Raw genomic sequence first — 56,423 nt, 5'->3', positions numbered from 1 at the left:
AGATCCGTGCTGCCCAGAACGCTGCCGCCATGGCAGTGCCGGTCGCTGGCCATGACGAAGAGGGGGCGATCTTCATCCTCGGCTTGCCGCGTACCGGCACCACGCTAGCGGAGCGCATCCTCCTGCAATCCGGGAAAGTGAAGGACGCCGGAGAGTTGATGGATTTCGGCTTCCATCTCACTGCCGGCGTCAAGCGGGTCTGCGCGAATGCGCCGGAGCTCTCGCCTGCAGATGCGACGATTAAAGTGGACTTTGCGGCGCTTGGCAGGGACTACATGCGTGGCGCACGGCAGATGGCAGGGGGCAGCGAACGTTTCATTGACAAGCTGCCAGCCAATTACTTGTATGGCGGGATGATCCACAAGGCGCTGCCCAAGGCCAAGATCATCCACTTGGTGCGCGATCCGTTGGATAGTTGCTATGCAATCTTCAAGACGCTGTTCTTCAATGCCTATGATTTTTCCTACGATCTGGACGAACTGGCGGATTACTACGTCGCCTATAGCCGCATGATGCAGCACTGGCATGAGGTCCTGCCGGGCGTGATCCTGGACGTGCGCTACGAGGACTTGGTTACCGATACGGAAGCACAGGCCAAGCGCATTTACGACTGGTGCGGGCTGGAATGGACGCCCGATGCGCTGAGCGTTCCCGACAGCAAAGCGGTATTCGCCACCGCCAGTGCCGCGCAAGTACGCGAACCGGTGCATACGCGCTCGATAAACAGTTCGCGCAGGCACGCTGAAGGCTTGGCGCCCCTGATCCGCAAGCTGACGGATGCGGGTTTCCTGAAAGCGTGAGTTGGCGGCACGTTCTACTTGCCATTGCTTGATGATCGAGAGAGTGATGTATTCCGTTACTGCCCATGCCGTTCAGGCCAATCTCCGACCCCACCCCCGCATCCGCAACGTCATCGCAGTCGGCTCCGGCAAGGGCGGAGTGGGAAAATCCACCACGGCGGTGAACCTGGCCCTGGCGCTGGCTGCCGACGGGGCGCGGGTAGGTGTGCTGGATGCCGACGTCTATGGGCCCAGCGTGCCGGCCATGCTGGGCCTGTCGGGGCGGCCGGATAGCCCGGACAACAAATCGATCGAGCCGATGCGGGCGTTCGGGGTGGAGGCCATGTCCATCGGGCTGCTGGTGGACCAGGACACCCCCATGATCTGGCGCGGGCCGATGGCCACGTCGGCGCTGATGCAGTTGTTCAATGACACCCTCTGGGGCGATCTGGACTATCTGCTGATCGACCTGCCGCCGGGTACCGGCGACATCCAGTTGACGCTGGCCCAGAAGATCCCGGTCGCGGGGGCCGTCATCGTGACCACGCCCCAGGACATCGCGACGCTGGACGCCAAGAAGGCGCTGAAGATGTTCGAGAAGGTCGAAGTGCCGGTGCTGGGCATCGTCGAGAACATGGCCGTCCACACCTGTTCGAACTGTGGCCACGTGGAGCACCTGTTCGGCCAGGGCGGGGGCGAGCGCATGGCGGCGCAGTACGGTGTGCCGCTGCTGGGGTCCTTGCCACTGGACATCACTATCCGCGAGCAGGGGGATGCGGGGCAGCCTGTCGTCGTGGCCGCACCGGATTCGGCTGCGGCACAGGCCTATCGGCAGACCGCGCGGGTGATGGCGGCGACGCTGGCGCTCAGGCCGCGGGCGACCGTGCCCATCGCCTCGTCGCTGGTCTAGCCGCCAGCCGAAGACGGCGGGCCGTGGCCCGCCCTACAATTCCCCGTCCGCCGCGCGCACCGGCTGCGCGGTCTACCGTTCCCCCAGACCAGGAATTGCATGAGCATCAAAAGCGACCGTTGGATCCGCCGCATGGCCGAACAGCAGGGCATGATCGAACCGTTCGAGCCGGGGCAGGTGAAGCAGGCCAACGGCGAGCGGATCGTCAGCTACGGCACTTCCAGCTACGGCTATGACGTGCGCTGCTCGCGCGAGTTCAAGGTGTTCACCAACATCAACTCCACCATCGTCGATCCCAAGCACTTCGACCCGAAGAGTTTCGTGGACATCGAAGCCGACGAGTGCATCATCCCGCCCAACAGCTTTGCGCTGGCGCGCACGGTGGAGTTCTTCCGCATCCCGCGCGACACGCTGGTGGTCTGTCTGGGCAAGAGCACGTACGCGCGCTGCGGCATCATCGTCAACGTCACCCCGCTGGAACCGGAATGGGAAGGCCACGTGACGCTGGAGTTCAGCAACACAACGCCCCTGCCGGCGCGCATCTACGCCAACGAAGGCGTGGCGCAGATGCTGTTCTTCCAGTCCGATGCCGACGACGTCTGCGAGACCAGCTACAAGGACCGTGGCGGCAAGTACCAGGGCCAGACCGGCGTGACGCTGCCGCGTACGTGACGCTACCTGTCTCATCAACGCAAGGAAGGGACCCATGCAGACTCCTCCGTCCTTGCCGGAGCACGATCCCTACCGTGCGCCGGCTGCGCATCTCGCACCACCATCTAGCGAGAACCATGAACTGGCGGATCGATGGGCACGACTGGCGGCAGTGCTGATAGACGCCGTCATCGCATTGGCCGTGACGCTGCCGCCCATGTTGATGACCGGTTACTGGCAGGAAGCCTTCGAGGCTGGCCAGTCCGGGGGCTTGGGTTCCATGCCGCTGGGGACGATGCTGCTGTGGGCCGTCATAGGTTTCGCGCTCTTCGCCGTGATTCAGGGCTATCCGCTTCATGACAGCGGGCAGACGTGGGGCAAGAAGCTGCTGTCGATCAGGATCGTGGATCTGGCAGGACGCAAGCCGCCGCTGGTTGACTTGTTGTTGAAGCGTTACCTGCCCACGCATGCCATCGTCAACATTCCCTGCGTGGGTGGCCTGTATGCCTTGGTTGATTCTCTGATGATCTTCCGCCAGGACCAGCGCTGCCTGCATGACCTGATTGCGGGGACGCGCGTGGTACGCGCGAACTAGCGACAAGACGGCGTGGGGATCAGTGCTCTGCGCCGGCCGCCATGCGAACGTCCGAAGGCGTCTTCAGCGCCACTCGCACTGCCAGTTTCAGCGCGCTGGTCACCGTCTCTACCGCCAGGCTGGGCGAGCCGGCGTGCGTGGTGGCCTGGGCGGGTGAATAGGGAATGTGGATGAAGCCGGCGCGCACGCCGCGCCGGTTCCGCAGCGCGTGCATCAATCCGTAGAACACGTGGTTGCAGACATAGGTGCCCGCCGTCTGCGATACCTCCGCAGGGAGGCCCGCGACGTGCAGGGCTTCGCGCATGGCCTTGATGGGCAGCGTCGAAAAGTAGGCTGCGGGACCGCCTTGGACGACCGGCAGGTCGACTGGTTGCTGGCCGAGATTGTCGGGAATCCGGGCGTCATCGACGTTGATGGCCACGCGTTCCAGTGACAGCTGCGCGCGACCGCCCGCTTGGCCCACGCAGATCACCAGGGTCGGCTGAGTTTCCTTCAAGGCGGCGCGCAACACCTTCAGGGAATCCCCGAAGGCGACAGGCAACTCGCGAGCCACCACACGGTGGCCCACGATGCGCACGCCGTGCAGTGCCGACACAGCCTGCCAGCTGGGATTGACCTGTTCCCCGCCGAAGGCCTGGAAGCCGGTCAGCAGGATGGTGCGGGTGGTAGTCATGTCAAAGCTCGGGAAAACGTCGCATCAACGGAAACATAGCCAGGCCATCAGCAGCACGTTGGTGCCCATCAGCCATAGTCCGGTGGCGGCCTGGGCGCGGATCACGCCGTATTGGTCGTCCAGCCCCAGCAGCACCGCCGGCACGATGTTGAAGTTGGCGGCCATGGGCGTCAGCAGCGTGCCGCAATAGCCGGTCAGCATGCCGATCGCCCCCAGGATGGCCGGGTCGGCACCGTGCCGTTGCACCAGCAGCGGCAGGCCGATGCCGGCCATCATCACCGGGAACGCGGCAAACGCGTTGCCCATGATCACCGTGAACACCACCATCCCGAGCGCGAAGGCCAGCAGGCAGGCCATGCGGCTTTCGGCGGGAATCACCATCGAGACCAGCGACGCCACCGCTTCGCCCACGCCACTGGCCGCGAACACGCCGCCCAGGGTCGCCAGTACGAGCGGCAGCAGCGCCGCCCAACCCAGCGTGTCCAGCAGCCGCCGGCCTTCGTCCGCGGCCCGCAACGGGCGCTGGCGCGTCGCCACCACCGCCGCGAGCGTGGAGACCGTGCAGGCCAATGCCAGCCCGGTCAGCGTGAGGCCGGCGGAAGCGAACAGCGGCGTTCCGCCGAGCGATACATGCGGCCCGGCCAGCACCACCAAGATGGTCAGCGCGGGTATCAGCAGCGCAGGCAGGAACAGGCGATGTCCCAGCCGCAACGCGGAGGCGAGGCGCTGGGCTTCGGGCGCTTCATCCTGCGGTTCCCGGCGCATGCGCGTGGCCAGCAGGGCGAGCGCGATGACCGCGGCGCCGGCCAACTGCGCGGGTAGCGGGTCGCCGGCCTTGCTGGCGCGCAGCACGTGCCCGCCGCCCGCGAACAGCAGCGAGATCAGGCCCCAGAACGCGGCGTGCGCATACCGGTGCTGGCGGAGGTTCCGCCACCCTGCGTAGGCCAGGAAGGCCGCCAGCAGCAGGTAGAACTGGTCAATCGACAGCATCGCTGCGCTCCTTCGGCACGGCATGGCGATCCAGCCGGCGCTGGAACAGCACGATGCGCACCGCGTGGATGACGAACGCGGCAATCGCCGTCGGCAGCGCCCAGAGCGCTATCTGCAGTGGCTCCAGCGCGATGCCGTGCTGCGCATAGAAGCCCTGGATCAGCAGCACCGCGCCGAAGGCCAGGAACACGTCTTCGCCGAAGAACCGACCGATGTTGTCGGTGGCGGCGGCCATCGCATGCACGCGTTGCGCTTCCTCGCGCTGCAGGGGCGCACGGGTCTTTTCCGCGGCCGATTCGGCCATGGGGGCCAGCAGCGGGCGCACGGTCTGCGCATGGCCGGCGATGTCGATCAGCCCCACCATGCTGAGTCCCTGGCGCACCAGCAGGTAGCCCGCCAGCAGTCGCGACAGCGTCAGTCCGCGCAACTGCGCGATCCAGCGCAGCGCATGCTCGCGCAGGCCGGCGCGTTCCAGCAGTCCGATGGTGGGCAGGGTCAGCGCGAACATCAGCAGCGCGCGATTGGAGACGAAACTTTCCCCCAGCAAGGCCAGCAGTTCGGGAATCGACTTGCCGGCCGCTACGCCGCTGACCAAGCCCGCACCGACCACCACGATCACCGGGTTGAAGCGCAGCACGAAGCCAGCGACCACCACCGCAATGCCCAGCAATGGCCAGTAGTTCATGCGCGGCGCTCCATGCTGCGCACCGCGAAACCGGCCGCCTCGATGGCCTCGCGCAGCGCACGCGCGAAGGCCGCGGCATCGGCGCGGTCGCCATGCAGGCAGATGCTGTCGGCGCGCAGGGTTACGGCAGGTCCGGTGCGGGATGCCACTTCGCCCTCCCGCAACATCCGCGTGACCTGCGCCACCGACGCTTCGACGGAAGGCAGGCAGGCATCGGCGTGGGTGCGCGGTGTCAGGCTGCCATCGGATTCGTAGCGGCGCTCGGCGAAGGCTTCATGCGCCACCTTCAGGCCCAGTCTTTCGCCGGCGGCAGTGAGCGCGCTGCCGGAAAGTCCGTACAGCACCAGGCCAGGATCGTGGTCGCACACGGCTTGCGCGATGGCGTCTGCGAGCGACCTCTCCTGCGCTGCCTGGTTGTAGAGCGCGCCATGCGGCTTGACGTGGTGCAGACGTCCGCCGGCCGCGCGCACGAAGCCATCCAGTGCCGCGATCTGGTACAGGGTGAGCGCATACGCGGCGGCGGGTTCGATCGCGTGCGGAATGCGGCCGAAGTTGTCGCGATCCGCATGCGACGGGTGCGCGCCGATCGCGACGCCGCTCGCCAGGCACAGCGCCACTGTCCGTTGCATGGTGTCCGGCGACCCGGCATGGAAGCCGCAGGCGATGCTGGCCGAACTGATGAAGGGCAGGAGCGCGGCGTCATCCCCGCAGTTCTCGCCCAGGTCGCAGTTGAAATCGATGTCGCGCGTTGCGTGCATGCGTCGAGCGTACCCCAGGCTTACAGGCGTTGTGCCATGGCCAGCCGCAATCGCGCCAGCCGGTGCTGATGGCCGAGCGACAGCGCGCGGGCTTGCCGCAGGTCGATGGGTTCGAAGTGGACGGATTCGCCGGGACGCAGCTGCGCCGCCCGGCCCAGGTCGCAGGCAATCACATGGCCCAGGCGCGGGTAACCGCCCACCGTCTGTGCATCCGCAAGCAGCAGGATCGGCTGCCCGTCGGGAGGAAGCTGCAGCGTGCCCACCGCCACCGGCTCGGAGACGCCACTGCCGTCCTGCGCTTCAAGCGGTGTCCCGTCCAGTCGAAGTCCCTGCCGGTTGCTGTTGGGGTGGACGCGCCAGCGCTGCGTGCCGAGCGCAGACGCTGCCGCGTGATGCAACGGGACATAGCGCAGCACGTGCCGATCCGCGGTCCAAGGATCATCCGGATCGATCCACCAGGCGGGAAACCGCGGCTGCGTGGCGGCACCGGCGCTGCTCCCGGCCGGCAGCAGATCGCCGGCTCGCAGGGCACGTCCTTCATGACCACCGAAGCCGCCACGCAGGTCGGTGCTACGGCTGCCCAATACGGGTGCGACATCCATGCCGCCGGTCATCGCCAGCCAAGCGCGAGCGCCGTCGCGCACCGCACCCAGTTTCAGTTCTCCGGACGGCAGGTGGATCGGCCGTCCCATCGGCAAGGGCAGGTCGTTCCACGAGGCCTGCACGCGTGCGCCCACCAGTGCGATGAGGGAGGGTCGGGGCAGGCGAAGGCGTGGTCCCTGCAGCACGATCTCCAGCCCGGCACAGGATTCCGCATTGCCGACCAGCCGGTTGGCCAGCGCCAGCGCGGACGGATCAAGCGCGCCGGCGCGCGCCACGCCCAGGTGACGCCAGCCGGTGCGGCCCTGGTCCTGCACGGTGGTCTGCAGACCCGGCGACAGCACTTCCCAGCGGCTCATGCGTTGCCTGCCAGTGCGACGAAGGCTTGCGCATCGATAGGCACGAAGCGGATTTCATCACCCGGCAGCAGCAGCGAAGGCACGTCGCGCTGTGCATCGAACAACACCAGCGGCGTACGCCCGAGCAGGCGCCAGCCGCCGGGGCTCGCATGTGGATAGATGCCGGTCTGCGCGCCGCCCACCGCCACGGAGCCAGCCGGCACCCGTGCACGCGGTGTTGCCAGTCGCGGCAGTGCGAGCCCGGGATCAAGTCCCAGCAGGTAGGGGAATCCCGGCGCGAATCCGATCATCGCGACGCGATAATGCGGTGCGCTGTGGCGCGCGATCAGCTCGGCTTCCTCCAACCCGAGTTCACGTGCAGCCGTCGCGAGGTCCTCGCCGAAGCCAGCGCCGTAGCACACCGGGATCTCGTGGAGCGTGGCTGTCGCGTTCTCGAGCGGCGTCGGCAGTTCCGCCCAACCGACCATCGCTTTCGCGACAACGTCATGGGGATCGTCGCCCGACATGCACGTGCTGTCGAAAAATACGCCAAGGCTGGCATAGGCCGGCACCAGGTCGCGCAGCCATACGGGTGCGAGGTGGCGCAGGTGACGGGCCAGGGCGTGCACGCGCTGGTTGGTGTCGTCATCGATGCCGTCGCCGAAGCGCACCAGCAGGGCGTCGTCGCCCAGCGGTTCAATGCGGGGACCGCTCATCGCAGCCGCTGCTGCCAGCTCGCGACTTCATCGGCCAACTCACCGGGCGTGTGCCGGACCATCGCGCCGCTGCCCCATACCGCTCCCGGCCAGGCCGCATCGCCGTCATGCCGTCCGACCAGGTGGACGTGCAGTTGCCGCACGATGTTGCCGAGCGCGCCGATGTTGAGTTTCTGCACGCCGTCCTGCGCGCGGATCAGGTTGCCCGCCTGGTTGATCTCCGCCAGCAGCAGGCGCTGCTGGCCGCCGTCCAGGTCCAGCCATTCGCTGACGGCGGCGACGCGCGGCACCAGCACGAGCCAGGGGAAACGCGTGTCATCCATCAGGCGGACTTGCGACAACGGGCCTTCGGCGACGAAAACACTGTCGGCGGCCAATCGCGGGTCGAGGACGAAGTCGCTCATGAAAGATGGGTCCTGAAGAAATCGAGCGTGCGCTGGCGCGCGATCTGTGCACTGGCAGGATCATAGTCGGCCCGCAGGTCGCAGTTGAACCCGTGTCCAGCGGGATAGGTATGCACCGCCATCTGCGGAAGGGCGTCGCGATGCGCCTGCACCATGGCTGGCGGGATGGAAGCATCCTGTTCGCCGAAGTGGAACATCACCGCCGCCTGCGGCGTCTCACCCAGGAACGGCAGGTTGCGCGCGCCGTAATAGCAGACCGACGGCAGGCCCAGCCGCAGCGCGGCGAGCAGCGCGACGGTGCCGCCCCAGCAATAGCCCACGGCGCCGACCCTGCCGTGGCCCGCCAGCGCATCAGCCGCGGCGCGGGTGATGTCCGACGCGCGTTCCAGACCCAACGCAGTGATCAGGACCTTCCCGCGCGCGATGCCGTCGGCGTCGTAGTCCAGTTCCACGCCGTGCTCGACCGGGTCGAAGTAGGCTGGCGCCAGCGCGACGTAACCCTCGCGCGCAAATCCTTCGGCCACGGTGCGGATATGCGGATTGACGCCGAAGATTTCCTGCACCACGACCAGCGCGCCGCGCGGCGCGCCCTCGGGATCGGCCCGCCAGGCGTGGATGCGGCCGTGTGGGGATTCGAAAGGCAGCCACTGGCCCATGCGTGGGGTCCGTTCGTGAAGGCGTGACAGTGTAGGCGCCACCGGGTAGGGCGGTGTGCAGGGAGCACCGCCTGAACGGTCCGGCCAGGCCTACCGATGCCAGGGGGCTATAATCCGCGGCCCCGTACACGCCGCCGCCGTACTCCCCATGTCCCTGCAGAACCCCAAAGTGGGCTTCGTCAGCCTCGGCTGCCCGAAAGCCCTGGTCGATTCCGAACGCATCCTCACCCAGCTCCGTGTGGAGGGATACGACATCGTGCCGACCTACGACGCGGCCGACGTGGTGGTGGTGAACACCTGCGGCTTCATCGATTCGGCCGTGGCGGAATCGCTCGACGCCATCGGCGAGGCGATGAACGAGAACGGCAAGGTCATCGTCACCGGCTGCCTGGGCAAGCGCCCGGAGCAGATCCGCGAGCAGTATCCGGACGTGTTGTCGATCAGTGGTCCGCAGGACTACCAGAGCGTGATGGAGGCGCTGCACGCGGCGCTGCCGCCCAAGCACGACCCCTTCGTCGACCTGGTCCCGGACTACGGCGTCAAGCTGACGCCGCGGCACTATGCGTACCTGAAGATTTCAGAGGGTTGCAATCACCGCTGCAGCTTCTGCATCATCCCGTCGATGCGCGGCGACCTGGTGTCGCGACCGATCGACGATGTGCTGCGCGAGGCCGAGCGGCTGGTGCGAGGCGGGGTGAAGGAACTGCTGGTGGTGTCGCAGGATACTTCGGCTTATGGCGTGGACGTGAAGTACGCCGAGCGCGAGTGGCGCGGCAAGGCGTACCAGACGCGCATGAAGGCACTGTGCGAAGGGCTGGGCGAACTCGATGCCTGGGTGCGCATGCACTATGTCTACCCGTATCCGCACGTGGACGACGTTGTCCCGCTGATGGCCGAAGGCAAGGTGCTGCCGTACCTGGACATCCCGTTCCAGCACGCCAGCCCGCGCATCCTCAAGCTGATGAAGCGCCCCGGCGCCGTCGACAAGACGCTGGAGCGCGTGAAGCGCTGGCGCGCGATCTGCCCGGACATCACCCTGCGATCGACCTTCATCGTCGGCTTCCCGGGCGAGACCGACCAGGAATTCGAGGAGCTTCTGCAGTTCCTCGACGAGGCGCAGCTGGACCGCGTCGGTGCGTTCGCCTATTCGCCGGTCGAAGGTGCGGCCGCGAACCTGCTGCCGGATCCGGTGCCGGAAGAGGTCAAGCAGGAACGCCTGGCGCGTTTCATGGAGAAGCAGGCGGAAATCTCCGCCGCGCGTCTCGAAGCCAAGATCGGCACGGTGCAGCAGTGCCTGGTGGACCTGATCGAGGACGACATCGCCGTAGCGCGTTCGAAGGCCGATGCGCCGGAGATCGATGGGCTGGTGCACATCCAGAATGGCGGCGAGCTGGGTCTGCGCGTCGGCCAATTTGTCGACGTGGAGATCACCGAGAGCGACGAGCACGACCTGATCGGCGACGCCATCGTCGGCACCGCGGGCGCCGCACTCGACCTCCAGGTGCTGTGACGGCGCCGATCGCCGGAATCCGCGCTGGCGATGGCCGGCGTCGTTTCATCGCGCCCTTGCGGGGACAGGTAGAGGCCGGGTGTTTCCGGCATCCCGTGTTCGACGGCTACGGCGACTACCTGGACCTGCTTACCGCCGCACGGTGGCCGGACATCGAAACCCTCAATGCGCGCATGCCAGCGTCCGGGCCGCACTTCGTGAGGCAGGACGCGACGTTGCTCGCCGACGGGCTGCACTACGAAGCGCGCATCGCCCAAGGGCGCATCGCCACGCGGCCGGAGAACTGGCACGACCTGTTCAACGCGATGGTCTGGATGCGTCACCTGGCCCTTAAGCACGCCCTCAACCAGCAGCAATGCCGACACATCGCACGGATGGGAACGAGCGAGCGCAGTCCGGCCCAACAGGCCCTGACCCAGTTCGATGAAGCCGGCGTTATCGTGCAGGTGCGCGACCCGGTGCTGCTGGATCTTTGGGATCGACACGACTGGGTGGCGCTGTTCCATGCGAATGCCGGACGCTGGCGCAACGGCGGCATAGCGGTGGCTGCCGTGGCCGGGCATGCGCTCATGGAGCAGATGTTGATGCCGGGACGGCTGCTGGTCGGCAAGTGTCTGGTGGTGCAGGGCGATCCGGCCGACTGTGTCGCGCGCGTGGTCGAAGCGATTTCCGCCGGGGCGGCCCTCGCCACGCCTGCGGAGCTGCGCCCGCTGCCGCTGGCCGGTATCCCGGGGTGGCACGCAGGACAGAGTGAAGCGTTCTATGCGCAGGCAGACTACTTCCGGCCGCTGCGAGAGGGTCGCGTCTACCCGCAGCCGCTGTGAGGATCAACCCGCGTAGCTGACGTCCACCAGCACGAAGCGGGTGATGCCGCCCGGCAGCTCCACGGGAAATTCGTCATCGATGCGCTTCTTCAGCAGCGCACGTGCCATCGGCGAGTCGATGCTGATCCAGCCGCGCGCCGCGTCGGTCTCGTCGGGGCCGACGATGCGGTAGCGCGAGGTTTCGCCGCTGGCTACGTTTTCCAGTTCGACAGTGGCGCCGAAGAACACGGCTTCGGGATCGCTTGGCGCGGTATCAACCACGCGCAGCGCTTCCAGTCGTTTGCTCAGGTAGCGCACGCGACGGTCGATCTCGCCGAGCTGCTTCTTCCGGTAGGTGTACTCGGCGTTCTCGGAGCGATCACCTTCCGCCGCTGCCGCCGCGAGGGCCTTGACCACTTCCGGTCGCCGCACGCGCCAGAGATCGTCCAGCTCGGCCTTCAGCCGGTCGTGGCCTTCGCGGGTGATCAGGGCGGTGCTTCTCTCACCCGGTGGGCGCCAGCGCGACATCGTCAGTCGTTCCCGCGGTCGTTCGTCGCACGGCGCAACGTGCGGCCGCGTGGGTCTTCGACCGGTTCGATGCAGCTGCCGATGGTCAGCACCAGCAGATCATCGTCATGGATGGCGAATTCGAGTGGCCGCGCCGCGTGGCCATCGGGCATGAGTTGCACGCACGTCCCGTTCCACATCACCGACCATTGCCCCGTCCGAAGCGGTGCTGCCTGCAGATCATCCTGGCAATGCCCCTGCAGGGTGTAGCGTCCGTCGGCCTGAAGATCCAGCAGTGCATCATGCGAGATGCAGGCGGCGTCCGGCACCGTGCCGAAGAACCAGCCCGTGAAGGTCGCCGGCGTCGGGTTCGCGGCGGATGCCACCATCGGCAGCACGCATGCCAGTGCGGCAGGCAACCCTTTCGTCGGCATGATCAGCGTTTGCCGCCGAAGATGCTGCCCAGAATGCCGCGCACGATCTGGTTGCCCAGTCTGGTGCCGATGGTGCGGGTGGTCTGCTTGGCCATCGTCTCGATCATGCCCTGGCGGCGCTTGGTACCGAACACCGCATCTTTCACCGTCTGGCCGAAGCCGCCGGCATCCGGATCGTCCTGCTCGGTCTTCGCGGCGGGCGCATTAGCGGTTTCCATCGCCGATTCCGCGCGTTTGGCCAGCATTTCGGCAGCGGATTCGCGGTCGATGGCGGTGTCGTACTTGCCGCCCACGGGACTGCCGTTGCGAACCTGCTGGCGCTCGGCCTCGCTGATCGCACCCATGCGGCAGCGCGGCGGCGATACCATCGTCTGCTGCACGGGCGAGGGGATACCCTTGTCCTGCAGCGTCGAAACCAGCGCTTCGCCCGTGCCCAGTTTCGAGATGGCCTGCGCCACGTCCAGCTTCGGGTTCGGCACGAACGTTTCCGCAGCGGTCTTTACGGCTTTCTGGTCGCGCGGGGTGAAGGCGCGCAATGCATGCTGCACGCGGTTGCCCAGCTGGCCCAGGATGTTGTCGGGTACGTCGTCGGGGAACTGCGAACAGAAGTACACGCCTACGCCCTTCGAGCGGATCAGGCGCACGACCTGTTCGATGCGTTGCTGCAGGGCGGCCGGCGCATCGTCGAACAGCAGATGTGCCTCGTCGAAGACGAACACCAGCTTGGGCTTGTCCAGGTCGCCGACTTCGGGCAGCGTCTCGAACAGCTCGGACAGCAGCCACAGCAGGAAGCTGGAATACAGGCGCGGCTTCATGATCAGCTGGTCCGCGGCCAGGATGCCGATCACGCCGCGGCCGTCGGTGTTCGTGCGCATCAGGTCGGCCAGTTCCAGCGCCGGCTCGCCGAAGAACATCTCGCCGCCCTCCTGCTCCAGCCGCAGCAGCGCGCGCTGGATCGCGCCCACCGACTGCGTGCTGACCAGGCCGTAGCTGGTGGAAATGTCCTTGCGCTCGGCCGCGACCAGGCCGAGCAGCGCGCGCAGGTCTTCCAGGTCGAGCAGCAGCAGGCCGCGGTCATCGGCCAGCTTGAACACGATGTCGAGCACGCCGCTCTGGGTGTCGTTCAGTTCCAGGATGCGCGAGAGCAGGGTGGGGCCCATCTCGCTGACGGTGGTGCGGACCGGGTGGCCGAGCTTGCCGTACAGGTCCCAGAAGATCACCGGATTCGCCCCGGGCGCGTAGTCGGCGATGCCGATATCCCTCGCGCGCTGCATGACACGTTCGCTGCCATCGCCGGCGGAGGCCAGGCCGGCCACGTCGCCCTTCACGTCGGCCATGAACACCGGCACGCCCATCCGCGAGAAGCCTTCGGCCAGCGTCATCAGTGTGACCGTCTTGCCGGTGCCGGTGGCGCCGGCCACCAGACCGTGGCGATTGCCGAACTTCGGTTGCAGCGTGACCGGAATGTCGTCCGTGACGCCCTTGCCCAGCAGGATGGGATCCATGTTCAACCTCGCGTGATGATGCCCGGATTCTAGCGGCTGGATGCTGCATCCGGGGAAACGTTCCATGACGCGCGACCTTGCCCGGGATGCATGGCGGGGGCTACCCTCCCGACTCACACTCTGGATGCTCACCGATGTCGTTTGCGGTTCCTGCCTGTCTGCGCCACTGGCCCGTTGCGGTCGCCCTCTCCCTGCTGCTGGTCTCGCCTGTTTCACTGGCCCAACGGGTGTCCGCGCGTGACCGCGCTGCTGCGGAGGCGCTCGAGCAGCGCATGGCCGCCGCCGAGAAGCGCTACCGCGATGGCCTGGTGCTGGTGGCCAACAGCGATCCGCGTGGCGCAACGGAGAGCGATGCTGCGCTGGAGGACATGGAAGACGTGCTGGACGCCTGCATCAGGCAGCGCGGCTGCCAGGTGCCTACCTTGCTGGCAACGTACAAACGCCTGCTCAAGGGCAACGCCGACGCGCAGGGTGAAGATGATGCGGGCGAGGGCGACGCGATCGATGGGCTGGACGACGGCACCGACCACGCCATCGCAGCGAGCGCCCCGGTACCGGAGACGGCCCGCACCGCGGCGCTGCTCAACGATCAGCGGCACGCATTCGATCGCATGGTGGAGTACAACCCGGCGGTCCAGGCAGGCATCCGCCGCTGGCTGACCGACATGCGCCCGGCGTTGATCGACAGCTTCGAGAATTACCAGAACATGCGCTCGGACCTGTACCCCGCATGGGAGCGCAGCGGCCTGCCGGAAGCATTGCTGTTCGGCATCATGGCGAAGGAATCCAACGGCCGCGTGCATTCCACCTCGCGCGCGGGTGCAGCGGGGCCGATGCAGTTCATGTTCCACACCGGCGCGCGTTTCGGGCTGGGCCGCGATGCCAGCGGTTTCGATACGCGTTATGACCCGTATGCCTCCGGGCAGGCCAGCGCGGCCTACATGAACGAGCGCATGCGAGGACTGAACAACAACATCGAACTGGCGTTGGCGGCCTACAACGGTGGTGAAGGCCGTGCGGCGCGCGTCTATCGCGAGAACCCCGGCCTCGGCTTCTGGGATGACGTGGTCTACCGGCAATTCCCGGGCGAGACGCGCGACTACGTGCCGATGGTGATCGCGGCGGCGTGGCTGTTCCTGCACCCGCGCCAGTACGGGCTGGAATTCCCGAAGGTCACCGCGCAACCTGCGCCCCTGAAGCTGGCGCGCGACGCATCCATCTACGAGCTGACCATTTGCCTGGGCAACGGCGGCACGCGTGAGGGCTACATGCGCACGCTGCGCAACCTCAATCCGCGGTACCAAGCGGAAAGCTGGATCCCGGCTGGCACCACGTTGAAGGCCAATACGCGGATCGTCGGCCTCTATAACCGCTATTGCGTCAGCGGCCCGCGCGCCGAGCTGGCCCGCACGCTGGTCAATGCGGATCCTGCTGCGGCGATCCGGAGCGCGCTGCCAACCGGCAGTGTAGCGGTCGGTGACGTGACGCCGGTGGCGGGCGTACCGACCACGGTCGCAACCGGTGAACCCCAGGCGGCAGAACCCAAGAAAGAGCAGACGCGAGAGTATCGTGTCGCCAAGGGCGATACGCTGGGCCGTATCTCGCAGCGCTTCCAGTGCGACCTCAAGAAGCTGGCGCGCGCGAACAAATTGAAGGCTCCGGCGTACTCAGTGCGTCCGGGGCAGGAATTGAAATTGGAGAGTTGCAGGAAGTAATACCGCATTCCGGGACCGCGGCGGCAAACACCCCTTTCGAGCATTGGCGAAGCATCGGGTCGCGTTGCCTACGGATGGTCCGATCCCGGGAAGCGGTCTTTCATCTGATAGCGCCCCCGCGGCGCGTAAACGCCTGTACGTAAATGGATGAACCGATCGCGACGGCGTACATACGCGACGCGGCGTCCCAAAAATGTGCACACGCGCGCATTCGCCGGAGAGTGGCGGGAGTACACAGGCATTGCTGACTCGTCAGCGCTTCCATCACAAGGAGATAGTCATGTCTATCAAGACGTTCTTGCTTTCGTCTGCGTGTGCGGCTGCTTTGGTGCTTGGATTCTCATTCACCTCGAAGGCCGACGATCCGTGTACCGAATGCTGGCTGGCATGCGATCAGTCCTACAGGATCTGCATGCAGGGTGGGCAATACACGCCCGCGCAGTGTCGAACCAGCCTGAATACATGCCGCTTCATCACGTGCGGCAACTGCGAAGTCCCCTGATCCGAGACGACACGCCGCGGGGCCATCCCCGCGGCTTCGGGAGATGCCTGTGAACATGAAAAGGATGCTTCCCCTCATCGTGGTGGTGGCGGCACTTCTGGTGGGATTGGGGGGCGGCCGCGTCTACAGCGCACACAAACTGGCAAAATCGAACGATCTCGTCGTCACCCGTGGCGACTATGCTCTCTACCTCCCGCGCCCAGGGCAGGTCGCGTTCTATTCCCTCGGGGCCTGCGGCGGCTGCGAGAAGACCCGGAAGTTGCTTCGCGAGCTGGGCGTGGATTACGTGGAGCGGCCTGCGGATACGTCGACGGCGCATCGCCAGGAGTTGCACCGTCTCGGCGCGAAACGGGTTCCCGTCATCGTCACGACCAACGCCAAGCTGGAAGGGTACGACCGAGGCCGGATGATCGGGTTGCTGGAAGAGCAGGGGTACCTCAGCCCTGCTGGCCGTTAGCGAGCCGCGCGTGCTCCGGCGGCGATGCCGGGCTCACTCGATGCGCATCGCGAGTCGCTGACCGAGCCGTACCGGTGATTCCGCCTTGATGCCAGGCGCCAATTCCGCTACCCCCGGCGGCAGCAGCACGATCACCGTCGAGCCATAGTTGAAGCGCGCCATCTCCGCGAACCGCTCCAGCGTGATGCCCTTGCCCCGGTAATCCTTGCGCGTGATCGCGGTGCCGTAGGCAGGAATCTCTTCGCCGCTCCAAACCGTTTCCACACCCGAGACGAGCAGCGCGCCCACCATCACCGACACCATCGGACCGAAGTCGGTGTCGAAATGGCAGACCAGGCGCTCGTTGCGCGCGAACAGTCGCGGCACGTTGGCCACCGCGTCGGTGCCGACGCTGAAAAGGCGCCCTGGCACGTGCACGGTCTCGCGGAGCGTGCCGGTCCACGGCATGTGCACGCGGTGGTAATCGCGAGGCGACAGGTACACCGTGGCGAACAGGCCGTTGCGGAAGGGTTCGGCAGCAGCGGCATCGCCCAGCAGTTCCGCCGCGGTGAACGACTGTCCCTTGGCCTGGAAGATGCGCCCGTCCTCGATGGGGCCACACTGGCTGATGTGGCCGTCGGCCGGCATCAGCAGCGCGCGCGGATCGGCGTCGGCCTCGCGTGCGCCGGCCTTCAGCGCGCGGGTGAAGAAGGCATTGAAGCTGGGGTAGGAACGCGGATCAGGATTCGCGGCCTCGCCGAGGTCGACGTTGAACTTCTTCGTCACCGTATCGATCAGCCAGCGGCTGGTGCCCGGGGAGGTGGAATACGCCAGCCGCCGCGCGAGCGACGACAGGAAGCGGTGCGGCAGGACGTAGGTCAGCGAGGTCAGTAGGCTCATTTTGCCGAGGCCTCGGTCAGCGCGCGCATGTCCGCGGCGATTGCCTTCGGCTGGAATGGCGGGCGGATCAGGCCGGCTAGGCGGCCTTGCGGGTCCAGCACGCCGATCGCCGAGGAGTGGTCCATGCTGTAGTCGTTGGGGTTCTGCTCGAAGCCGTCACCGGGCACTTTCATGAAGACGAAACCCAACGATTTGGCGAAGTTCTCCAGCGTCGGGACGTCGGCCGTCGCCGCCATCGTGTCGGGATGGAAGGCGTGGGCGTACTCGCCGATGCGGGTGGGCGTGTCGCGCTCGGGATCGACCGACACGAACAGCACGCGCGGGCGGGTGGAGTCGGGCAGGTCCTTCCACTGGGCCTGCGCCTGGGCGAGTTCGGCCAGCGTGGTCGGGCAGACGTCCGGGCAGAACGTGAAGCCCAGGAATACCAGTGTCCAATGGCCTTTCAGTTCGCCGTCGGCCAGTTGGGTGCCGTCCGACTGGCGCAGCGAGAAGGGCGGCAGCGGACGCGCCTGCGGGAACAGGGTCACCGTCTGCGTGGCCGGCCATTGGGTGGCGGGCGTGACCGGGCCGAAGAACTTCTGTGCGGCCAGCAGGCCCAGGCCGGCGGCGAGCGCCAGGATGAGGATGAGGCCGATCTTCTTGTTGAACATGTGGTGGGGTTCCCACGAGGAGGAGGGCGCAGCCGGTGGGCCGGGGCCGCATGGGCGCGGCGTGAAGGCGGCCATGATACCGGGGCAGCCCCTATAATCGGCGGCCTTCGCCGTTCCGGCGTCTTCACAAGCCTTGCCATGACCGCCGACGTCGCCGCCGAACTGCACACCATCATCGATCTGATCCGTTACGGCGCCAGCCGTTTCAATGCCGCCGGCCTGACCTTCGGCCATAGCTACGACAACGCGCTGGACGAGGCCTCGCACCTGGTGCTGCACACGCTGCACCTGCCGCCGGACCTGGGCCCGGCGTACGGCCAGGCGCGCGTCACCAGCGCGGAAAAGGCACAGGTGCTGGCGCTGGTCGAGCGTCGCGTCAACGAGCGCATCCCGGTCGCCTACCTGACCGGCGAGGCCTGGTTCGCCGGGCTCAGCTTCAAGAGCGATGCGCGTGCGCTGGTGCCGCGTTCGCCGATCGCCGAACTGATCGAGGCCGGTTTCGAGCCCTGGCTGGGTGGTCGCGAGGTCAATCGCGCGCTGGACCTGTGCACCGGTTCGGGCTGCATCGCCATCGCGATGGGTCACTACAACCCCGACTGGCAGGTCGACGGCGTCGACATCAGCGACGACGCGCTGGCGCTGTCGGCCGAGAACAAGGCCCGCCTGCTGGCCGACAACGTGCAGTTCCTCAAGTCGGACCTGTTCGCCGGGCTTACCGGCAAGCACTACGACCTGATCGTCACCAATCCGCCCTACGTCACCAACGACGAGACCGATGCGCTGCCGAAGGAATACTCCTTCGAGCCCGAACTCGGCCTGCGCGCCGGCGACGATGGCCTGGACCTGGTGTTGAAGATCCTGCGCGACGCGCCGCTGCACCTGAGCCAGGACGGTCTGCTGATCTGCGAAGTGGGCGAGTCCGAACGCGCACTGGTCAAGTTGCTGCCGGACGTCGAATTCGCCTGGATCGAGTTCAAGGTGGGGCAGATGGGCATCTTCGCCGTCGAGTGCGCCGAGCTGATCCGCCACAACGCCCGCATCACTGAACTCGCCGCCGCGCGAAAATAAGGCCGCACGCCTCGCGCGAACGTCCGCAGCGGTTGCGCCTGCAACCGTCGCGGCCGGCGTTGGCGCACTGCACAATAGGGTGGCCGGTATGCGATGCTTCAACGCCCGGCACCGGTGGTTCCATCCGCGGAGCGGCGCTTGAGCAGCAACAGTTTCGGAAAACTTCTCATGGTCACCACGTTCGGCGAATCGCACGGGCCGGCGATCGGCTGCGTGGTCGACGGCTGCCCGCCGGGGCTGGAGATCGCACCCGAGGAGTTCCGTCACGACCTGGAGCGTCGAGCCACCGGCAAGTCGCGGCACACCTCTGCGCGCCGCGAGGCCGATGAGGTCGAGATCCTCAGCGGCGTGTACGAGGGTCGCACCACTGGCACGCCGATCGCGCTGCTGGTCCGCAACACGGACCAGCGCAGCAAGGATTACGCCGACATCGCGCGGCAGTTCCGTCCCGGCCATGCCGATTACACCTACTGGCAGAAGTACGGCATCCGCGACCCGCGCGGTGGCGGGCGTTCGTCCGCTCGTGAAACCACGATGCGTGTGGCGGCTGGCGTGATTGCCAAGAAATGGCTGCAGCAGCGGCATGGCGTGACCGTGCGCGGTTACCTGTCGCAGCTTGGCCCGATCACGCCGGAAGGCTTCGACTGGGGTGCGGTGGAAGACAACCCGTTCTTCTGGCCGCATGCCGCGCAGGTACCGTCGCTGGAAACCTACATGGATGCGCTGCGCAAGTCGGGCGATTCCATCGGCGCACGCGTCAATGTCGTCGCCGACGGCGTGCCCGCCGGTTGGGGCGAGCCGATCTACGGCAAGCTCGATGGCGACCTCGCCGCTGCGCTGATGAGCATCAATGCAGTGAAGGGCGTGGAGATCGGCGACGGCTTCGCGGCGGTCACCCAGAAGGGCACCGAACACCGCGACCTGATGACGCCGGAGGGCTTCCTGTCCAACCATGCCGGCGGCATTCTCGGCGGCATTTCCACCGGCCAGCAGGTTACCGCCTCCATCGTGCTGAAGCCGACGTCCAGCCTGCGCCTGCCGGGCGCGACGGTGGATGTGGACGGCAACACCGTGGACGTCATCACCACGGGTCGCCACGACCCGTGCGTGGGCATCCGCGCCACGCCGATTGCCGAGGCGATGATGGCGCTGGTGCTGATGGACCAGGCGTTGCGCCATCGCGCGCAATGCGGCGACGTGGGCGATGTGCCGCCGTACGTTCCCGGCAGCGTCGATGGCTGAGCCGCGGCCGCGCGTCTGGGTGTCGCAGCCGTTGTTCGACGACATCGTCGGACGGCTGGCGGCGCATTTCGACGTGCGATCGACGAGCCATGTCACCGAATACACACCGCAGGCCATCGCCGATGCGCTGCGCGGCATCGCGGGCGCGCTCATCACGCTGAATGAGCGGATCGGCGCGGAGGAAATCGCCGCTGCCTCGTCGCTGCGCGCCATCGCCAATGTCGGCGTGGGCTACAACAACCTTGACGTCGATGCGCTGACACGGGCTGGCATCGTTGCGACCAATACTCCGGATGTGTTGACCGAGACCACGGCCGACTTCGGCTTCGCGCTGCTGATGGCCACCGCGCGACGCATCACCGAAGCCGAACGCTGGCTGCGTGAAGGACAGTGGCAGCAATGGTCGTTCGGCACGCTGCTCGGCGCCGACCTGCACGGCAGCACGCTGGGCATCGTCGGCATGGGTCGGATCGGGCAGGGCATCGCCCGCCGTGCGCGCGGGTTCGACATGCGCGTGCTGTACCACAACCGCAGCCGCCTTCCGGACACGGTGGAGCGGGAATGCGGTGCGAGCTACGCCAGCTTCGACGACGTGTTCGCTCAGGCCGACCATGTGGTGCTGGTGTTGCCGTACTCACCGCAGGTCCATCACCTGGTCGATGCCGCGGCGCTGGCGAAGATGAAGTCCACCGCCACGCTGGTGAACATCGCGCGCGGTGGCATCGTCGACGAAGCCGCGCTCGCCGATGCGCTGGCGAACGGCCGCCTGGCTGCAGCCGGCCTGGATGTCTACGAGGGCGAACCCGCCGTGCGGCCCGAATTGCTCGCGCTGCGCAACGTGGTGCTGACCCCGCATATCGCCAGCGCCAGCCTCGCCACGCGCCGCGCGATGGTTTCGCTGGCGGTGGACAACCTGATTGCCGCGCTCGGCGAAGGTCCGGATGCGGGCAATCCGCCGTCGCCGGTCAATCCGGATGCGCTGGCTGCCGCCTCGACCATCAAAACCACCATCGCCAAACGACAGGGAGCCTGAGGCACGCCCGCAGGTTCCCCGAACACAGCCAACACTTGTCTGCTGTCTTCATTCCCTTCTTCGCGAAAACCCCTCCATGAGCAACCAGAACCGAACCTTCAATGTCGCCGTCGTGGGCGCCACCGGCGCCGTCGGCGAAACCATGCTGTCCATCCTCGCCGAGCGGAACTTCCCGGTCGGCACGCTTGTCGCGCTGGCCTCCGAGCGCTCCGCCGGCAGCACCGTCGAGTTTAACGGCGAAAAGATCACCGTGCAGGACCTGGCCACCTTCGATCCTGCCGGCATCGATATCGCGCTGTTCTCCGCCGGCGGCAGCATTTCCAAGGAATTCGCGCCGAAATTCGCCGCGGCCGGTGTCGTGGTCATCGACAATTCCTCGGCATTCCGCTACGACGCCGATATCCCGCTGGTGGTCAGCGAAGTGAACCCCGAGCAGGTGCAGAACCGTCCGCGCGGCATCATCGCCAACCCTAACTGCTCGACCATGCAGATGCTGGTGGCACTGGCCCCGATCCATCGCAAGTACGGCATCGAACGCATCAACGTGGCGACCTATCAGTCGGTGTCAGGCGCCGGCCGTTCGGCGCTGGAAGAGCTCGGCCGCCAGACCGGCGCGCTGCTCAACTTCCAGGACCCGGATCCGCAGCGCTTCCCGGTGCAGATCGCCTTCAACCTGATACCGCACATCGACGAGTTCCTCGACAACGGCTTCACCAAGGAGGAGATGAAGCTGGTGTGGGAGACGCGCAAGATCCTTGGCGACGACAGCATCCAGGTGAATCCCACGGCGGTGCGCGTGCCGGTGTTCTACGGGCACTCCGAAGCCGTTGCCATCGAGACCCGCGACAAGATCACCGCCGCCGAGGCGCGCGCGCTGCTGGAAGCCGCCCCGGGCATCGAAGTCGTCGATGACCGCGCGCCTGGCGGCTATCCCACGCCCGTCACCCATGCCTCCGGCACCGACGCCGTCTACGTCGGTCGCATCCGCGAGGACATCTCGCATCCGCGCGGGCTGAACCTGTGGATCGTGTCCGACAACATCCGCAAGGGCGCTGCCCTGAATGCCGTGCAGGTGGCGGAACTGGTGGCGAAAAACGGCTGAGCGGCTATAGTCGTGGCCGGGAAACATGGGGAAGGGCCGTGAAACCGAAGCACAGACCTCGGGCGGCAAGACTCCTGCTGGCCGGCATGATCGGGCTGGGGCTCGCGTTGCTGAGCAACGTGGCCCTCGCGCTCGGCCTGGGGGAGATCAAGGTCAAATCGCAGCCCGGTCAGCCTCTGCTGGCCGAGATTCCGATCATTTCCAGCGAGCCCGGCGAGCTGGAACAGCTGAGTGCACGCCTGGCGTCGCCGGTGACCTTCGAGCGCGTCGGCCTGCCGCGGCCACAGGGCCTGGTGAATGAACTGGATTTCACCGTCGCGCTGGATGATGCGGGGCGCCCAGTGGTCCGCGTCACCAGCCGCACGCCGGTCGATGTGCCGGCAGTCAACTTCCTGATCGAGGTCGATTGGGGACAAGGCCGGCTGGTACGCGAATACTCCGCGTTGGTCAGTGCGCCGGGGACGCTGGCAGCTGCAGAGCAGCCGGTGATCGATGCGCCTCTGGCGGTGCCCTCGGACACCATCAGCCGACCGGTCGAGCCGGTCGTCGTGGCGACGCCGGAACCTCCGCCAGCGGCGCAACCGGCTCCCGAGGCGCCGGTGCGTGCAGCGCCGGAGCCCGTTGCCACCGCCGCGCCCGTGCCGCAGGTTTCCCCTGGCGATACGCTGGCGCCGGTGCGCAGGGGCCAATCGCTGTCGCAGATCGCGGCGCCACTGGCGCGCGAGCAGGGCTACACCCTGGACCAGGCGATGGTGGCGCTGCTGCGCGCCAATCCCGACGCCTTCATCAATGGCAACGTCAACCTGCTCAAGCAGGGCGCGGTGCTGCGCGTGCCGGAAACGGCCGAGGCACAGACGATCCTGGAAAGCGAAGCGGCGGCGCTGGTGCGCAACCAGATCGCCGAGTGGCGGCGCGCGCGCGCGCCGATCCCGCAGCCTGCGGCCGTGGTCGAACGGATGGCGCCTGCTGCGGCGTCTGCGTCGCCCGCGCCCCAGGTGGCGGAAGCGCGCCTGGAAATTGCGCCCGTGGCGACGGGCACGTCGGGTTCTGGAACGCAGTCCGGCCTCAACGCCGGTGGTGAGGGCGAGATGTTGGCGAACGAGCAGTTGCAGCAATCGAAGGAAGACCTGGCCGCGCGCGAAGCAGAAGTGCAGGAACTGCGCTCGCAGGTCGCGGACCTGGAGAAGCTCAAGGCGCAGCAGGAAAAACTGCTGGCCATGAAGGACAGCGATCTCGCCGCCGCCCAGCAGCGGTTGGCGCAGAGCAACGGCAGTGATGGTGGCGTACCGGTGTGGGCGTGGGCAGGCTTCGGCCTGCTGTTCGCGGGCGCGCTGGCATGGGGCTTCGCACAGCGTCGCAAGCGTCTGTCGCCAGCGCCGGCGCCGCGCAGCGGCGTGTTCGGCGAGGCGCCGGCCGTCAGCCGCGCCGCCGAACTCGCGGCGGGAATGCCGACGGCTACGGTGGAGGACGCCGCGCCCAGCCCGACCCTGCAACCCGTGATTGTGCCGACGGCTGCGCCGTCCAGGCCGGCGGTGAAACCGGCACCCGTCGCGGCGGGTCCCACGTGGCATTCCGGCGGTGCGCCCGCCGCCGTCGCGACGCCTGCCCCGGCACCCGTGGGCCGCGAGCGGCTGGAACTGGCGGTGGCCTACCTGGACCTAGGCGATGTGGTCACGGCGCGCGACCTGTTGAACGAAGTCGCCGCCGGCGGCGACACCGCCGCCCGCGATGAAGCGCTGCAGTTGCTGCGCGAGATCGGATGACCGGGTGATGCGCTGATGCGTTACGCGCTGGGCGTCGAATACGACGGCGGCGGATTCCTGGGCTGGCAGCGGCTGAGCAAATCCGGCACGCCGGACGACACCACCACCATCCAGGCGGCGCTGGAGGGCGCGCTGTCGTCGGTGGCCAATGCCCAGGTGAACACCATCTGCGCCGGCCGCACCGACGCGGGCGTGCATGCGCAATGCCAGGTGGTGCACTTCGACAGCGATGCCGCGCGCGACCCCCGGAGCTGGCTGCTCGGCACGACGGCGCGGCTGCCGCCTGCGGTGTGTGTGCGCTGGTGCCAGCCGGTGGCGGAGGACTTCCACGCACGTTTTTCCGCACGCGCGCGCCGCTACCGCTACACGCTGGTGAACCGGTTGGCGCGCCCCGCGCTGGAACGCCAGTACCTCAGCTGGGAACGGATGCCGCTGGACGCCGCCGCGATGCATCGCGCCGCTCAGGTGCTGCTGGGTGAAAACGACTTCGGCGCGTTTCGCACCGTTCACTGCCAGTCCCCGCATGCGATGCGCAACCTGCATGCCATTTCGGTCACGCGCCAAGGTGAGCGTGTCGTGGTGGACGTACAGGCCAACGCCTTCCTGCACCACATGGTGCGCAACATCGTCGGCTCCTTGCTGGTAGTGGGGCGCGGCGAACGGCCCGAAGGCTGGATCGCCGAACTGCTGGCCGGGCGCGACCGCACGGTGGCCGGCCCGACGGCACCTCCGGATGGGCTGGTCTTCGTCAGTCCGCTGTATCCGCCCCAGTGGAAGATGCCTGCGGAAGTGACGTTGCAGGACATCCCGGACAGCCCCTCCATTGCCCTGTAGCAGCGCCCTTCGGCGCGACACGGGTACACCGGGTCGCGGAAAGCGCCGTGCCCGAGAGTGCCCCACGGGACCTGCCGAAAGCGGCTACGCTTCCTCCTCGCCAGATCGCCTGCGCCCGCCATGCATACCCGCATCAAGTTCTGTGGCCTCACCCGCGCCGAGGATGTCCGCCTCGCCATCGAACTGGGCGTGGACTACCTGGGGCTGGTCTTCGCGCCGCACAGCCCGCGCCACCTGCTGCTGGGCCAGGCGCGCATGCTGCGCGAGCTGGTGCCGGAAGAGATCGCGGTCGTCGCCCTAGTGATGGACAACCCACGGGGTGAAGTGGAGCAGATCGTCGAGTCGCTGCAGCCTGACGTGTTGCAGTTCCACGGTGCCGAGGACGATGCGTTCGCCGTATCGTTCGGTGTTCCCTTCTGGAAGGCGATCGCAATGGGCGGGCAGGGCGATGGCGCTTTCGCGACCCTGCCGGCGTATCCCGGCGCGCAGGGGTTCCTGTTCGACGGTCATGCTGCGGGCGAGCAGGGCGGCAGCGGCCAGCGCTTCGACTGGCGGCGCATGCCGGCCGCCACCGACAAGCCGTTCCTGCTGGCGGGTGGTCTGTCGCCGGAGAACGTGGGGCTGGCGTTGCGCACGGCACGCCCCTGGGGCGTGGATGTATCCAGCGGCATCGAGACGAGTCCCGGCATCAAGGACGCCGACAGGATGCGGCGCTTCGTTAACGCGGTGCGCGTGGCAGACGCTCGACCTTCGCCGTAGGCGCTAGGCGAGTTCCGCGCGCAGCCAGTCGGCCAGCGCTGCGATGCGGAGATCAGGATTGCCGCGTGCGCTGCACAGCGCCCACTCGCCCCCGGTGTCGACGAAACCCCAGGGCGCCACCAGGCGACCGCTGTCGAGGTCGGACCGCACCAGTTCGCGTGGCGCGATGGCGACGCCGAGACCGGCGATGGCGGCCTCCAGCAGGTAGGTGAGGTGGTCGAAGCCCGTGCCCAGGCGCGGCGCGTCCGGCAGTTGCCGGGTGGCGAACCAGCGCGGCCACGCCTGCGGTCGCGAAACGGTATGTAGGAGGGGCTCGTCCAGCAATGCCCACGGCGGGGCATCACGCAGCGCCGCGAAGCGCGCGTGGTGGGGGCTGAGCACGGGACCGATCTGTTCGGGCGCCAGCGTCCGCACCTGCCATGCCGAAGGCCATGGCGCCTCGCCCAGCAGCAGGGCCGCGTCCAGGCCGCCCGCGGCCAGATCTATCCCGCCTTCCTGTGCGGACAGGTGCAGCGTCAGGTCCGGCAGGTCGGTCGCCAACCGTTCCAGCCGGGGGATCACCCAGCGTGCCAGCAGGCTGCCGGGGCAGCCCAGCACGAAGGCAGCCGGCCGGCGCTCGCGCTGCAGCGCACTCCAGCCGGCCCGCAGGCTGTTGAACGCGTCGCCGGCAATATCGCGCAGGCGCCGGCCGTCGGCAGTCAGCGCGAGGCCACGCCCCTCGCGGACGAACAGCGGGCGGCCCAGCGCCTCCTCAAGTGTGCGGATGTGGCGACTGATCGCGCCGTGGGTGACGTGCAGTTCGCCCGCCGCCCGGCTGAGGCTGCCCAGGCGGGCGGCGACCTCGAAGGCACGCAGGGCGTTGAGGGGAGGCAGGGGACGTGGCATTGCGTGAGTTTAAGTCACGGGTAGGCGATATTTCATCGTTTTTCCGTTGATGACGTGTGCGCTAGAGTGACAGCCCGTGAAGACTGTCCTGCCGCCCATGCCTGCTCCCGCCGACTACCACGTTTACCCTGATGCCGCCGGCCATTTCGGTCGCCACGGAGGCCGCTTCGTTGCAGAGACCCTGATGGGGCCGCTGCAGGAACTGGCGGCCGCCTATGACGCTGCGCGGATCGATCCGGCCTTCATCGCCGCCTTCGACAAGGACCTCAAGCACTACGTCGGCCGGCCCAGCCCGATCTACCACGCCGAGCGCCTGAGCCGGGAAGTGGGCGGTGCGCAGATCCTGCTCAAGCGCGAGGACCTGAACCACACCGGCGCGCACAAGATCAACAACACCATCGGGCAGGCCCTGCTGGCCAGCCGGATGGGCAAGAAGCGGATCATCGCCGAGACCGGCGCGGGCCAGCACGGCGTCGCCAGTGCCACCGTCGCCACCCGGCTGGGCCTGGAATGCGTGGTCTACATGGGCGCGACCGACATCGAGCGCCAGAAGATCAACGTCTACCGGATGAAGCTGCTCGGCGCGACCGTGGTGCCGGTGACCAGCGGCTCGGCGACGTTGAAGGACGCGCTGAACGAAGCGATGCGCGACTGGGTGACCAACGTGCACGACACGTTCTACATCATCGGCACCGTCGCCGGCCCGGACCCGTATCCGCGCATGGTGCGCGACTTCAACGCCATCGTCGGCCGCGAGGCGAGGGCGCAGATGCTGGCCGACTACGACCGCCTGCCCGATGCCATCACCGCCTGCGTCGGCGGCGGCAGCAATGCGATTGGCCTCTTCCACGCCTTCCTCAACGATCCGGGCGTCCGCATCGTAGGTGCCGAAGCCGCCGGCGACGGCATCGAGACCGGACGCCATGCGTCCTCGCTCGCCGCTGGCCGCGTGGGCGTGCTGCACGGCAACCGCACCTACGTGATCTGCGACGACGACGGGCAGATCATCGAAACGCATTCGATCTCCGCCGGCCTGGACTACCCGGGCGTCGGCCCGGAGCACGCCTTCCTGAAGGACAGCGGGCGCGCGGAGTACGTCGGGGTGACCGACGAGGAGGCGCTCGCGGCGTTCCATCGCCTGACCCGCACCGAGGGCATCCTGCCCGCGCTGGAATCCAGCCACGCCGTCGCGCAGGCGATCAAGCTGGCGCGCGACCTGCCGAAGGACCAGTTGGTGCTGTGCAACCTGTCCGGCCGTGGCGACAAGGACGTGCACACCATTGCCGCACGCGAGGGGATCAGCCTGTGAGCCGTTTCGAAACGAAGTTCGCCGCCCTCAAGGCCGCCGGCCGCAAGGCGCTGGTGCCGTTCATCACCGCCGGCGATCCCTCGCTGGAATCCACGGTGCCGGTGATGCATGCACTGGTCGATGCCGGTGCGGATGTCATCGAACTGGGGGTACCGTTCTCCGACCCGATGGCCGACGGTCCGGTCATCCAGCGCAGCTCGGAGCGCGCGCTGGCGCGTGGGGCCGGCCTGCGCTACGTGCTGGAGGCGGTGGAGGTATTCCGCCAGCAGGACGACACCACGCCGATCGTGCTGATGGGCTACCTGAACCCGGTCGAGATCCACGGCCCGGCGCGTTTCGCGCGGGAGGCCGTCGCCGCCGGCGTGGATGGCGTGCTGCTGGTCGATCTGCCGCCGGAAGAAGCCAGCGAAACGCGCGCCATCTTCGATGAGCATGGCCTGGCACTGATCGCACTGGCGTCGCCGACCACCTCGCCGGAACGCCTGCGGATGCTGTGCGATACCGCGCAGGGCTACCTGTATTACGTCAGCTTTGCCGGCGTCACTGGCGCGTCCGACCGTCTGGACATCGGCGCGGCGGGCGAGCGCCTGAAGCAGCTGCGGGCGGACTCGCGTGTGCCAGTGGTGGCCGGCTTCGGCATCAAGGACGCGGCCAGTGCAGCCGCGATGGCTGTCGACGCCGATGGCGTGGTGGTAGGCAGCGCGCTGGTCGCGGCGTTGGCCGAAGCGGGCGCGGATGCGCCGGCCCAAGCCTCCGCCTTCCTGGCCCCGCTGCGTGCGGCAATGGACGGCTGAAGCACCGTACGGTTGTGCATGGACGACTGAGCTAAACTGCCGCGCTAATCCATTGGGCCCCTCCCGGGGCAGGCAGCAAGACCACGCATGAGCTGGCTCAGCAAACTGATGCCGTCGGGCATCCGCACCGAAGGCAACGCAGGCAAGAGCAAACGCAGCGTCCCCGAGGGGCTGTGGGAAAAATGCGACCGCTGCGGCGCGGTGCTGTACCGTCCGGAGCTGGAGGAAAACCTGGAGGTCTGCCCGAAATGCAGCTTCCACATGCCGATCCGCGCCCGCGCCCGCCTGGCGGCGCTGTTCGACCCCGGCAGCACTCGTGAGATCGGCGCCGCGCTGGGCCCGACCGACGTGCTGAAGTTCAAGGACCAGAAGAAGTACGCCGACCGCATCAAAGCTGCGCAGAAGAGCACCGGCGAGCGCGATGCGTTGATCACGCTGCAGGGCACGCTGAAAGGCCGCGACCTGGTCGCCAGTTCGTTCGACTTCGCTTACATGGGCGGCTCGATGGGCTCGGTGGTCGGCGAGCGTTTTTCCCTCGGTGCCGAGAAGGCGCTGGAGATCGGCTCGCCGTTCGTGTGCTTCTCCGCCAGCGGCGGCGCGCGCATGCAGGAAAGCCTGTTCTCGCTGATGCAGATGGCCAAGACCTCGGCCGCGCTGGGCAGGCTGCGCGAAGCCGGCCTGCCGTACATCTCGGTGATGACGCACCCCACCACCGGCGGCGTATCGGCCAGCTTCGCGATGCTGGGTGACATCAACCTGGCCGAGCCGGAAGCGCTGATCGGCTTCGCAGGCCCGCGCGTGATCGAGCAGACCGTGCGCGAGACGCTGCCGGAGGGTTTCCAGCGTTCGGAGTTCCTGGTGGCGCATGGCGCCATCGACCAGATATGCGATCGCCGCGAACTGCGTGACCGCCTCGCCGACCTGCTGGCGTTGATGATGCGACAGCCCAAGCCCGAGCAAAGCGAACTGGTGACCGCATGAGCCGCAAGTACTTCGGGACCGACGGCATTCGTGGCCGCGTCGGCACCAGCCCCATCTCCGCCGATTTCGTGCTGCGTCTGGGCAATGCCCTGGGCCGCGTGCTGTGCGAGAAGGCGGGCGACACGCGTCCGGTCGTGGTGATCGGCAAGGACACCCGCATTTCCGGCTATATGTTCGAAGCCGCGCTGGAGGCTGGCCTGGTCGCCGCCGGTGCCGACGTGCAGTTGATGGGGCCGATGCCGACGCCTGCGGTGGCCTTCCTCACCCGTACGCTGGGTGCCGACGCCGGCATCGTGATCAGCGCGTCGCACAACCCGCACTACGACAACGGCATCAAGTTCTTCTCTGCCGAAGGCGAGAAACTCGATGACGCGACCGAACTGGCAATCGAAGCGGCGTTGGACGCACCGTTTTTCACCGCCGAATCCGAGAAGCTCGGCAAGGCGATCCGCACCCGTGATGCGGTCGGTCGCTACATGGAGTTCTGCAAGGCCAGCGTGCCGCGCCGTTTCGACCTGAAGGGACTGAAACTGGTGCTGGACTGTGCGCATGGCGCGACGTACCACATCGCACCGCTGCTGTTCCGCGAACTGGGTGCCGACGTCATCACCATCGGTGCCGAGCCGAACGGCGTCAACATCAACGACGGCGTGGGCTCGATGCACATCGACAGCCTGGCCGCGAAGGTGCGCGAGTCCGGTGCCCATCTGGGCATCGCCTTCGATGGGGACGGTGATCGCGTGCTGATGGCCGACGCACAGGGCGCGCCGGTCGATGGCGACCAGTTGATCTACCTGCTGGCGCGGGACTGGCAGGCGAGTGGGCGGTTGCGTGGCCCGGTGGTCGGTACGCTGATGACCAACTACGGTCTGGAACGCGCGCTGGCCAAGCTCGAGATTCCCTTCGTCCGCACCAAGGTCGGCGACCGTTACGTGCATCAGGCACTGGTCGAAGGCAACGCAGTGCTGGGTGGGGAAGCGTCCGGCCACCTGCTGTGCCTGGATCGCACCACCACCGGCGACGCCATCATCGCCGCGCTGCAGGTGCTGGAAGCCCTGAGGCGTCGCAAGGTCACGCTGCGTGATGCGCTCGATGGCCTGTCGATGCTCCCGCAGAAGACCATCAACGTGAAGCTGGCCAACGGCGCCAGACCCACCGAGGCTGCGAGTGTGCAGGCCGCGCTCGCGCAGGCGCAGGCAGCGGTGTCGGGGCGTGGCCGGGCGTTCCTGCGCCCTTCCGGTACCGAACCGGTGGTGCGCGTGACGGTCGAGGCCGACGACGACGCGCTGGTGAAGGACACGCTTGAAACTCTGGCCGAGGCCGTGCGGGCTGCCGCCACCGCTTGAGCCTGATCAATGAACACCTGGCGTGGGAATGCTTCACTGGCGCTCCCGCGCAACACATCTGTTGGAGCAGAGTCGCATGAGTGCCCGTATTCCTACCTTGGACATCACCCGTTTCGACACCGACCGCGAGGCCTTCGTGGCCGAGCTGGGCGCGGCCTACCGCGAATGGGGGTTTGCCGGCATCCGCAACCACGGCATCCCGCAGGCGCAGATCGATGCGGCCTACGACGTGTTCAAGCGTTTCTTCGCGCTGCCCGACGAGGTGAAGAAGCAGTATCACGTAGCGGGCGGCGGCGGTGCGCGCGGCTACACGCCATTTGGCGTGGAGACCGCGAAGGATTCCAAGCACTTCGACCTGAAGGAGTTCTGGCATGTCGGGCGCGAGATTCCCGATGATTCGAAGTACCGCGACGTGATGCCGCCGAACCTGTGGCCGGCCGAAGTGCCCGGCTTCCGCGAACATGGCTATGGTCTGTACCAGGCGCTGGACCAGCTCGGTTCGCGCGTGTTGTCGGCGCTGGCGCTGCACATCGGTCTGCCGGAAACCTACTTCGCCGACAAGACCGACACCGGCAACTCGATCCTTCGCCCGATCCACTACCCGCCGATCACCGCCGACGACATCCCGAACGTGCGTGCCGGCGCGCACGAGGACATCAACCTGATCACGCTGCTGGTAGGTGCCAGCGCTGCGGGTCTGGAAGTGAAGTCGAAGCAGGGCGAGTGGGTGCCATTCACCTCCGACGCCGACACCATCGTGGTCAACATCGGCGACATGCTGCAGCGCCTGACCAACCATGTGTACCCGTCGACCACGCACCGCGTGACCAATCCGCCCGGCGAACAGGCGCGCCAGCCCCGCTATTCGGTGCCGTTCTTTCTGCACCCGAATCCGGACTTCCTGATCGACGTGTTGCCGTCCACGGTCACGCCGGACAATCCGAAGCGCTATCCCGAGGCGATCACGGCCCAGAGCTATCTGGAAGAGCGCCTGCGCGAGATCAAGCTGAAGTAGCTGCAGAGCCGTGATTGGTGATTCGGGAGGCGTGATTCGCAACAGCCAGAGCAGCAGCGAGGCGGTCAAGCATGGCGCTCTGCTCTTACGAATCACCGGTCACGAATCACGGGTTCGCGGCGCGTGCGCCCCTAAAGGGGGCGTACGCGCCGCGAACCTCTAGCCATCATCCCCATCGCCACGCGATGCGGCAGCAGTTTCACGATGGCGTGCATCACCCGGTAGCGCCATCCGGGCACCACCAGCACCTGGCCGCGCTCGTTGCCGTCGACGCCGGCACGCGCCACCTCCGTCGCCTGCAGCCACATCGTCGGCGACACCCGCATGCGCGCCCGCGTGCCGGTGACGTCGTGGAACTCGGAATAGGTGAAGCCCGGGCACAGCGCGGTGACATGTACGCCACGGTCGGCGTTCTCAAGCGCCATCGCCTCGCTGAACTTCATGAGGAAGCTCTTCGCCGGCGCATACAGCGTCTGCCCCTCGGCAGCCGGCATCAGCGCGGCGAACGAGGCGACATTGAGGATGCGGCCCTGACCGGAGGCACGGATCGAGGGCAGCAGTCGCCACGTCAGTTCGCAGACCGCGGTCACCATCACCTGCAGGAACGCCGCATGATCGGCCCATGCGTTGCTGCGGTAGCGACCCGGCATGCCGTAGCCGGCGTTGTTGACCAGGATGCGGATCGCCACGCCGCGCCGTTCCATCTCGGCGACCAGCGCCGCCGGAGCGGCCGGATCGGCCAGGTCCGCCGCCACGATCTCCACCGGCACCTGTGCCCGCAGCTCAGTCGCCAGTGCCTGCAATCGCTCCACACGGCGAGCCGTCAGTACCAGCGGTACGTCGCGGCGCGCGTACTCGCGGGCGATCTGTTCGCCGATGCCGCTGGAGGCGCCGGTGATCAGGGCGTAACCGGTGGCGCGGGCGGAAGAAGCATCGGTCATGGAAGATCCTGGTCGTCGAAGGCGGCTCGGCCTGCACGATAGCGCGACGGGTAGGTGCGCCGGACAACATCGGCTAGACTGCGCGACCCGAACTGGACAGGAATTGGTCTTATGCGCCGCAAGCTCGTGGCTGGGAACTGGAAGCTCCACGGCAACCGCGGTTTCGCCACCGCGCTGATGGACGAGTTGGTCGCCGGCCTTCCGCTGGACGGGGTGGACGTGCTGGTCCTGCCGCCGTTGCCCTACCTGGGCGAGCTGATCGAAGACTACGGTCACCGGGGTGTCGCGTTCGGCGCCCAGGACGTCAGCAGCAACGAGAAGGGTGCCTATACCGGCGAAGTGTCGGCCTCCATGCTGGTCGATGTGGGCGCGCGATACGGTCTGGTGGGCCATTCCGAGCGTCGCCAGTACCACAACGAGAGCAGCGAGTTCGTGGCGCGCAAGTTCGTCGCGGCCAAGCACGCCGGCCTGATCCCCTTGCTCTGCGTGGGCGAGACCGAGCAGCAGCGCAAGGACGGCCAGACCGAGTTCCGGATCCTCAAGCAGCTGGAAGCCGTGTTCGACCTTGCCGGACCTCAGGCCTTCGCCGATGCGGTGATCTCCTACGAGCCGGTCTGGGCCATCGGCACCGGCCTGACCGCCACGCCGGAGCAGGCGCAGGCCGTCCATGCCTTCATCCGTGGCGAAGTAGCCGCACGCGATGCTAGAATCGCCGATTCGCTGACCCTCCTCTATGGAGGCAGCGTGAAGCCCGACAACGCCGCGGAACTGTTCTCGCAGCCCGATGTCGATGGAGGGCTGGTGGGCGGCGCTTCCCTGGTCGCCCGGGATTTCCTGGCCATCGCGCAGGCGGCGGCCGGTCGGGGGTAGCCCCTGGCAAGACCGGACCCTCGCGGGCCGGACGACTCAACCGGTTGAGACTGATTCCGATGCAGTGGATGTTGATCCTGAATGTGGTTTACGTGCTGGTGGCCATCGCCATCATCGCGCTGGTGCTGATGCAGCGTGGCTCGGGTGCCCAGGCCGGTTCCGGTTTTGGCGGCGGGGCTTCGGGCACGGTGTTCGGCGCGCGTGGCGCGTCCAACTTCCTGTCCAAGAGCACCAAGTGGCTGGCCATCGTGTTCTTCGGCATCAGTCTGTTCATGGCGTGGTACGCCACGCACAGCGCGCGTCCGACCACGCAGCAGAACCTCGGCGTGATGTCGCAGCTGCCGGCTGCACCTGCCGCTCCTGCGGGCGAACTGCCGAAGCCGTCGACCGTGCCGAGCACGCCGATCCAGCAGGCTCCTGCACCGGCCAGCACCGTGCCTGCCGCACCGCAGGATGCAGTGCCCGCAGGCGAACAGGTGCCGGCGACACCGCCGCAGGGCGGCTGAGCCCGGCTACAATGGCGGGGTGCGCGAAGCGCTGCGCAAAGGTTTGATTGCCCAGGTGGCGGAATTGGTAGACGCACTACCTTGAGGTGGTAGCGACGAAAGTCGTAGGGGTTCGAGTCCCCTCTTGGGCACCAATACAGCGGGTCGGCATGAATGTCGTTCCCGCAGCGAAAAACCCGCCTTCCGGCGGGTTTTTTCTTTTGCCGACAACCGCGATATGCGCGGGTAATCGTTTACTAGCGAGTTCACGAACCGTTACAATCCCGGCGATTCATCGGGCGCCCGGTACGTGTTGCGGAAGGGCTCCCGCGGAAGGTGGGCCCGGGCGGCGTCGCCAAAGGGTCGGTCGCGGCACACACCGTGGCCGGGCGGGCGATGCAAGCCCCATTCATGCCGAGCCGCAGTCATGCGCGCCGGCGGATAGGACAAGAAGAGACAAGCGAGTGCTGGCCAACTACCTGCCCACCCTGTTGTTCCTGATCGTCGCCACCGGCATCGGCATCGCGCTGATGGTGGCCGGCCGCTTCCTGGGTCCGCGTCGTCCGGACGCGCAGAAGCTGTCTCCGTACGAATGCGGCTTCGAGGCTTTCGAAGACGCGCGCATGAAGTTCGACGTGCGCTATTACCTGATCGCCATCCAGTTCATCGTCTTCGATCTGGAAATCATCTTCATTGTTCCGTGGACGCTGGTGTTCCAGGAACTGGGTCCGCGTGCGCTGGTCACGATGGGCCTGTTCGTGGGCATGCTGTTCCTCGGCTTCATTTACGTTTGGAAGAAGGGAGCGCTCGAATGGGAGTGATCCAGACCGTCGACCGTCTGATGAACAACCCGATCCCGGAAGGGCGGGTGGACGACATCCTGCGCCCCGAAGGCGACAACCCGCTGCTGGAAAAGGGCTACGTCACCACCAGCGTCGATGCGCTGATGAACTGGGCGCGCACCGGTTCGATGTGGCCGATGACGTTCGGTCTGGCCTGCTGTGCGGTGGAAATGATGCACGCCGGCACCTCGCGCCTGGACCTGGACCGTTACGGCGTGGTGTTCCGCCCGTCGCCGCGCCAGTCTGACGTGATGATCGTGGCTGGCACGCTGGTCAACAAGATGGCCCCGGCGCTGCGCAAGGTCTACGACCAGATGCCCGAGCCGAAATGGGTGATCTCGATGGGCAGCTGCGCCAATGGCGGCGGCTACTACCACTACTCGTACTCCGTCGTGCGCGGTTGCGACCGCATCGTGCCGGTGGACGTCTACGTACCCGGTTGCCCGCCCACGGCCGAGGCGCTGGTGTACGGCATCCTCCAGTTGCAGAAGAAGATCTGGCGCACGCAGACCATCGCGCGCTGATTCCTGCTTCCCCCCGACATCCCCCTTCAGAGCACGCCACGCCCCATGGCAGAGCAAGCTGCAAACTTCACCGACCAGTTGCGCGCCCGCTTCGCGGACGCGACGGTCAGCGTGGCCGAGCCGCGCGGCGAGATCACCCTGGAAGTGCCGTCCGCGTCCTGGCACGCGGTCTGCCTGGCGCTGCGCGACGAGTTCTGCTTCGAACAGGCCGTCGATGTCAGCGGCGTCGATTACCTGGGCTATGGCAGTGCCGAATGGGACACGGCCGACGTGTCCTCCGAGGGCTTCAGTCGCGGCGTGGAGGGTTTCGGCCCAGGACGCTTCAACTGGGAGCAGCGCCCGCAGGGTGCCTCGCAGCTCAACCGCTTCGCGGTGGTCCTGCACCTGCTCTCGTACCAGCACAACCGTCGCGTCCGCGTGCGCTGCTTCGCGCCGGATGACGGCCTTCCGGTCGTCGCCTCGCTGTGCGACGTGTGGCCGGGCCTGAACTGGTTCGAGCGCGAGGCGTTCGACCTGTACGGCATCATTTTCGAAGGCCACCCGGACCTGCGCCGCATCCTGACCGATTACGGGTTCGTCGGCCATCCGTTCCGCAAGGACTTCCCGCTGATCGGGAACGTCGAAGTCCGCTACGACGAAGAGAAGAAGCGCGTGGTGTACGAGCCGGTCACGTCGGTGGAGCCGCGGGTTGGCGTGCCGCGCGTGATCCGCGACGACGCGCGCTACCAGACCGCCGCCGGCGAAGCCGCAGGGCGCGAGGGCAAGGCATGAGCAATCCGCAATCCGGCGTCGCGTTCGCCAGCAACCCTGCTGAAGGCAAGCAGGAGATCCGCAACTACACGCTGAACTTCGGCCCGCAGCATCCGGCCGCGCACGGCGTGCTGCGCCTGATCCTGGAAATGGACGGCGAGACCATCGTCCGCGCGGACCCGCACGTGGGCCTGCTGCACCGGGGCACCGAAAAGCTGGCCGAGTCCAAGCCGTTCAACCAGTCGATCGGCTACATGGATCGCCTGGACTACGTGTCGATGATGTGCAACGAACACGCCTACGTGCGCGCCATCGAAACCCTGATGGGGATCGAGGCGCCCGAGCGTGCGCAGTACATCCGCACCATGTTCGACGAGATCACCCGCATCCTGAACCACCTGATGTGGATCGGCTCCAACGCGCTCGACCTCGGCGCGATGGCGGTCATGCTGTACGCCTTCCGCGAGCGCGAAGAGCTGATGGACTGCTATGAGGCGGTCAGCGGCGCGCGCATGCACGCGACGTACTACCGGCCAGGCGGCGTCTACCGCGACCTGCCGGACCGCATGCCGAAGTACAAGGAGTCGCCCTGGCGCAAGGGCAAGGCACTGAAACAGTTCAATCAGGCGCGCGAGGGCTCGCTGCTCGACTTCCTGGAAGACTTCACCAACGAATTCCCCAAGCGCGTCGACGAGTACGAGACGCTGCTGACCGACAACCGCATCTGGAAGCAACGCACTGTCGGCATCGGCGTGGTCTCGCCGGAACAGGCGCGCGCGCTGGGCATGACCGGTGCCATGCTGCGCGGGTCGGGCATCGCCTGGGACCTGCGCAAGAAGCAGCCGTACGCGAAGTACGACGTGGTCGATTTCGACATCCCCGTCGGCGTCAATGGCGACTGCTACGACCGCTACCTGGTCCGCGTCGCCGAGATGCGTCAGTCCAACCGCATCATCCAGCAGTGCGTGAAGTGGCTGAAGGCCAATCCCGGCCCGGTCATGGTGCAGAACTTCAAGGTCGCGCCGCCCTCCCGCGAGGAGATGAAGGACGACATGGAAGCGCTCATCCATCACTTCAAACTCTTCAGCGAAGGCTACTGCGTGCCGGCCGGCGAGACCTATTCCGCCGTCGAGGCGCCGAAGGGCGAGTTCGGCTGCTACCTGGTGTCCGACGGCGCCAACAAGCCTTTCCGCGTGAAGCTGCGCGCGCCGGGCTTCGCGCACCTGTCCTCGATGGACGAGATCGTGCGCGGCCACATGCTCCCCGACGTCGTCGCGATGATCGGTACCTATGATCTTGTCTTTGGTGAGGTGGACCGATGAGGGCCACGGGTAATTTCGAGGCGGCGCAGAACGTCGATCCGCTGGTGGCGCTGAGCGACAAGACGCGCGCGCACATCGATCATTGGCTGACCAAGTTCCCGCCGGACCGCAAGCGTTCCGCGGTGCTGCAGGGCCTGCATGCTGCGCAGGAGCAGAACAACGGCTGGCTGACCGACGAGCTGATCGCCGCCGTCGCCAAGTACCTGGACCTGCCGCCGGTGTGGGCTTACGAGGTCGCCAGCTTCTACTCGATGTTCGAGACCGAGAAGGTCGGCCGCAACAACGTCGCCTTCTGCACCAATATCAGCTGCTGGCTCAACGGCGCCCAGGACCTGGTCGCGCACGCCGAGAAGAAACTGGGCTGCAAGCTCGGCGAGTCCACCGCCGACGGCCGCGTGTACCTGAAGCGCGAAGAAGAGTGCGTGGCCGCGTGCTGTGGCGCGCCGGTGGTCGTGATCAACGGCCACTACCACGAGAATCTCACGCCGGCGAAGGTCGACGAGCTGCTGGACGGGCTGGAGTAAGCGCATGGCAGGCCACTCACACTATTCCGAGGGCTACGGCCCGGTCGGCCCCGCTCCCAAGGAGCACCAGGCCGTCTACACCACGCTGCACTTCGACAAGCCGTGGTCTTACGAGAACTACCTGAAGACGGGCGGTTACGCCGCGCTGCGCAGGATCATCGAAGAGAAGATCCCGCCGGCCGACGTCGTCGAGATGGTCAAGCAGTCCGGCCTGCGCGGCCGTGGCGGCGCGGGCTTCCCGACCGGCCTGAAGTGGAGCTTCATGCCCAAGGGCGACATGCAGAAGTACATCCTCTGCAACTCGGACGAATCCGAGCCGGGCACCGCCAAGGACCGCGACATCCTGCGCTACAACCCGCATGCGGTGATCGAGGGCATGGCGATCGCCTGCTACGCCACCGGTTCCACCGTGGGCTACAACTACCTGCGCGGCGAGTTCCACCACGAACCCTTCGAGCACCTGGAAGAAGCCACCGCCGAGGCCTACAAGCACGGCTGGCTGGGCAAAAACATCCTCGGCTCGGGCGTGGACATCGACCTGTACAACGCGCTGGGCGCGGGCGCCTACATCTGCGGTGAAGAGACCGCGCTGATGGAGTCGCTGGAAGGCAAGAAGGGCCAGCCGCGCTTCAAACCGCCGTTCCCGGCCAATTTCGGCCTGTACGGCAAGCCGACCACGATCAACAACACCGAGACCTACGCTTCGGTACCCGCCATCGTGCGCAACGGCGCCGAGTGGTTCATGAACCTGGGCAAGCCCAACAACGGTGGCTGCAAGATCTTCTCGGTCTCCGGCCACGTCGCGCGTCCGGGCAACCACGAGATCCGCCTGGGCACCTCGTTCGCCGACCTACTGGAACTCTGCGGCGGCATGCGCGAAGGCCGCAAGCTCAAGGCGGTCATCCCGGGCGGTTCGTCGATGCCGGTGCTGCCGGGCGAAGTGATGATGGGCCTGACGATGGATTACGACAGCATCCAGAAGGCCGGTTCCGGCCTTGGATCGGGCGCCGTCGTGGTGATGGACGACACCACCTGCATGGTGCGTGCCTGCCAGCGCATAGCGCGTTTCTACTTCAAGGAAAGCTGCGGCCAGTGCACGCCGTGCCGCGAAGGCACCGGCTGGATGTACCGCATGCTGACCCGCGTGGCCGAGCACAAGGCCACGATCGAGGACCTGCAGACGCTGCGCGCGGCCGCGGGCCAGATCGAAGGCCACACCATCTGCGCGTTCGGCGAAGCCGCCGCGTGGCCGGTGCAGGGCATGCTGCGCCACTTCTGGCATGAATTCGAATACGCGATCGTCAACAAGCGTTTCCTCGTCGATGACGAGCGCGACGGCAAGGTGGTCCGTTCCAACCTGGAGGTGGCCGCGTGAGTGCGCAGCCCGTGAATCCCAACCTGCCGCCCGACCACGTGACCGTCTTCATCGACGGGCAGGAACTGGCCGCGCCCAAGGGTTCGATGATCATCCAGGCCGCCGACAAGGCCGGCATCCCGATCCCGCGCTTCTGCTACCACGAGAAGCTGCCGATCGCGGCGAACTGCCGCATGTGCCTGGTCGAAGTCGAGAAGATGCCGAAACCGGCGCCGGCCTGCGCTACGCCGGTGATGGATGGCATGAAGATCGCCACGCGCAGCGACAAGGCGTTGAAGTCGCAGCGCAACGTGATGGAATTCCTGCTGATCAACCACCCGTTGGACTGCCCGATCTGCGATCAGGGTGGCGAATGCGAGCTGCAGGACCTGTCGCTGGGCTACGGCCGTTCGGTCAGTCGCTTCCAGGAACGCAAGCGCGTGGTGCCGGACGAGGACATCGGTCCGCTGGTCGCCACCGAGATGACCCGCTGCATCCAGTGCACCCGCTGCGTCCGCTTCACCGCGGACGTCGCCGGCACCTATGAGCTGGGCGGCATGTACCGTGGCGAGAACCTGCAGATCGGCACCTACGACGGCAAGCCGCTGACCACCGAGATTTCCGGCAACGTCATCGACGTCTGTCCGGTGGGCGCGCTGACCAACAAGGTGTTCCAGTTCCGCGCCCGTCCGTGGGAACTGATCGCACGCGAATCCGTCGGCTTCCACGACCCGATGGGTTCCAACGTGTTCTACCACTCGCGTCGTGGCCAGGTGCTGCGCACCGTCCCGCGCGAGAACGAGTCCGTCAACGAGTGCTGGCTGTCCGACCGCGACCGCTATTCGCACCAGGGCCTGTATGCCGACGACCGCGCGGTGAAGCCGCTGCAGAAGGTCGATGGCGAGTGGCGCGAAGTGTCCTGGGCCGAAGGCCTGTCCGCGGCTGCCGAAATCCTGCGCGCGAACCGTGGCGACAGCGTCGGCGTGCTGGTGCATCCGGCGGTGTCGAACGAGGAGGGCGGCCTGCTGGCGAAGCTGGCCGACGGCCTTGGCACTGGCAACCTCGACCACCGTATCAACAACCGCGACTTCTCCGATGGCGCGGTGGCGGAACCTTTCGCGCTGCCGCTGGCGGAGATCGAGCAGGCTGATGTCATCGTGCTGTTCGGCACCAACATCCGCCATGAGCTGCCGCTGCTGCACCAGCGCATCCGCAAGGCCGTCCGCAACGGCGCCAAGGTGCACGTGGTCAACCCGGTCGACTTCGATTTCGCGTTCGGCATCGCCGGCAAGCACATCGTCGCGCCGTCGAAGCTCGGTGCTGCGTTGAGCGACGCCGCGTTGCGCGACGTCGCCAAGGCCGCCAACCGTGCGGTCGTGATCGTCGGTGGCATCGCCGAGAATCACCCGCAGGCAGCCTCGCTGCGTGCCGCCGCGGCGGACTACGCGTCCGCGACCGGCGCATCGCTGTGCCGCGTCCCGCAAGGCGCAAACGCGGTTGGTCTGGCACGCCACGGCGTGCTGCCGACCGGCCGCGACGTGGCGGGCATGTTCGCCGAGCCGCGCAGCGCCTATGTCATTTACGGCATCGAACCGGGCCTCGATTTTGCCGATACGCCGGCCGCCTCGCGCGCGCTGGCCTCTGCGAAGGTCGTGGCGTTCAGCCATTTCGCCTGCAAGTCGACGCGCGACGTGGCCGACGTGATCCTGCCGATCGGCCTGCTGCCCGAGATTGACGCGACGCTGACCAACCTGGACGGCAAGGACCAGCGGACTCAGGCCGCCGGCAAGCTGCCGGGCGAAGCGCGTGACGGCTGGAAAGTGCTGCGCGCACTGGGCGGCGAACTGCAACTCGCCGGCTTCGAGTTCACCGATATCACCGGCGCACGCGCTGTCGCCGGAACGAAGTCTGTCGCCGTGGCGAAGTCTGCTGCGCCGGCGAGCAACGGGCAGGGCCTGGAGCTGGCCGTCACGGCGGCGATCTATCGCATCGACGGCACCGTCCGCCGCGCCGAAGCGTTGCAGGCGCACCCGCTGAACGTGGGTGACCGCATCGTGCTGAATCCTGCCGACGCGCAGGCCGCCGGCGTCGCCGAAGGCCAGATGGCCAAGGTCGGCAACGGCATCGGCACGGCCGCGTTGCCGGTGGTGGTGGATGCACGCGTCGCCGCGGGCGTCGCCTGGATCGAGAGCGGCTACGGTGCCACGGCGCCGCTGGGCGCCGGACGCGTGACGGTGGTGAGCGCATGAACGAACTGTTGATCAACGCGGTCGGCCCCCTGCGCGAGTGGTTCTTCGGGCTGGGCGACATCGGCATGGTGCTGTGGATCGTGCTGAAGATCCTGGCGATCGCCATGCCGGTGATCATCTCGGTGGCGTTCTACGTGGTGTGGGAGCGCAAGCTGATCGGCTGGATGCACGTGCGCCACGGGCCGATGTACGTGGGCATGGGCATCTTCCAGGCCTTTGCCGACGTCTTCAAGCTGCTGTTCAAGGAGATCATCCAGCCCAGCAGCGCACAGAAGACCATGTACATCCTGGCGCCGCTGATCACGCTGGCGCCGGCTTTCGCCGCATGGGCGGTAGTGCCGTTCGATTACCAACTGGTGCTGTCGAACGCCAACGCCGGCCTGCTGTACCTGCTGGCGATGACCTCGCTGGGCGTGTACGGCATCATCATCGCCGGCTGGGCGTCCAACTCCAAGTACGCCTTCCTCGGCGCGATGCGCTCCGCCGCGCAGGTCGTCAGCTACGAAATCGCGATGGGCTTCGCGCTGGTGGGTGTACTGATCGCCGCCGGCAGCCTGAACCTGACCGACATCGTGATGGCGCAGTCGGGCAACGCCGGCTTCTTCGAGTGGTTCTGGCTGCCGCTGTTCCCGTTGTTCATCGTGTACTGGGTGTCCGGCGTCGCCGAGACCAACCGCTCGCCGTTCGACGTGGTGGAAGGCGAATCGGAAATCGTCGCCGGCCACATGGTGGAGTACTCGGGTGCGGCGTTCTCGCTGTTCTTCCTGGCCGAATACGCCAACATGATCCTGGTCAGCTTCCTGGTGTCGCTGTTTTTCCTGGGCGGCTGGCTGAGCCCGCTGCAGGGCTGGATCACCGCCGACGTGTCACCCTGGATCAACTGGATCTGGACCGGCGGCTGGCCGTGGCTGCTGCTGAAGGTGCTGTTCTTCGCCAGCGCCTACATCTGGTTCCGCGCCAGCTTCCCGCGCTACCGCTACGACCAGATCATGCGGCTGGGCTGGAAGGTGTTCATTCCGCTGACCATCGTGTGGATTGCGGTGACGGCGTTGCTGGTGTTCTTCGGCGTGTTCGAGAAGGGTGTGTAAATGAACAAGGTTGTGCACTACTTCAAGAGCCTGATGCTGCTGGAACTGATGCAGGGCCTGTGGCTGACGCTGAAGTACACCTTCAAGCCGAAGTACACGTTGATGTACCCGATGGAGAAGTTCCCGCAGTCGCCGCGCTTCCGCGGGCTGCATGCGCTGCGTCGCTATCCCAACGGGGAAGAGCGCTGCATCGCCTGCAAGCTGTGCGAGGCGGTCTGCCCGGCGCTGGCGATCACCATCGATTCGGCCCCGCGAGAGGACGGCACCCGCCGCACCACGCGCTACGACATCGACCTGTTCAAGTGCATCTACTGCGGCTTCTGTGAGGAAAGCTGCCCGGTGGACTCGATCGTGGAAACGCACGTGCTGGAGTACCACTTCGACAAGCGCGGGCAGAACATCGTCACCAAGCCGCAGCTGCTGGCGATCGGAGACCGGCTGGAAGCCGAGATCGCCGAACGCCGCGCCGCCGACGCCGCTTTCCGCTGAGGTCCGAAGAATGGATTGGGTCCTGATCAGTTTCTACGCTTTCGCCACCGTCGCGGTCGTCGCCGCCGGCGCGGTGATCAGCGTGCGCAACCCGGTGCATGCCGTGCTGTGCCTCATCCTGACGTTCTTTTCGGTGGCCTGTACCTGGCTGCTGGTGGGTGCGGAGTTCCTGGGCGTGGCCCTGATCCTCGTCTACGTGGGCGCGGTGATGGTGCTGTTCCTGTTCGTGGTGATGATGCTGGACATCGATGTCGACGCGCTGCGCGAGGGCTGGGTGAAGTTCCTGCCGGTTGGCCTGCTGGTCGCGGTGGTGATGCTGGCGCAGATGCTGGTGCTGATCGGCATCAAGGCGAAGATGGCAGTACCGTTCCCGGACAACGCCGCCTCCGCTGCTGCCGACGTGTCCAACACGGCCTGGCTGGCGCGCACGCTGTTCACCGAGTTCCTGCTGCCGTTCGAGTTTGCCGCCGTCATCCTGACCGTCGCCGTGGTGGCGGCGGTGATGCTGACGCTGCGCAAGCGCACCGGCATCAAGACGCAGGATCCGGGCGAGCAGTCGCGCGTGAAGGCGAGCGACCGCATCCGCATGGTGTCGATGCCGGCGGAGAAGCCGGTGCGCGAAACGCCGGCGAGCGCCCCGGCAGAAGGGGAGGGCAAGGCATGATTTCCGTAGGCCACCTGCTGGCGCTCGGCGCCGTGCTGTTCTGCATCAGCCTTGCCGGCATCTTCCTGAACCGGAAGAACGTCCTCGTGCTGCTGATGTCGATCGAACTGATGCTGCTGTCCGTGAACATCAACTTCGTCGCGTTCTCGCGCGAACTCGGTGACGCGGCCGGGCAGATCTTCGTGTTCTTCATCCTGACTGTGGCCGCGGCCGAGGCTGCCATCGGCCTGGCGATCCTGGTCACCCTGTTCCGCACGCGACGCACGATCAACGTCGCCGAAGTCGATACGCTCAAAGGCTGATGCACCGATGACCGGTATGGAAGTCCTCCTCTCCAAGAACGTGCTGCTGGCCATCGTGCTGGCGCCACTGCTCGGCAGCATCGTCGCCGGCCTGTTCGGCCGCTTCGTTGGCCGTGCCGGTGCCCACACGGTGACCATCCTGGGCGTGGCGACCAGCTGTGCGCTGTCCTGCTGGGTGCTGTACCAGCTGGTGGCGCAGGGCGCATCGCCGTTCAACGAGAACCTCTACACGTTCTTCGAGGTGGGCAACATCACCGGCCACGTCGGTTTCATGATCGACAAGCTGACCGCGATGATGATGGTGGTGGTGACCTTCGTGTCGCTGCTGGTGCACATCTATACCATCGGCTACATGTCCGAAGATCCGGGCTACCAGCGGTTCTTCAGCTACATCTCGCTGTTCACCTTCAGCATGCTGATGCTGGTGATGAGCAACAACTTCCTGCAGCTGTTCTTCGGCTGGGAAGCCGTGGGCCTGGTGTCGTACCTGCTGATCGGCTTCTGGTTCAAGCGCCCGACGGCGATCTTCGCCAACATGAAGGCGTTCCTGGTCAACCGCGTCGGCGACTTCGGCTTCCTGCTCGGCATCGGCTGCGTGCTGCTGATGTTCGGCACGCTGGACTATGCGACCGTGTTCGCCAACTCGCCGATGCTGGCCGGCAAGGCCGTGCCGGTGTGGTCCGGCGTGGTCACGCTGTTCGGCGAAACCTGGCAGGTCCTGGACCAGCCGGTGATCTGGTCGATGGCCACGCTGACCTGCATCTGCCTGTTCATCGGCGCGATGGGTAAGTCCGCTCAAGTGCCGTTGCACGTGTGGCTGCCTGATTCGATGGAAGGCCCCACGCCGATCTCGGCGCTGATCCACGCGGCGACGATGGTGACCGCCGGCATCTTCATGGTGGCGCGCATGTCGCCGCTGTTCGAGCTGTCGCAGACGGCGCTGGATTTCGTGTTGTTCATCGGTGCGACCACGGCGCTGTTCACCGGCTTGATCGGCATCGTGCAGAACGACATCAAGCGCGTGGTGGCGTACTCCACGTTGTCGCAGCTGGGCTACATGACGGTGGCGCTGGGCGTGTCGGCATACTCGGCCGCGGTATTCCACCTGATGACTCACGCCTTCTTCAAGGCGCTGCTGTTCCTGGCGGCCGGCTCGGTCATCATCGGCATGCACCACGAGCAGGACATGCGCAAGATGGGTGGCCTGCGCAAGTACATGCCGATCACCTGGATTACCAGCTTGATCGGCACGCTGGCCTTGGTCGGCACCCCGTTCTTCTCCGGCTTCTACTCGAAGGACACCATCATTGAGGCGGCCAAGCACCACCAGCACGTGGCGCACGAGGTGGGCGAGAAAGTGGCCGGGATGGGCGTGATGGCCGCACAGGGTTACCAGGGGCCGAGCGAATGGATCGCGACGTACGGTTACTGGGCGGTGCTGCTGGGCGTGTTCGTCACCAGCTTCTACAGCTTCCGCCTGTTGTACCTGACGTTCCATGGCAAGGAGCGCTTCCGCGATGCGCATGACGACCATGCCCACGGGCATGACGCGCACGACGACCATGCGCACGATGACCACGGTCATGGGCACCACGGTGCGCACGAGCCGCACGAGTCCCCGTGGGTGGTGACGGTGCCGCTGGTGCTGCTGGCGATTCCCTCCATCTTCATCGGCTTCTTCACCATTGGCCCGATGCTGTTCGGCACGGACTGGACCGGGCACCAAGAGGCCACGCCGTTCTTCCTCGGCGCGATCGACTTCCTGCGCCTGGATCCGACCACGGCCATCTCGGCGCGCGACACTGTGATGTCGTTGAAGGAAGAGTTCTGGCACGGGCCCGTCGGCTACGCGATCCATGGCATGCAGATGCCGCCGTTCTGGCTGGCGCTGGGCGGCTTCCTGTTGGCCACCTTCCTGTACCTGTTCAAGCCCGAACTGCCGGGCAAGATCCGCAACAGCACGGTGGGCGCTTTCCTGACCAACATCCTGGACAAGAAGTACTGGGCAGACCACCTGTGGATCAACGGCTTTGCCGGCGGTGGCGTGAAACTGGGCAAGGCGTCGCGCGCCTTCGACAGCCACGTGATCGATGGCGCGGCGGTGAACGGTACGGCGAAGCTGGTCGATCTGGGTGCGCAGTTGCTGCGCAAGACCCAGTCCGGCTACCTGTACCACTACGCGTTCGCGATGATCGTCGGCCTGATCCTGCTGCTGGGCGTCGTCATCAAGTTTTGGCAGTAACGACCTGACGCCGCTGCGTGCGGATCGTCCTGGCGAAGAACTCAACGGATAACACAACGTGTCGAACTGGCCCCTGCTTAGTGTTCTGATCTGGCTGCCCATCCTGGGTGGCGCGCTGGTGCTTGCCCTGGGCAACGCCCGGGCCGATGCCGCCCGCTGGCTGGGTCTGCTGGTCGCGGTGCTGACGTTCGTGGCCAGCCTCGGCCTGCTGACCGGCTTCGATTACGCGAATCCGAGCCTGCAGTTCATCGAAACCCACGCCTGGATCCCGAGTTTCGACATCCACTACAACCTCGGCGCCGATGGCATCGCGGTGGCGCTGCTGCTGCTCAACACGTTGATCACCGTGCTGACGCTGGCCGGTGCGTGGGGTTCGGTGAACAAGCGCGTGGCGCAGTACGTGGCCGCGTTCCTGATCCTGGAAGGCCTGACCAACGGCATCTTCGCGGCCAGCGACGCGGTGCTGTTCTACGTGTTCTTCGAGGCGATGCTGATCCCGATGTTCCTGATCATCGGTGTCTGGGGCGGCCCGCGCCGCATCTACGCATCGCTGAAGTTCTTCCTCTACACCTTCCTCGGTTCGGTGTTGATGCTGGTCGGCCTGGTGTATCTGTACATCAAGGGCGGCAGCTTCCAGCTGGCCGACCTGTATGCGCTGCCGTTGAACGCGAAGGAACAGATGTGGCTGTTCTTCGCGTTCCTGATTGCGTTCGCGGTGAAGATCCCGATGTTCCCGGTGCACACCTGGCTGCCGGATGCGCACGTGGAGGCCCCGACCGCGGGCTCAGTGATCCTGGCGGCGATCGCGCTGAAGATCGGCGGTTACGGCCTGCTGCGCTTCAGCCTGCCGATCGTCCCCGACGCCGGCCATGAGTGGGCCATGTTCGTCATCGTGCTGTCGCTCATCGCCGTGGTGTATGTCGGCCTGGTAGCGTTGGTGCAGGACGACATGAAGAAGCTGATCGCCTATTCGTCGGTTTCGCACATGGGCTTCGTCACCCTGGGCATCTTCATCGCCTTCAGCCTGGTGCGCGACGCCGGCAACCTGGATGGCGCGCGCCTGGGTCTGCAGGGGGCGATGGTGCAGATGATCAGCCACGGCTTCATTTCCGGCGCCATGTTCACCTGCGTCGGCGTGCTGTACGACCGCATGCACACCCGCATGATCAAGGACTACGGCGGTGTCATCAATACGATGCCGTGGTTCGGCGCGTTCTTCATCCTGTTCAGCATGGCCAACTCCGGCCTGCCGGGCACCAGTGGCTTCGTCGGCGAGTTCATGGTCATCCTGGCTTCGTTCCAGTTGCATCCGCTGATGGCCTTCTTCGCCGCCACCACGCTGGTGATCGGTGCGGCCTATACGCTGTGGCTGGTCAAGCGCGTGATCCTCGGCGACGTGGCCAACGCCCACGTGGCCGAGCTGAAGGACGTGTCCCTGCGCGAGGCATTGGTACTGGGCGGTTTCGCCGTCTGCGTGCTGGCGCTGGGCGTGTATCCCAAGCCGCTGACGGACCTGATGGAGCCGTCGATCGCGCAACTGGCGATGCAGCTCGCCAACAGCAAGCTGTAAGGAAGAACCATGACGACGCCGATGCCCATCTCCGCCGCCGACCTGCAGCCGCTGCTGCCCGAACTGACCTTGATCGGCGGCGCGTTCGCCCTGCTGATGCTCGACCTGTTCCTGGACAACGCCCGCCGCTTCATCACCCATGCGCTGGCGCTGGTCGTCATGGCTGCCGTGGTCTGGATGCTGGCGACGGGCGTGGGCGGGCAGGGCAGCGTGTTCAGCGGAATGTTCGTGCGCGACACGCTGGCCGACGTCAGCAAGGTCGTGATCGTCGCGGTGAGCGCGCTGTCGCTGGTCTATGGCTGGCCGTACCTGCGCGAACGCAACCTGTATCCGGGCGAGGCGCCGGTGCTGGTGATGTTCGCCACCGCCGGCATGATGATGATGGTGTCCGCCGGCAGTCTGGTCATGGTCTACCTGGGCCTGGAACTGCTGGCGCTGTGCTCGTACGCGCTGGTCGCGTTGAACCGCGACGACGGCTTGGCCACCGAGGCGGCGATGAAGTACATCGTGCTGGGCTCGCTGGCCTCGGGCCTGCTGCTGTACGGCATGTCGCTGGTGTATGGCGCGACCGGCTCGCTGCACCTGCCGGCGATCTTCGATGCGACCGGAGCTGCCCTGGGCGGAGGCGGCGAGCAGCGCATGCTGTTGCTGACCGGCGTGGTGTTCATGGTGGCAGGCGTGGCTTTCAAGCTGGGCGCGGCACCGTTCCACATGTGGCTGCCCGACGTCTACCAGGGCGCCTCGACGCCGGTGACGCTGTTCATCAGCGCAGCACCGAAGCTGGCCGCCTTCGGCATGGCATTCCGCCTGCTGCAGGATGGCGTGGGCCCGGCCGCAGCGCAGTGGCAATGGCTGCTGGCGGGACTGGCAGCGGCGTCGCTGGTGATCGGCAACGTGATCGCCATCGCGCAGACCAACCTGAAGCGCATGCTGGCGTACTCCACGGTGTCGCATGTCGGCTTCCTGCTGGTCGGCTTCGCTGGCGGCGGCGAAGCGGGGTACTCGGCGGCACTGTTTTACGCGATCAGCTACTCGATCATGTCGGCGGCGGCGTTCGGCGCGATCATCGTGCTGTCCCGCCAGGGCTTTGAGGCCGACCGGATCGACGACTTCAAGGGCCTGAACGCGCGCAATCCGTGGCAGGCGGGCCTGGTACTGTGCGTGATGGCGTCGCTGGCCGGCGTACCGCCGTTCCTGGGCTTCTGGGCCAAGCTGGTCGTGCTCGGCGCGGCGGTCAATGGCGGCTTCCTGTGGCTGGCCATCGTCGGCGTGCTGTGCGCGGTGATCGGTGCTTTCTACTACCTGCGCGTGATCAAGGTGATGTACTTCGACGAGCCGGTGGGCGAAATTCCGCCGCCCCGGGCGGACCGCGTGGTGCCGCTGGTATTCGGCGTCAATGCACTGGCCTTGCTGGCGCTGGGCGTCGCATGGAATCCGATCATGGCGTGGTGCAAGCTGGCGTTCGCCGGCTGACCGTACGCGACAGGAGTTACCGCCGGAGAAAGGCTGCCGGCGACGCGCGATGAACGCGATGTTTCAAGTTGGTGCATGACAAGGCTTGCAATGCACCGGCGTATTCATCATAATTTCGCTTCTGCTGCGGGGTGGAGCAGTCTGGCAGCTCGTCGGGCTCATAACCCGAAGGTCGCAGGTTCAAATCCTGCCCCCGCTACCATGTTTGTCCGAGGCCGTCTGAGTACAGGCGGCCGACGAAAAACCTGGGCACGCAACGACGCATGTTCCCGTCGTTGCACCGACATCCAGCGTATCGGACAAGGGGCCCATCGGGCCCCTTGTCTGTTTCAGCGGCACGCAACACCACGAACCATTGGCAGCGAACCCGTGAGCGACAAGGCCAACGACATCGCCAACCTGCTGGCTCCCACCGTCCAGGCACTGGGCGTTGAGTTGCTCGGCATCGAATATCTGCCCGCCCCCGGCGGCGCCACGGTGCGCCTGTACATCGACGTGCAGGAAGCCGAGCGCGCCACGCGGCACGTCAACATCGAGGACTGCGAAGCGGTGAGCCGTGAAGTGTCGGCACAGCTCGACGTCGAGGACCCGATCACCGGCAATTACACGCTGGAAGTCTCCTCGCCCGGCGTGGACCGTCCGCTGTTCCAGCTGGCGCATTTCGCACGCTTCGTCGGCGAATCGGCCAAGGTGGTGCTGAAGCTCCCGCAGGAGCGTCGCCGCCGGTTGCAGGGCACGATCAGCCGCATCGAAGGTGAGGACATCGTGTTTGCGCTGGACGACGCGGAAATGACGGTGGCGTTCGATAATATCGACAAGGCGCGCCTGGTCCCCGATTGGGCTGCGCTGGGCCTGGCGCCCGAGAAGCCCGGTGGTGGCCGCAAGGCCGGTGCCAAGAAGGCGGGCGACGCCAAGCGCGCGCCTGCCAAGCAAGCCAAGAGAAAACCCAACCAACCGGCGGCCCGCAAGCCGCGCGCGGAGTGATCAATGAGTAAGGAATTGTTGCTGGTCGTGGATGCGGTGGCCAACGAAAAGGGCGTGCCGCGCGAAGTCATCTTCGATGCCATCGAGGCCGCCTTGGCGTCCGCGGCCAAGAAGCGCTACATGGACCAGGACGTGCAGGTGCGCGTCACCATCGACCACAAGGACGGCAGCTACGAGACATTCCGCCGCTGGGAAGTGGTGGCCGATGACGTGGTGATGGAATCGCCGGATCGCCAGATCCGCCTGATGGATGCCGAGGACGAAGCCGAAGGCGCCGAAGTGGGCGACTGGATCGAAGAGAAGATCGAGAACCCCGATTTCGGCCGCATCGCCGCGCAGGCGGCCAAGCAGGTCATCGTGCAGCGCGTCCGCGAAGCCGAGCGCGCGCAGGTGGTCGATGCCTGGAAGGATCGCGTGGGCGAACTGGTCACCGGCGTGGTCAAGCGTGCCGAGCGCGGCAACATCTACGTGGACCTGGGCGGCAACGCCGAAGCCTTCATCCCCAAGGACAAGGGCATCCCGCGCGACGTGCTGCGCGCTGGCGACCGCGTCCGCGGCTACCTGTTCGACGTGCGTTACGAACCGCGCGGCCCGCAGCTGTTCATCAGCCGCGCCGCACCGGAGTTCATGATCGAGCTGTTCAAGCTGGAAGTACCGGAAGTGGGCCAGGGCCTGGTCGAGATCAAGGCCTGCGCACGCGACCCGGGTGACCGCGCCAAGATCGCCGTGCTCGCGCACGACACCCGTACCGATCCCATCGGTGCCTGCATCGGCATGCGCGGTTCGCGCGTGCAGGCCGTCAGCAACGAGCTGAACGGCGAGCGCGTGGATATCGTGCTGTGGAACGACAATCCGGCCACCTTCGTCATCAATGCGATGGCGCCGGCGGAAGTGCAGTCCATCATCGTCGATGAAGAGAAGCACTCGATGGATCTCGCCGTGGCGGAAGACCGCCTGGCGCAGGCCATCGGCAAGGGCGGCCAGAACGTGCGCCTGGCCAGCCGCCTGACCGGCTGGCAGCTCAACGTCATGACCGCCGACCAGGTGCAGGCCAAGAGCGAGGCCGAACAGGCCGTCGCCCGCCAGTTGTTCATGGACAAGCTGGAAGTGGACGAGGAAATCGCCGCCATCCTGGTCGCCGAGGGCTTCAGCACGGTCGAGGAAATCGCCTACGTGCCGGTCGGCGAACTGCTGGCCGTCGAGGGCTTCGACGAGGACATCGTCGAGGAACTGCGCTCGCGCGCCCGCGACGCACTGCTGAACGAGGCGCTGGCCGAGGAAGAGGGCCTGGAGGACGACCATCCGGCCGAGGACCTGCTGGCGCTGGAAGGCATGGATGAAGAGACGGCGTTCGCGCTGGCCTCGCACGGCGTCCGCACCAGCGAGGACCTGTCCGACCTGGCCGCCGACGAAGTGGTCGAGTTCGGCATCGAGGGACTGGACGAGGGCCGCGCCGCGGCGCTGATCCTGGCCGCCCGCGCCGAGGAAATCGCCCGTCTGGAGCGCGGCGAATGAGCGCCCCCCGGGCTTGCCTGGGACGCGGCGCATGAGCCACCCATGAACACCGCCCTGGCACCCTCAGGGCTTAGAATTCCCCCTCTTGAACAGGGTTGCCCCACCACCACCGGGGGGGCGCAACACCCAACCTAGGATCCGAATGTCGCAGCAAACCACCATCCGCAAGCTCGCTGAACTGGTCAATACGCCGGTCGAGAAACTCCTGGAGCAACTGGCCGAGGCCGGGATGAGCTTCAGCGGTCCCGACCAGGTCGTGACCAGCATGGAAAAAGTGAAGCTGCTCGGCTTCCTCAAGCGTTCCCACGGCAAGAGCGATGCCGCCGCGGATGATGCCGGATCCAAGAAGATCACGCTGAATCGCCGCAAGGTGCAGGAAGTGACCGTCGCGGCCGGCCGCAGCAAGACCACGGTGAACGTGGAAGTGCGCCAGAAGCGCACCTACGTGAAGCCGACCGACGCCGAATCCGTCAGCACCAACTGGCAGAACGAACCGGATCCGGAACGTGCCGAGATCCTGCGCAAGCTGGAAGAATCCCGCCAGCGCAACCTCGACGAACAGCAGCGCCTGGCCCAGGAAGACGCCAAGCGCGCCGAAGAGCTCGAGCGCCGCCGCCAGGAAGAAGCCGCCGCCCGCGCCGAAGCGGAGGCCGCGCGTGCGCAGGCCGATGCCGAGGCAGCGGCACTGGCCGCCGGTGCCGTCGCCGTGGACGGTGACGAACCCGCGCGCCCGGCGAAGCCGGCCACCCCGGGCCACCACGTGCCCAAGATGGTCGTGCGCAAGGATCCGCCGCGCACCGACGACCGCAACAATGCCGCGGCCGCCAAGCACAAGACCCGTGGCTCGCATGCGATGGTGGCCGGCGTCGAAGACGACGACAACACCAGCCGCTTCGCGGGCCAGTTGCACCTGTCCGCTGCCGACCGTGCCCGTCGCGGCGCTTCGCGCGGCAAGCCCAAGCCGCCGCGCCGCCATGAGCAGAGCCGCGGTGGCGGCGGTGCGCACGGTTTCGAGCGTCCGACCGCGCCGATCGTGCGTGAAGTGGCCATCGGCGAGACCATTACCGTGGCCGACCTGGCGCAGAAGCTCGCGCTGAAGGGCGGCGACGTGGTGAAGGCGCTGTTCAAGATGGGCGTGATGGCTACCATCACCCAGTCCATCGACCATGACACCGCCGCGCTGATCACCGAGGAACTGGGCCACAAGGCCGTCCGTGCCGACGCCAACGACGTCGAGAACGAACTGCTGGCGCATTCTGAAGAGCAGCAGGGCGAGAAGGTCGCGCGTCCGCCGGTGGTCACCATCATGGGCCACGTCGACCACGGCAAGACCTCGCTGCTGGACTACATCCGCCGCACCAAGATCGCCAGCGGCGAAGCCGGCGGCATCACCCAGCACATCGGCGCCTACCACGTTGAAACGCCGAAGGGCGTCATCAGCTTCCTCGACACCCCGGGCCATGCCGCGTTCACCGCGATGCGCGCCCGTGGCGCCAAGCTGACCGACATCGTGGTGCTGGTGGTCGCGGCGGACGACGGCGTGATGCCGCAGACCCGCGAAGCCATCCAGCACGCCAAGGCGGCCAAGGTGCCGCTGATCGTGGCGGTGAACAAGATCGACAAGTCCGACGCCGATCCGCTGCGCGTGAAGAACGAGCTGCTGGCCGAGGAAGTGGTCGCCGAAGACTTCGGTGGCGACACCCAGATGGTCGAGATCTCGGCCAAGACCGGCCAGGGCGTGGACAACCTGCTGGACGCCATCTCCATCCAGGCCGAACTGCTGGAACTGAAGTCGGTCGAAGACGGCCGCGCCAGCGGCGTGGTCATCGAATCCTCGCTGGACAAGGGCCGTGGCCCGGTTGCGACGGTGCTGGTGCAGCAGGGCACGCTGAAGAAGGGCGACTACCTGGTCTGCGGCGTCCAGTACGGCCGCGTGCGTGCGCTGTTCGACGAGACCGGCGCCCAGCCGCCGTCGGCCGGTCCCTCCATCCCCGTGCAGGTGCTCGGCCTGTCGGGCGTGCCCGAAGCCGGCGACGACTTCGTGGTGGTCGAGGACGAGCGCCTGGCCAAGGACGTGGCGCAGCAGCGTGACGCCAAGCGCCGCGAGTCGCGCCTGGTCCAGTCCGCCGGCAGCCGCATGGAAGACATCATGGCGCAGCTGGGCAAGGGCGAAGGCCAGCTCAGCCTCAACCTGATCATCAAGGCCGACGTGCAGGGCTCGGTGGAGGCGCTGCGCCATTCGCTGACCGCGCTGTCCAACGAATCGATCCGCATCAACATCATCAGCTCCGGCGTGGGCGGCATCACCGAGTCCGACGCCAACTCGGCGGTCACCTCCAAGGCCACGGTCATCGGCTTCAACGTGCGTGCCGACGCCTCCGCGCGTCGCATCATCGAAGCCAACGGCGTGGACCTGCGCTACTTCTCGATCATCTATGACGTGATCGACCAGGTGAAGCAGGTGGCATCGGGTCTGCTGGGCGTGGAGATCCGCGAAGAGATCATCGGCATCGCCGAAGTGCGCGACGTGTTCCGCAGCTCCAAGTTCGGCGCGGTCGCGGGCTGCATGGTGGTCGAGGGCACGGTCAAGCGGAACAAGCCGATCCGCGTGCTGCGCGCCAGCACGGTGGTGTTCGAGGGCGAACTGGAATCGCTGCGACGCTTCAAGGAGAACGTCGACGAAGTGCGCAACGGCACCGAGTGCGGCATCGGCGTGAAGGCCTACAACGACGTCCAGCCGGGCGACCAGATCGAGTGCTTCGAGCGCATCGAAGTGCAGCGCACGCTCTGATCATGCCGACCAAGTCGTTCCATCGCACCGACCGCGTCTCCGCCCAGCTCCGCCGCGAGCTGGGCACGCTGGTGCACGAGGCCGTGCGCGAGCACGGCCTGCCGTCGGTCAGCGTGTCCGACGTGGAAGTCACCCGTGACATGGCGCACGCCAAAGTGTTCGTCACCGCCCTGATGCCTGAGCGTTCCGTGGAAGCCGTGAAGGGCCTGAAGGAACTGGCCTGGGGCTTGCGCATGGAACTGGCGCGTCGGGTCAAGATGCGCCACGTCCCCGAGCTGCATTTCCACTACGACGATTCCGTCGACCGCGGCGAGCGCATCGAGAACCTGCTGCGCGACCTGCCGCCACCGCCGGCCGACGACGACAACGCGTAGCGGTTGCACGCCTGCCGCCGGCCCAGTGCCGTTGGGGGCGTCGGTGCAACCGCATCGCGGGCATGTACCCAAGCGGGGCATGAAGCCCGCGCCCAACAAGGAATGCACGCGTCCCGATGTCGCTGCCGAAGCTCAAATTCCGTCCGCTGGATGGCCTGCTGCTGCTCGACAAGCCGCAGGGCATGAGTTCGAACGCGGCGCTGCAGGTCGCGCGGCGACTGTTCCGGGCCGAGAAGGGTGGACATACCGGCAGTCTCGATCCCCTGGCCACCGGCTTGCTGCCGCTGTGCTTCGGCGAAGCGACCAAGATCGCCGGCCTGCTGCTGGGGTCCCGCAAGGCCTACGACACGGTTGCCGTGCTCGGCGCCACCACCGATACCGACGATGCCGATGGCGCCACGCTGCGCGAGCGACCGGTCCCTGTGCTGGAGGTCGCTGCGGTCGAGGCGGCGCTGGCGCCCCTGCAAGGCCGCATCCGCCAGCGGGTCCCCATCTACTCGGCGCTCAAGCAGGGCGGGGAACCGCTCTACACCAAGGCCCGCCGCGGGGACGTCATCGAAGCCCCCGAACGCGAGGTCGAGGTGCATGGCATCGAGGTCGTGGACATGTCCGCTGGCCGGCTGTCGCTGCGGGTGGAGTGCGGTTCCGGCACCTACGTGCGCAGCCTGGTGCGCGACCTCGGTGAAGCCCTCGGCTGCGGCGCCCATGTCGGCGCCTTGCGCCGGCGGTGGGTCGACCCGTTCAGGGAGCCGCGGATGTACACCCTCGAGGCCTTGCAGGCGATGGCTGAACAAGGGGGCGAAGTGGCTCTCGAGGCCTGCCTGCTCCCCATCGATGCCGGCCTGGCCGGCTTCCCTCGCGTCGACGTCGATGCCGCCGGTGTACGGCGGCTGGCGCAGGGCCAGCGGCTGCCGGGGTATCCCGCCAGCGATGGCCCGGTGGCCGTGTACGGGCCGGAGGGACGGGTGATCGGGTTGGGGACGGTGTCCGCCGACGGCACCCTCTCGCCGCAGCGATTGTTCGCCTGGGCGGTCGCCGGCACCGCCACCAAGGCCGGCAACGGTCAATAAAACCTTGTTTCACAAGGCCCCCGCGGCTACACTACGCCGCCGGTTTCGCGCCGGCATTTCCTTATTTCCCCAGCTTCATCAACGGCGAGCCAAGCGGTGCGCGCGGAGGACAGCCCGCGTTCCTGCAGGCCACGCATCAACCAGAGAACATC

56 protein-coding genes and 2 tRNA genes (1 of these 58 running past the window's edge) are annotated in these 56,423 nt (G+C 66.7%); 43 read left to right on the top strand and 15 right to left on the bottom strand.

Features of this window, described 5'->3' with window-relative positions; translation table 11 throughout:
- From FB548_RS08160 to FB548_RS08145, 4 genes are all read left to right on the top strand, one after another.
- Positions 1–800, top strand: partial view of a sulfotransferase gene (locus tag FB548_RS08160; RefSeq protein ID WP_185742031.1) — the 3' portion only. 757 nt of this gene lie to the left of the window's left edge; the window shows 800 of its 1,557 coding nt (coding positions 758–1,557); the start codon falls outside the window, past its left edge; the stop codon is at positions 798–800.
- A gap of 46 nt (positions 801–846) precedes the next feature.
- Positions 847–1,689, top strand: coding sequence for an iron-sulfur cluster carrier protein ApbC (gene apbC, locus FB548_RS08155; RefSeq protein WP_142124286.1), 843 nt, complete (start codon positions 847–849; stop codon positions 1,687–1,689).
- Between the two features lie 99 nt (positions 1,690–1,788).
- A complete protein-coding gene (gene dcd / locus FB548_RS08150) occupies positions 1,789–2,361 on the top strand; it encodes a dCTP deaminase (RefSeq protein WP_093299617.1) in 573 nt (190 codons plus the stop codon).
- 34 nt (positions 2,362–2,395) lie between these two features.
- Positions 2,396–2,935, top strand: a complete 540-nt coding sequence (locus FB548_RS08145; protein WP_255470431.1) for an RDD family protein — start codon at positions 2,396–2,398, stop codon at positions 2,933–2,935.
- Between the two features lie 19 nt (positions 2,936–2,954).
- Here FB548_RS08145 and pcp read toward each other — a convergent pair whose 3' ends face one another.
- From pcp to FB548_RS08105, 8 genes are read right to left on the bottom strand one after another with little or no spacing between them, the layout of a single operon-like run.
- A complete protein-coding gene (pcp, locus tag FB548_RS08140) occupies positions 2,955–3,608 on the bottom strand; it encodes a pyroglutamyl-peptidase I (protein WP_142124285.1) in 654 nt (217 codons plus the stop codon).
- 24 nt (positions 3,609–3,632) lie between these two features.
- Positions 3,633–4,598, bottom strand: coding sequence for a DUF979 family protein (locus tag FB548_RS08135; protein ID WP_142124284.1), 966 nt, complete (start codon positions 4,596–4,598; stop codon positions 3,633–3,635).
- Positions 4,585–5,283 (bottom strand): DUF969 domain-containing protein, encoded by a 699-nt coding sequence (locus FB548_RS08130; RefSeq protein ID WP_142124283.1) that lies wholly within the window; start codon positions 5,281–5,283, stop codon positions 4,585–4,587. Before FB548_RS08130 ends, FB548_RS08135 begins: the two co-directional genes overlap by 14 nt.
- The gene (locus FB548_RS08125) at positions 5,280–6,041 is read right to left on the bottom strand and encodes a 5-oxoprolinase subunit PxpA (RefSeq protein WP_142124282.1); all 762 of its coding nucleotides are present in this window, start codon (positions 6,039–6,041) and stop codon (positions 5,280–5,282) included. Before FB548_RS08125 ends, FB548_RS08130 begins: the two co-directional genes overlap by 4 nt.
- Positions 6,042–6,061: 20 nt before the next feature.
- The gene (locus FB548_RS08120; protein ID WP_142124281.1) at positions 6,062–7,000 is read right to left on the bottom strand and encodes a biotin-dependent carboxyltransferase family protein; all 939 of its coding nucleotides are present in this window, start codon (positions 6,998–7,000) and stop codon (positions 6,062–6,064) included.
- Entirely contained in the window at positions 6,997–7,695 is a 699-nt protein-coding gene (gene pxpB / locus FB548_RS08115) for a 5-oxoprolinase subunit PxpB (RefSeq protein WP_142124280.1), read from the bottom strand. The genes FB548_RS08120 and pxpB overlap by 4 nt, the downstream gene beginning before the upstream one ends.
- Positions 7,692–8,099 carry an HIT family protein gene (locus tag FB548_RS08110; protein ID WP_142124279.1) on the bottom strand — a complete coding sequence of 136 codons (408 nt, stop codon included), beginning with the start codon at positions 8,097–8,099 and terminating at the stop codon, positions 7,692–7,694. The genes pxpB and FB548_RS08110 overlap by 4 nt, the downstream gene beginning before the upstream one ends.
- On the bottom strand, positions 8,096–8,755 hold the full coding sequence (locus FB548_RS08105) for a dienelactone hydrolase family protein (RefSeq protein ID WP_142124278.1): 660 nt from the start codon (positions 8,753–8,755) through the stop codon (positions 8,096–8,098). Before FB548_RS08105 ends, FB548_RS08110 begins: the two co-directional genes overlap by 4 nt.
- 148 nt (positions 8,756–8,903) lie before the next feature.
- Between FB548_RS08105 and rimO the strand changes: the two genes are divergently transcribed.
- Together rimO and FB548_RS08095 are read left to right on the top strand one after the other, a co-directional pair.
- Positions 8,904–10,265: a 30S ribosomal protein S12 methylthiotransferase RimO gene (gene rimO, locus FB548_RS08100; RefSeq protein WP_142124277.1), complete on the top strand. Its 1,362-nt coding sequence runs from the start codon at positions 8,904–8,906 to the stop codon at positions 10,263–10,265.
- Entirely contained in the window at positions 10,262–11,089 is an 828-nt protein-coding gene (locus FB548_RS08095) for a DUF3025 domain-containing protein (protein WP_142124276.1), read from the top strand. The genes rimO and FB548_RS08095 overlap by 4 nt, the downstream gene beginning before the upstream one ends.
- Positions 11,090–11,092: 3 nt before the next feature.
- On the opposite strand, the gene greB is transcribed toward FB548_RS08095, so the two are convergent.
- Genes greB through FB548_RS08080 form a run of 3 tightly spaced genes read right to left on the bottom strand, consistent with a single transcriptional unit; the run spans position 11,093 to position 13,514 of the window.
- Entirely contained in the window at positions 11,093–11,596 is a 504-nt protein-coding gene (greB, locus tag FB548_RS08090) for a transcription elongation factor GreB (protein ID WP_142124275.1), read from the bottom strand.
- Positions 11,597–11,598: 2 nt separating this feature from the next.
- On the bottom strand, positions 11,599–12,009 hold the full coding sequence (locus FB548_RS08085) for a copper resistance protein NlpE N-terminal domain-containing protein (RefSeq protein WP_142124274.1): 411 nt from the start codon (positions 12,007–12,009) through the stop codon (positions 11,599–11,601).
- A 2-nt stretch (positions 12,010–12,011) separates the two neighbouring features.
- Positions 12,012–13,514: a helicase HerA-like domain-containing protein gene (locus FB548_RS08080; protein ID WP_142124273.1), complete on the bottom strand. Its 1,503-nt coding sequence runs from the start codon at positions 13,512–13,514 to the stop codon at positions 12,012–12,014.
- A gap of 134 nt (positions 13,515–13,648) precedes the next feature.
- Between FB548_RS08080 and FB548_RS08075 the strand changes: the two genes are divergently transcribed.
- Both FB548_RS08075 and FB548_RS08070 read left to right on the top strand, forming a co-directional pair.
- Complete coding sequence (locus FB548_RS08075) at positions 13,649–15,229, top strand: transglycosylase SLT domain-containing protein (RefSeq protein ID WP_142124272.1); 1,581 nt, start codon at positions 13,649–13,651, stop codon at positions 15,227–15,229.
- A gap of 566 nt (positions 15,230–15,795) precedes the next feature.
- Positions 15,796–16,188: a glutaredoxin family protein gene (locus FB548_RS08070; RefSeq protein ID WP_185742030.1), complete on the top strand. Its 393-nt coding sequence runs from the start codon at positions 15,796–15,798 to the stop codon at positions 16,186–16,188.
- Between the two features lie 33 nt (positions 16,189–16,221).
- Here FB548_RS08070 and asd read toward each other — a convergent pair whose 3' ends face one another.
- Complete coding sequence (gene asd / locus FB548_RS08065) at positions 16,222–17,067, bottom strand: archaetidylserine decarboxylase (RefSeq protein WP_142124270.1); 846 nt, start codon at positions 17,065–17,067, stop codon at positions 16,222–16,224.
- Entirely contained in the window at positions 17,064–17,717 is a 654-nt protein-coding gene (locus FB548_RS08060) for an SCO family protein (RefSeq protein ID WP_142124269.1), read from the bottom strand. The genes asd and FB548_RS08060 overlap by 4 nt, the downstream gene beginning before the upstream one ends.
- 138 nt (positions 17,718–17,855) lie before the next feature.
- On the opposite strand from FB548_RS08060, the gene prmB reads away from it, so the two are divergent.
- The 7 genes from prmB to FB548_RS08025 all read left to right on the top strand — a co-directional run bounded on the left by prmB (position 17,856) and on the right by FB548_RS08025 (position 25,518).
- Positions 17,856–18,785, top strand: a complete 930-nt coding sequence (prmB, locus tag FB548_RS08055) for a 50S ribosomal protein L3 N(5)-glutamine methyltransferase (protein ID WP_142124268.1) — start codon at positions 17,856–17,858, stop codon at positions 18,783–18,785.
- Positions 18,786–18,923: 138 nt separating this feature from the next.
- On the top strand, positions 18,924–20,027 hold the full coding sequence (gene aroC, locus FB548_RS08050; protein ID WP_142124267.1) for a chorismate synthase: 1,104 nt from the start codon (positions 18,924–18,926) through the stop codon (positions 20,025–20,027).
- Positions 20,020–21,060 (top strand): D-glycerate dehydrogenase, encoded by a 1,041-nt coding sequence (locus FB548_RS08045; RefSeq protein ID WP_142124266.1) that lies wholly within the window; start codon positions 20,020–20,022, stop codon positions 21,058–21,060. Before aroC ends, FB548_RS08045 begins: the two co-directional genes overlap by 8 nt.
- Positions 21,061–21,136: 76 nt before the next feature.
- Positions 21,137–22,162, top strand: a complete 1,026-nt coding sequence (locus tag FB548_RS08040; protein ID WP_142124265.1) for an aspartate-semialdehyde dehydrogenase — start codon at positions 21,137–21,139, stop codon at positions 22,160–22,162.
- 38 nt (positions 22,163–22,200) lie between these two features.
- Complete coding sequence (locus FB548_RS08035) at positions 22,201–23,925, top strand: FimV/HubP family polar landmark protein (RefSeq protein WP_345775915.1); 1,725 nt, start codon at positions 22,201–22,203, stop codon at positions 23,923–23,925.
- A gap of 15 nt (positions 23,926–23,940) precedes the next feature.
- Positions 23,941–24,759 (top strand): tRNA pseudouridine(38-40) synthase TruA, encoded by an 819-nt coding sequence (truA, locus tag FB548_RS08030; RefSeq protein ID WP_142124264.1) that lies wholly within the window; start codon positions 23,941–23,943, stop codon positions 24,757–24,759.
- A gap of 120 nt (positions 24,760–24,879) precedes the next feature.
- Positions 24,880–25,518: a phosphoribosylanthranilate isomerase gene (locus FB548_RS08025; RefSeq protein WP_142124263.1), complete on the top strand. Its 639-nt coding sequence runs from the start codon at positions 24,880–24,882 to the stop codon at positions 25,516–25,518.
- Positions 25,519–25,521: 3 nt separating this feature from the next.
- Here the strand turns inward: FB548_RS08025 and FB548_RS08020 are convergent, their stop codons facing one another.
- Positions 25,522–26,403: a LysR family transcriptional regulator gene (locus FB548_RS08020; RefSeq protein ID WP_142124262.1), complete on the bottom strand. Its 882-nt coding sequence runs from the start codon at positions 26,401–26,403 to the stop codon at positions 25,522–25,524.
- A gap of 97 nt (positions 26,404–26,500) precedes the next feature.
- On the opposite strand from FB548_RS08020, the gene trpB reads away from it, so the two are divergent.
- The 5 genes from trpB (at position 26,501) to FB548_RS07995 (ending at position 31,848) form a co-directional block, all read left to right on the top strand.
- Positions 26,501–27,712 (top strand): tryptophan synthase subunit beta, encoded by a 1,212-nt coding sequence (gene trpB / locus FB548_RS08015; protein WP_142124612.1) that lies wholly within the window; start codon positions 26,501–26,503, stop codon positions 27,710–27,712.
- The gene (gene trpA, locus FB548_RS08010) at positions 27,709–28,506 is read left to right on the top strand and encodes a tryptophan synthase subunit alpha (RefSeq protein ID WP_142124261.1); all 798 of its coding nucleotides are present in this window, start codon (positions 27,709–27,711) and stop codon (positions 28,504–28,506) included. The genes trpB and trpA overlap by 4 nt, the downstream gene beginning before the upstream one ends.
- A gap of 87 nt (positions 28,507–28,593) precedes the next feature.
- Complete coding sequence (gene accD, locus FB548_RS08005; protein WP_142124260.1) at positions 28,594–29,487, top strand: acetyl-CoA carboxylase, carboxyltransferase subunit beta; 894 nt, start codon at positions 28,594–28,596, stop codon at positions 29,485–29,487.
- Positions 29,484–30,833 carry a phosphoglucosamine mutase gene (gene glmM / locus FB548_RS08000; protein WP_142124259.1) on the top strand — a complete coding sequence of 450 codons (1,350 nt, stop codon included), beginning with the start codon at positions 29,484–29,486 and terminating at the stop codon, positions 30,831–30,833. The genes accD and glmM overlap by 4 nt, the downstream gene beginning before the upstream one ends.
- Before the next feature lie 76 nt (positions 30,834–30,909).
- A complete protein-coding gene (locus tag FB548_RS07995; RefSeq protein ID WP_142124258.1) occupies positions 30,910–31,848 on the top strand; it encodes a 2-oxoglutarate and iron-dependent oxygenase domain-containing protein in 939 nt (312 codons plus the stop codon).
- A 131-nt stretch (positions 31,849–31,979) separates the two neighbouring features.
- Here FB548_RS07995 and FB548_RS07990 read toward each other — a convergent pair whose 3' ends face one another.
- Positions 31,980–32,789, bottom strand: coding sequence for an SDR family NAD(P)-dependent oxidoreductase (locus tag FB548_RS07990; protein ID WP_142124257.1), 810 nt, complete (start codon positions 32,787–32,789; stop codon positions 31,980–31,982).
- A gap of 111 nt (positions 32,790–32,900) precedes the next feature.
- Here FB548_RS07990 and tpiA point away from each other — a divergent pair, with 111 nt between their 5' ends.
- From tpiA to truB, 23 genes are all read left to right on the top strand, one after another.
- Positions 32,901–33,659, top strand: coding sequence for a triose-phosphate isomerase (gene tpiA / locus FB548_RS07985; protein ID WP_142124256.1), 759 nt, complete (start codon positions 32,901–32,903; stop codon positions 33,657–33,659).
- Between the two features lie 68 nt (positions 33,660–33,727).
- Positions 33,728–34,165 (top strand): preprotein translocase subunit SecG, encoded by a 438-nt coding sequence (secG, locus tag FB548_RS07980; protein WP_142124255.1) that lies wholly within the window; start codon positions 33,728–33,730, stop codon positions 34,163–34,165.
- Between the two features lie 49 nt (positions 34,166–34,214).
- Positions 34,215–34,299: transfer RNA gene (locus FB548_RS07975), tRNA-Leu, on the top strand.
- Between the two features lie 309 nt (positions 34,300–34,608).
- Positions 34,609–34,965, top strand: a complete 357-nt coding sequence (locus FB548_RS07970; RefSeq protein ID WP_055943822.1) for an NADH-quinone oxidoreductase subunit A — start codon at positions 34,609–34,611, stop codon at positions 34,963–34,965.
- Positions 34,956–35,510 carry an NADH-quinone oxidoreductase subunit B gene (locus FB548_RS07965; RefSeq protein ID WP_093299488.1) on the top strand — a complete coding sequence of 185 codons (555 nt, stop codon included), beginning with the start codon at positions 34,956–34,958 and terminating at the stop codon, positions 35,508–35,510. Before FB548_RS07970 ends, FB548_RS07965 begins: the two co-directional genes overlap by 10 nt.
- A gap of 45 nt (positions 35,511–35,555) precedes the next feature.
- Positions 35,556–36,281 (top strand): NADH-quinone oxidoreductase subunit C, encoded by a 726-nt coding sequence (locus FB548_RS07960; protein WP_142124254.1) that lies wholly within the window; start codon positions 35,556–35,558, stop codon positions 36,279–36,281.
- The gene (locus tag FB548_RS07955; RefSeq protein ID WP_142124253.1) at positions 36,278–37,582 is read left to right on the top strand and encodes an NADH-quinone oxidoreductase subunit D; all 1,305 of its coding nucleotides are present in this window, start codon (positions 36,278–36,280) and stop codon (positions 37,580–37,582) included. Before FB548_RS07960 ends, FB548_RS07955 begins: the two co-directional genes overlap by 4 nt.
- Positions 37,579–38,106 carry an NADH-quinone oxidoreductase subunit NuoE gene (gene nuoE, locus FB548_RS07950; RefSeq protein WP_142124252.1) on the top strand — a complete coding sequence of 176 codons (528 nt, stop codon included), beginning with the start codon at positions 37,579–37,581 and terminating at the stop codon, positions 38,104–38,106. Before FB548_RS07955 ends, nuoE begins: the two co-directional genes overlap by 4 nt.
- A gap of 4 nt (positions 38,107–38,110) precedes the next feature.
- Entirely contained in the window at positions 38,111–39,481 is a 1,371-nt protein-coding gene (gene nuoF, locus FB548_RS07945) for an NADH-quinone oxidoreductase subunit NuoF (protein ID WP_142124251.1), read from the top strand.
- On the top strand, positions 39,478–41,709 hold the full coding sequence (nuoG, locus tag FB548_RS07940) for an NADH-quinone oxidoreductase subunit NuoG (RefSeq protein ID WP_142124250.1): 2,232 nt from the start codon (positions 39,478–39,480) through the stop codon (positions 41,707–41,709). Before nuoF ends, nuoG begins: the two co-directional genes overlap by 4 nt.
- Positions 41,706–42,797, top strand: coding sequence for an NADH-quinone oxidoreductase subunit NuoH (gene nuoH, locus FB548_RS07935; RefSeq protein WP_142124249.1), 1,092 nt, complete (start codon positions 41,706–41,708; stop codon positions 42,795–42,797). Before nuoG ends, nuoH begins: the two co-directional genes overlap by 4 nt.
- The gene (nuoI, locus tag FB548_RS07930) at positions 42,798–43,286 is read left to right on the top strand and encodes an NADH-quinone oxidoreductase subunit NuoI (RefSeq protein ID WP_055943845.1); all 489 of its coding nucleotides are present in this window, start codon (positions 42,798–42,800) and stop codon (positions 43,284–43,286) included.
- Positions 43,287–43,296: 10 nt separating this feature from the next.
- On the top strand, positions 43,297–43,950 hold the full coding sequence (locus tag FB548_RS07925) for an NADH-quinone oxidoreductase subunit J (protein WP_142124248.1): 654 nt from the start codon (positions 43,297–43,299) through the stop codon (positions 43,948–43,950).
- Positions 43,947–44,252, top strand: coding sequence for an NADH-quinone oxidoreductase subunit NuoK (nuoK, locus tag FB548_RS07920; protein ID WP_142124247.1), 306 nt, complete (start codon positions 43,947–43,949; stop codon positions 44,250–44,252). The genes FB548_RS07925 and nuoK overlap by 4 nt, the downstream gene beginning before the upstream one ends.
- A 16-nt stretch (positions 44,253–44,268) precedes the next feature.
- On the top strand, positions 44,269–46,494 hold the full coding sequence (gene nuoL / locus FB548_RS07915; protein ID WP_142124246.1) for an NADH-quinone oxidoreductase subunit L: 2,226 nt from the start codon (positions 44,269–44,271) through the stop codon (positions 46,492–46,494).
- 58 nt (positions 46,495–46,552) lie between these two features.
- Positions 46,553–48,064, top strand: coding sequence for an NADH-quinone oxidoreductase subunit M (locus FB548_RS07910; protein WP_142124245.1), 1,512 nt, complete (start codon positions 46,553–46,555; stop codon positions 48,062–48,064).
- 9 nt (positions 48,065–48,073) lie between these two features.
- Positions 48,074–49,537, top strand: a complete 1,464-nt coding sequence (nuoN, locus tag FB548_RS07905) for an NADH-quinone oxidoreductase subunit NuoN (protein WP_142124244.1) — start codon at positions 48,074–48,076, stop codon at positions 49,535–49,537.
- Positions 49,538–49,662: 125 nt separating this feature from the next.
- Positions 49,663–49,739, top strand: a tRNA-Met gene (locus tag FB548_RS07900).
- A gap of 167 nt (positions 49,740–49,906) precedes the next feature.
- The gene (rimP, locus tag FB548_RS07895; protein ID WP_185742029.1) at positions 49,907–50,521 is read left to right on the top strand and encodes a ribosome maturation factor RimP; all 615 of its coding nucleotides are present in this window, start codon (positions 49,907–49,909) and stop codon (positions 50,519–50,521) included.
- Positions 50,522–50,524: 3 nt separating this feature from the next.
- Complete coding sequence (gene nusA / locus FB548_RS07890) at positions 50,525–52,036, top strand: transcription termination factor NusA (protein ID WP_142124242.1); 1,512 nt, start codon at positions 50,525–50,527, stop codon at positions 52,034–52,036.
- Between the two features lie 142 nt (positions 52,037–52,178).
- Positions 52,179–54,827, top strand: coding sequence for a translation initiation factor IF-2 (gene infB, locus FB548_RS07885; RefSeq protein ID WP_142124241.1), 2,649 nt, complete (start codon positions 52,179–52,181; stop codon positions 54,825–54,827).
- Between the two features lie 2 nt (positions 54,828–54,829).
- A complete protein-coding gene (gene rbfA, locus FB548_RS07880) occupies positions 54,830–55,201 on the top strand; it encodes a 30S ribosome-binding factor RbfA (RefSeq protein ID WP_142124240.1) in 372 nt (123 codons plus the stop codon).
- Between the two features lie 116 nt (positions 55,202–55,317).
- Positions 55,318–56,271, top strand: a complete 954-nt coding sequence (gene truB, locus FB548_RS07875) for a tRNA pseudouridine(55) synthase TruB (protein ID WP_142124239.1) — start codon at positions 55,318–55,320, stop codon at positions 56,269–56,271.
- The last annotated feature ends 152 nt before the right edge of the window (positions 56,272–56,423 follow it).

This window comes from Pseudoxanthomonas sp. 3HH-4, assembly GCF_006716465.1.
Taxonomy (GTDB): domain Bacteria; phylum Pseudomonadota; class Gammaproteobacteria; order Xanthomonadales; family Xanthomonadaceae; genus Pseudoxanthomonas_A.
Note: the sequence above shows the minus strand (reverse complement) of the source record. Positions and strands in the feature narration are given on the sequence as shown.

Bases quoted from the DNA above. Each gene is read 5' to 3' on its own strand.
- prmB (WP_142124268.1), top strand. From the start codon at position 17,856: ATGACCGCCGACGTCGCCGCCGAACTGCACACCATCATCGATCTGATC.
- FB548_RS08120 (WP_142124281.1), bottom strand. From the start codon at position 7,000: ATGAGCCGCTGGGAAGTGCTGTCGCCGGGTCTGCAGACCACCGTGCAG.
- FB548_RS08080 (WP_142124273.1), bottom strand. From the start codon at position 13,514: ATGGATCCCATCCTGCTGGGCAAGGGCGTCACGGACGACATTCCGGTC.
- truA (WP_142124264.1), top strand. From the start codon at position 23,941: ATGCGTTACGCGCTGGGCGTCGAATACGACGGCGGCGGATTCCTGGGC.
- nuoH (WP_142124249.1), top strand. From the start codon at position 41,706: ATGAACGAACTGTTGATCAACGCGGTCGGCCCCCTGCGCGAGTGGTTC.
- FB548_RS08075 (WP_142124272.1), top strand. From the start codon at position 13,649: ATGTCGTTTGCGGTTCCTGCCTGTCTGCGCCACTGGCCCGTTGCGGTC.
- FB548_RS08045 (WP_142124266.1), top strand. From the start codon at position 20,020: ATGGCTGAGCCGCGGCCGCGCGTCTGGGTGTCGCAGCCGTTGTTCGAC.
- asd (WP_142124270.1), bottom strand. From the start codon at position 17,067: ATGAGCCTACTGACCTCGCTGACCTACGTCCTGCCGCACCGCTTCCTG.
- FB548_RS07960 (WP_142124254.1), top strand. From the start codon at position 35,556: ATGGCAGAGCAAGCTGCAAACTTCACCGACCAGTTGCGCGCCCGCTTC.
- truB (WP_142124239.1), top strand. From the start codon at position 55,318: ATGTCGCTGCCGAAGCTCAAATTCCGTCCGCTGGATGGCCTGCTGCTG.
- FB548_RS08105 (WP_142124278.1), bottom strand. From the start codon at position 8,755: ATGGGCCAGTGGCTGCCTTTCGAATCCCCACACGGCCGCATCCACGCC.
- dcd (WP_093299617.1), top strand. From the start codon at position 1,789: ATGAGCATCAAAAGCGACCGTTGGATCCGCCGCATGGCCGAACAGCAG.
- nuoL (WP_142124246.1), top strand. From the start codon at position 44,269: ATGGAAGTCCTCCTCTCCAAGAACGTGCTGCTGGCCATCGTGCTGGCG.
- FB548_RS07925 (WP_142124248.1), top strand. From the start codon at position 43,297: ATGGATTGGGTCCTGATCAGTTTCTACGCTTTCGCCACCGTCGCGGTC.
- pxpB (WP_142124280.1), bottom strand. From the start codon at position 7,695: ATGAGCGGTCCCCGCATTGAACCGCTGGGCGACGACGCCCTGCTGGTG.
- nuoN (WP_142124244.1), top strand. From the start codon at position 48,074: ATGACGACGCCGATGCCCATCTCCGCCGCCGACCTGCAGCCGCTGCTG.
- FB548_RS08085 (WP_142124274.1), bottom strand. From the start codon at position 12,009: ATGCCGACGAAAGGGTTGCCTGCCGCACTGGCATGCGTGCTGCCGATG.
- FB548_RS07995 (WP_142124258.1), top strand. From the start codon at position 30,910: ATGAGTGCCCGTATTCCTACCTTGGACATCACCCGTTTCGACACCGAC.
- FB548_RS08110 (WP_142124279.1), bottom strand. From the start codon at position 8,099: ATGAGCGACTTCGTCCTCGACCCGCGATTGGCCGCCGACAGTGTTTTC.
- secG (WP_142124255.1), top strand. From the start codon at position 33,728: ATGTTGATCCTGAATGTGGTTTACGTGCTGGTGGCCATCGCCATCATC.
- FB548_RS08060 (WP_142124269.1), bottom strand. From the start codon at position 17,717: ATGTTCAACAAGAAGATCGGCCTCATCCTCATCCTGGCGCTCGCCGCC.
- nuoE (WP_142124252.1), top strand. From the start codon at position 37,579: ATGAGGGCCACGGGTAATTTCGAGGCGGCGCAGAACGTCGATCCGCTG.
- rbfA (WP_142124240.1), top strand. From the start codon at position 54,830: ATGCCGACCAAGTCGTTCCATCGCACCGACCGCGTCTCCGCCCAGCTC.
- FB548_RS08025 (WP_142124263.1), top strand. From the start codon at position 24,880: ATGCATACCCGCATCAAGTTCTGTGGCCTCACCCGCGCCGAGGATGTC.
- nusA (WP_142124242.1), top strand. From the start codon at position 50,525: ATGAGTAAGGAATTGTTGCTGGTCGTGGATGCGGTGGCCAACGAAAAG.
- FB548_RS08135 (WP_142124284.1), bottom strand. From the start codon at position 4,598: ATGCTGTCGATTGACCAGTTCTACCTGCTGCTGGCGGCCTTCCTGGCC.
- nuoF (WP_142124251.1), top strand. From the start codon at position 38,111: ATGGCAGGCCACTCACACTATTCCGAGGGCTACGGCCCGGTCGGCCCC.
- FB548_RS08145 (WP_255470431.1), top strand. From the start codon at position 2,396: ATGCAGACTCCTCCGTCCTTGCCGGAGCACGATCCCTACCGTGCGCCG.
- tpiA (WP_142124256.1), top strand. From the start codon at position 32,901: ATGCGCCGCAAGCTCGTGGCTGGGAACTGGAAGCTCCACGGCAACCGC.
- FB548_RS08070 (WP_185742030.1), top strand. From the start codon at position 15,796: ATGCTTCCCCTCATCGTGGTGGTGGCGGCACTTCTGGTGGGATTGGGG.
- FB548_RS08130 (WP_142124283.1), bottom strand. From the start codon at position 5,283: ATGAACTACTGGCCATTGCTGGGCATTGCGGTGGTGGTCGCTGGCTTC.
- accD (WP_142124260.1), top strand. From the start codon at position 28,594: ATGAGCTGGCTCAGCAAACTGATGCCGTCGGGCATCCGCACCGAAGGC.
- FB548_RS08040 (WP_142124265.1), top strand. From the start codon at position 21,137: ATGAGCAACCAGAACCGAACCTTCAATGTCGCCGTCGTGGGCGCCACC.
- trpB (WP_142124612.1), top strand. From the start codon at position 26,501: ATGCCTGCTCCCGCCGACTACCACGTTTACCCTGATGCCGCCGGCCAT.
- greB (WP_142124275.1), bottom strand. From the start codon at position 11,596: ATGTCGCGCTGGCGCCCACCGGGTGAGAGAAGCACCGCCCTGATCACC.
- apbC (WP_142124286.1), top strand. From the start codon at position 847: ATGTATTCCGTTACTGCCCATGCCGTTCAGGCCAATCTCCGACCCCAC.
- rimO (WP_142124277.1), top strand. From the start codon at position 8,904: ATGTCCCTGCAGAACCCCAAAGTGGGCTTCGTCAGCCTCGGCTGCCCG.
- FB548_RS07955 (WP_142124253.1), top strand. From the start codon at position 36,278: ATGAGCAATCCGCAATCCGGCGTCGCGTTCGCCAGCAACCCTGCTGAA.
- FB548_RS08125 (WP_142124282.1), bottom strand. From the start codon at position 6,041: ATGCACGCAACGCGCGACATCGATTTCAACTGCGACCTGGGCGAGAAC.
- nuoI (WP_055943845.1), top strand. From the start codon at position 42,798: ATGAACAAGGTTGTGCACTACTTCAAGAGCCTGATGCTGCTGGAACTG.
- FB548_RS07990 (WP_142124257.1), bottom strand. From the start codon at position 32,789: ATGACCGATGCTTCTTCCGCCCGCGCCACCGGTTACGCCCTGATCACC.
- infB (WP_142124241.1), top strand. From the start codon at position 52,179: ATGTCGCAGCAAACCACCATCCGCAAGCTCGCTGAACTGGTCAATACG.
- pcp (WP_142124285.1), bottom strand. From the start codon at position 3,608: ATGACTACCACCCGCACCATCCTGCTGACCGGCTTCCAGGCCTTCGGC.
- nuoK (WP_142124247.1), top strand. From the start codon at position 43,947: ATGATTTCCGTAGGCCACCTGCTGGCGCTCGGCGCCGTGCTGTTCTGC.
- FB548_RS08020 (WP_142124262.1), bottom strand. From the start codon at position 26,403: ATGCCACGTCCCCTGCCTCCCCTCAACGCCCTGCGTGCCTTCGAGGTC.
- FB548_RS07965 (WP_093299488.1), top strand. From the start codon at position 34,956: ATGGGAGTGATCCAGACCGTCGACCGTCTGATGAACAACCCGATCCCG.
- glmM (WP_142124259.1), top strand. From the start codon at position 29,484: ATGAGCCGCAAGTACTTCGGGACCGACGGCATTCGTGGCCGCGTCGGC.